Origin of the sequence: Idiomarina sp. UBA3176 (assembly GCF_002364295.1) — a bacterium.
Lineage (GTDB): Bacteria > Pseudomonadota > Gammaproteobacteria > Enterobacterales > Alteromonadaceae > Idiomarina > Idiomarina loihiensis.
Genome location: NZ_DEXU01000025.1, coordinates 1 through 57,671, shown reverse-complemented (window position 1 = coordinate 57,671; position 57,671 = coordinate 1). Strand labels below are relative to the sequence as shown.

Below are 57,671 nucleotides of genomic sequence, written 5' to 3'. Positions count from 1 at the left end.
ATACGAACTGGAATATTCCGGATGGGTTCTATTTGGTTGGGAATTCAGAAAAGTCTTATCCTGAGTTTCAGAAGGCGGTGTTAGACTCGGTGGAAGAGGTGACTCATATTGCCGATGCCGACGACGAAAATAAACTGATAGGCGAAGATATTGCTCAGCGTGGCGTTATTTTATTGCCAACGGCGAAAATGGGATTGTGCATTAGCTTTAGCAAAGCAGAATATGCGACGACTACAGAAGTGTACCCCGACAGCCCGAAAGCAACGCCAGAACAGTGTATTCAAGCTCAGGTTGCTGCGGTAACCGGAGGACTGGACTTCTTAAAGTAAAGTCCGGTCCTGCTGGTCAGCGGTAGAATTAACGTCGTGTGTCCGGGCGCTTTTGGCGAGGCGCACGACGAGAGTTTTGAGGACGCCCTGTACGAGGCTTCTGAATTGGCTCCGGCTTTATGCTGGGGTCAGGTTCAAAACCCGGAATAATTTCCTTGGGTATCTCATTTTTAGTCAGCTTTTCTATGTCGCGTAGCAATTTATGCTCATCAACACAGACTAAAGACGCCGCTTCACCTTCACTTCCTGCACGACCGGTACGGCCAATACGGTGTACATAGTCTTCAGCGACCTGAGGCAGTTCAAAGTTGATAACGTGTGGCAATTCATCAATATCAATACCACGTGCAGCGATATCTGTTGCTACCAACACCCGCAACTTACCCGCTTTAAATTGTGATAAAGCTTTTGTTCTTGCCCCCTGGCTTTTATTGCCGTGAATGGCCATAGCCGGTAAACCATCATCACTTAATTGTGTAGCCAGTCTGTTGGCGCCGTGTTTTGTACGGGTGAAAACCAATACTTGTCGCCAGTTTCGGCTGCCTATTAAATAGCTTATTAGCTCTCTTTTACGCTTTTTATCAACCGGGTAAACCCGCTGTTGGATAGTATCTGCTGCTGCATTCTGACGCGCAACTTCAACCAGTTTGGGTTGTTGCATAAATTGTTGTGCTAACGCCTTTATCTCGCTTGAGAAAGTTGCAGAAAATAGCAGTGTCTGGCGTTTTTCTGGAATGAGCTTCATGACTTTTTTAATGTCATGAATAAAACCCATATCCAGCATGCGGTCAGCTTCGTCAAGAATCAGTACGTCAATTTTACTTAAATCAACGGTTCCCTGACGACTGTGATCCAGCAAACGTCCGGGTGTCGCAACAAGAATGTCGACACCACGACGCAAGGCATTAATTTGTGGGTTAATACCAACTCCACCAAAAATCACCAGAGACTTAAGACCGGTATATTTTGCGTAGGTATTCAAATTGTCTTCAACCTGTGCCGCCAGCTCTCTGGTTGGCGTAAGGATTAAGGCCTTAATAACAGGTTTTCCGTCGGTCTTTGTTTGCGACAATTTGTGCAGCAAAGGTAGCGTGAAACCAGCTGTCTTACCGGTACCCGTTTGTGCGGCGGCTAATAAGTCGTGGCCGGCCATAACGGTTGGAATGGCTTGCTGTTGAATTGGTGTCGGGGTGGTATAACCGCATTCAGTAACGGCTCGTAAAATATCGTCGCTCAATCCGAGTGACTGGAATGAGGATGGTGTTTGTTCTGTGGACATGAAGCTCCGGGAATTATGATAGTAGATACCGCGCTAATGTGCGGCTTTTCGACATTGTATCACAAAGGAGGCTAAACCTTTATTTAGAAAAGTCCCCTGAAGCTGAAGTTTTTCTTGATCCGCTGAAAAAGCGGGCGCATCATTTCCGCAAAATGTCATTTTGCAGTAGGGCGTTTCATTGTCACTTATGAAATCAGGTAAGGCTCGTTCCCTTTGGCTTATTATCGCTGTTGTGGCCTGGTTTGGGCTGGTGCTTCTGGGTATCAGTTATTTACTGGAACAACGGTTGGTCTGGTTTGATGAAAAAGGTGAATTACTGGAGTTCAGCAATAACGAAAAGCTGGAACCGCAGCTAGAGGCTGAGCTCACGCGTCTGGGTTATTCCCTTGCTGGCAGCGTTTTTCACATTACTTCCGGGGACTGTTCTTGTAACTGGCGCTCATCCGGGCATATGGCTAGCGTAAAAAGAAAGGTAGCGGAATCTAAAGGGGAAAACTTGATTGTTGATATCGATCAATATCCAACCTTAAAGCGCTTCGTTCCTGCAACTCCAGCGATTATCATGTTCAATAAATCATCAGAGCTGATTTACATTGGCCCATATGCCGATGGTGCTTTTTGTACTACTGAGAGTAGCTTTGTAGAAGAGCTGATACCTTCCGTTTCGGAGGAATCAGCGGCTCCTAAATGGGTTAATACCGTTGCAAAAGGGTGTTATTGCAAAGTTTAATGCGGCAGAACAGTGGAGCCACATAACGATGAAAGTAAAACAAACCTTTATTGAGTTCCTTGAAGTTATACCGGACGGTGCAATAGTTATTAATTCTCAGGGGCTCATTGTTGGTGTTAACCAGGCTGCCGCGGCAATGTTTCGCTATTCCTCGTCATCTATGCTTGAACTGCATCTTAATGAACTGTTACCTGAAGGTATGCGTGAGAAGCATGACCAGCATTTAGAAAAGTTTTTTAAGTACCCGGGCAGGCGCTCTATGGGAAACGGCTTGATTTTCCCCGCAATTCGTCGGGATGGTTCAACTTTTTATGCCGATATTATGCTGAATCAACTGGATATCGAAGACCAGCTGTATGGCATAGCGATAGTGCGGGATTACACTCTGCAGAAAAAATCGGAAGATAAAATTCGTCTCGAACTGGAGTTTGAGAAGCGTCAGGCTCTCACCGATCACTTAACCGGAATAATGAACCGACGCGCGTTTACCGCGCAATTACAAGATGAGATAAACCAGCTGGAAACCCATGGTACTCCCTTTGCTGTGAGTTTTATCGATCTGGACGACTTTAAAGAAATAAACGATGAACATGGACATCACTTCGGTGACTTGGTATTGCAAAAAATAGCCGATTTAATTCGTTTACACAGTCGGCATACAGATTATGTCGCCCGTATTGGAGGTGACGAGTTCGCTACCATTCACCCTATGATCTCCGCTGAAGACGCCAGACTCATGATGCACCGTTTACGTTGCCAGTTAGTGAGTGGAATAGGGCATGCCGAGTTACCTGTCACGCTGTCTATCGGCCTTTGTCAATGCGATAAACCTTCAGAGCATTACACTATTGAAGGCATTATGGCCCGGGCAGACAAAGCCATGTATCAGGCAAAGAGCGAAGGTAAAAACGCGGTCGTGCTGACAAGTTAAGTGTAATGAAGCGTAATTAAGTTTGATTGTCGCTTAAGGTCTGCTCTAAAGTGGTTAAGGGCTTTTAAGGAGAGACCATGGCAATCTTCACTTCCTATCTACGAATTATTCTACTGATTTCGGGCGTACTTGCCGGAATACAGTTGCCCGGCTTTGTTGATCAGTACGGTAAGAGTTTGCAGGCTCATATGGTTGAGTCAGAGCGCAGCCTGAACGAGTTTCGTGATGAAGCCGAGAAATTTTTCGATGGTAGTATTGAGGAACTTATTGCTCACTATCAGGCCAGTGACGACAGAGTATTTCAGGAAGGCGGGCAAAGCATCAGTGCCATTTATCAACGTAATCAATTGTTGGAACAAGCCTATCGTAGTTTCAGCCAAAATGCCTGGAGTGCTTATCAACAGGCATTTTTTACCCCAGTTGAGGACATTCAGCGCGAGGTTCGCAGCAGCTTTTCTTATACTGTAAAACTCAACCCCGGCGCTATTTTGTTTGGTTTAGCTTCAGGCTTGTTGCTGGCGGTATTTGGCGAACTTATTGTGCGTCTGCTGGCGAGGCCCTTTCGACAATCGCAGCACAATTAAGCCCTGTGGGCAATGTGCCATAGTTGAGTCCGGTCTTTGCTGCTAAACGGCTGGCACAAAAAGCATCAGCAACGTCGGTGCTGGCATGTTGAACTAATAAAGCGGCTTGTAACCCAACGGCCATGTTGTCCGTTATACTGCGTGCACGATACTGAAGCATATTTCTGTCCGTAAACTCACTTTTCAACCGCATAATAAACTGGTCGAGTCGTTTATCTGCACCTTGTGCCCGTTGCAGTTCGGCAAAATAGACATCGAGAACTTCTGGTTGTTTTTCTATTGCTCTAAGAACATCCAGACATTGAATATTACCGCTGCCTTCCCATATGGCGTTGACCGGCGACTCTCGGAACAGTCTCGGCATAATGTGGTTCTCCATAACACCGCTACCGCCAATCACTTCCATAGCTTCATAAGCATGATTCGGTGTGCGTTTACAAATCCAGTATTTGCCTATGGGCGTGGCAATTCGGGACAACAGTTTTTCATGCTCGTCGTCCTGGTTATCCATTGCCCGTGCTATGCGCATCATGTAAGTCATGGCGGCTTCGCTTTCAATGGCTAAGTCCGCCAGCAAATTTTGCATTAGCGGTTGTTCACTTAATTTAGTGCCAAAAGCTTCGCGGTGGCTGGCGTGGTGAATGGCCTGAACCACGGCTTGTCGCATGCCGGAAGAGGAACCAATCATGCAGTCGTAGCGGGTCGTTGCCACCATTTCTATAATAGTACGAACGCCTTTACCTTCTTGACCTATCATCCAGCCCAGCGCACCTCTTAACTCAGTTTCGCTGGAGGCATTGGCTGCGTTTCCCATTTTTTGTTTCAGCTGTTGAATCTGAATTGGGTTCTTTGAACCGTCTGGGCGCCAGCGCGGCACCAGAAAGCAGGATAATCCGTTGGCTGTTTGGGCAAGCACCAGAAAAGCATCGCACATTGGTGCTGACACAAACCATTTGTGACCAACCAATTCGTACGCCTGGCCTGAACCTTCTTTGTCTAGTGGGTAAGCGCGAGTGCTGTTCAGCCGGACATCAGAGCCACCTTGTTTTTCGGTCATTGCCATACCAATGGTCACGGCACTTTTTTCGGTATGGGGGATATTTCTGGGGTCGTAATGCCTGGCGGTAATTTTTGGTCCCCACTCTTTGAACAAATCGGGTTGGTGTCTTAGTGCGGGTATAGAGGCAAAGGTCATGGTAATAGGGCAGCCATGAGACGCTTCGACCTGAGTATGCAGATAGTATTTTGCTGCCCGTGCAACATGAGCCCCTAGTTTTGGCTCGCTCCAGGGGCTTGCGTGTAAGCCGTGCTCAATGGCTGTCGACATAAGCTGGTGATAGCTCGGGTGAAAATCGATGAGATCGATACGGTGCCCGTAACGGTCATGGGTTCTCAGTTCAGGCTGGTATTTGTTTGCCTGAAACCCCTGTTCGATACTGTCAGCCTTACCAGCCAGTTCGCCAAAGGCAATAAGATCGGAATAAGCCCAACTGGCACCTTCGCGCTCAACGGCTTTTCGTAGTGCTTTATCAGCCAGGTAAAGATTATAGTTTTCCAGCGCCGGTGGCTGATTCTCAACCTGGTGGGTGCTGGCCATAAACTGATCGGCTCGGGGGTATTTATGAGTCATGTTCTTACTCCTTGTCTTAATTGAGTGAAGCAAGATTATTAATGATCGTCAATGCACGAATAGTTGTCTTTCGTCTATTTTTCTACGACAGTGAAGTGAGATACTTTGTTGTCGGTTTAAATAAGGACACGCAATGAGAGTCGTATTTTTAGGTGGTGCGGAAACGGTTACCGGTTCCAAATATTTAGTTGAAACAGAATCAACCCGAATTCTAATAGACTGCGGTCTTTTTCAGGGCTATAAGTGGTTGCGGCGGCGTAATTGGCAGCCTTTGCCAATGGGTATTAATCAGGTTGACGGTGTCGTATTGACTCATGCTCACCTTGATCATTCGGGGTTTGTTCCGGTGCTATATAAAGAAGGCTTCCGGGGGCCTGTTTTCGCACATCACGCAACATCTGGTTTGTGCGATATCCTGTGGGCAGATAGCGGAAGAATTCAGGAAGAAGATGCGAAATACCTTGGTAAACATAAGCTAAGCCGCCATGAAAAACCAGAACCTTTGTATGATGAAGCAATGGCAAAGTCAGCCATACGACTGCTTCAGGGCGTTGAGTTTCATCAACAATTTGAGATTGGCGATATTAAAGTGACTTTGCAGCCAGCCGGTCATATTCTGGGTGCTTCAAGCGTCATTATTGAAGCCGAAGGTAAACGCGTTGGCTTCTCCGGTGATATTGGGCGTCCGCAGGATATTATGATGTATCCACCTGAACCTCTACCAGATCTGGACTTGCTACTGCTTGAGTCAACTTACGGCAATCGGCTTCATGCTAAAACCGAAGATGCGGAAGATCAGTTGGCAGAAGTCGTCAATGAGACGGCTCAGTCCGGTGGTGTGTTATTAATTCCGAGTTTTTCAGTCGGCAGAGCACAACTGCTGCAATATCTGTTAGTTAAATTGATGGATGAGGGGCGGGTACCTAAACAACCTATTTATTTGGATTCTCCTATGGCTATTAACGTTTCGGGACTTTACCAGCGTTTCCACAACCTTCATAAATTGACGGACTCAGAGTGTTCCCGAACCTTTGCAAGAGTTGAGTACACTCGTTCTGTCGATGAATCAAAAGCTATTGCGTCTCAATCGGGGCCTCACATTATTATTGCGGGCAGTGGTATGGCGACAGGCGGAAGAATTCTGCATCACTTTAAACGATGGTTGAGTGATCATCGTGCGACGGTTTTATTTAGCGGACACCAGGCCGGAGGGACTCGTGGTGCTAAAATGCTGCAGGGGGTGGAGTCGATAAAGCTGCATGGCCAATGGTTACCGGTAAAAGCTCGAGTCCGTTCTTTAGAGGGACTGTCAGGACATGCCGATTATCAGGAAATTGCTGACTGGTTAGAGCAATCCAGTTTAAAACCAAACACACCAATTCAATTGGTGCATGGTGAGTTAGATGCATTGGAAACTTTCCGTGACTATTTAATGAAGAACACCACATACAATGTCGATGTTGCTGATTACCAAGGGGTATATCACCTTTAACAGAGTCTGGTAAACTACCTTCACTCAGGGTTACCAGCTTAATAAGGAAGTCGCATGAAGTTTTTGAACGTTGTTTTATGTGGTAGTACGCTTTTGTTTTTCAGTTTGTTTGCCCAAGCGCAGGACAGTGGCTACTACGGTGCCGCATCTTTAACTCAGTTGAATGTTGATACTGAGCTTGAGGGCGCACCTTCATTTACCCCGCATGCGATTAACCTGATGCTAGGTCATCGTTACAGTAACAGCTTGTCGGCAGAGGCGCGCTACGGCTTCGGCGTACACAGCAGCAGCGATAAAGGCACCAAGTTTGAAACCGATTACACGGCCAGTATTTTAGCTAAACCTCGTTTGTATTTGTCTCCTGACATCGCTTTGTATCTTACCGGTGGCTTTACGCGTGGGAAGTTTACGGTAGGGGGGGAAGATACAACGCTTAACAGTATTAGCTATGGCGGTGGGGTTCAGTATGATCATAACCCCAGAACAACTTACTTTATTGACTGGATAAAATTGATTGATAAAGACGAATACACAATTAATGCGTTAAATATAGGCGTAACCTATCGATTTTGATCAAACTATCTGTTGTAACAGGCTGTCATTATCGGAACGGATTCGGTACATTACAAAAAAGTAACATTTAATTTGTTGACGTTGACTGAGCAGGCATTGATGCGTAATCCATTTTTATTAAAGCAGTATATAAATACGTTAGAGTCTGCTGCAATATGTGCACGCTTGTCGCCGGAGGGTAATATTCGCTGGATGAGTGAATCTCTGCATAAATTGCTAGGAGTTCACTATTTAAAGCGCACAACCGCATTTTCTGAGTTTCTCCACATTGATAGTCGCAACGATGTGACTGGTGAGATAAACCAAGCTGCCGCTAATGGTGAAGTCTGGAATGGCCGACTTTGCCTGACAAGTACCAACCGAAGACGCTGGTGTCGCTGTATTGCAATTCCCTTATACGAAACTGATGGCCTTTTAGCTGAGCAAATATTGTTGTTTCAGGATATCTCACGAGAGATTCATCTTGATGAATTACTGCAGGAAGCCCGCTATGATCAGGTAACCGCTCTTCCTACCCGAATTGACTTGCTCAACGACCTTAAGCAGGTAGGGGCTCAATGTCTTGCCGTACTGGATATCCGTAAATTTCGAAGTTACGCCGATTTCTACGGTTTAGAATTTGGTGATGCATTACTGCGTGAATTTAGTGACTGGGCTTCGGCATTTTTGAAAACCAAACACATCAATATTTATCGTTTGCATGGTGATAAATTTGCGTTAATTCCAGATTTCAGAATGATCCCCAGTTTATTCGAGAGACAATTGCTTAGCTTTTACAAGGCTTTGTCGTTACACAAACTCAAAGTGGAAAATAGTGATGTCACTCTGGATGTCGCAATAGGCATGGGTGTTGGGCGTAAAAAACAGTTACAGCTTGCGGAAAGTGCTTTGTCCAAAGCGAAAGCCATTTACTCCGGCTATAAAGTTGAAGTGGTTTACGAGCGTGAGTTGCTGGACGAGAATAAAGTGAACTGGCTTCCTAAAATTCAGTCAGCGCTGGTTGATCATCGGTTTGTAAACTATTACCAACCCATTCAAAGTACGAACAAAAATCAGCCCAGCTATTACGAGGCGCTAGTCCGGCTAAGAGATAACAATAAGGATTTAGTGCCGGGACTGTTTTTAGACGAGGCAAAGACAACACGTTATTACTGTGAAATTACCCGCTCTGTCATTGAACAGGCGGTGCTAACGTCCGAGCAATACCAAGTCGCAATATCTGTGAACGTCTCCATTGAAGATATTTTAAATGAAGAAACGGTCAGTTTTATTCATTATGTGCTGTCAGAGCATAAGAAAGCACAACTTATTTTCGAAATTACGGAAACCGAATCGACAGAGGATTTTACCAAGGTTCAGGCTTTTGCCAGAGATGTCAGACGTTTAGGTGGACAAATTGCGATAGATGATTTTGGTGTCGGTTATTCAAACTTCTCTCGCCTGATAAGTCTTCGTCCGGATTATTTGAAGATTGATGGCAGCATAGTGCAAAACGTATTACATGACCCGACAAGCGCCAGTATTCTGAATGGCCTGATCAGTATCTGTAAGGAATTACATATTCCTATCGTGGCTGAATTTGTTGAGAATAAGGAAGTAAATAGCTATTTGTGTGACCAACAAATTGAGTACTTACAAGGCTACTACATTGGTAAGCCGTCGCCGGAAGTCAATCGCGTATTGAATTAATTTTTTTAAATGCTATCTCGGCTAAACGTATAGCTATTGGAAAGAGTCATCTTTATGAACGATTTTATCGAAACCTATGATAATGCCTTACCCTACGAACTGTGCCAACAGTTGATTACGGTTTTCGAAAAGTCGCCGCATACCTTCCAGGGGCGCACCGGGGGTGGTGTTGATGTGAGTAAAAAGTCGAGTACGGACTTAGCATTGAACGCTCACCCGGAGTACCAGAAGCTGCTGCTAGAAATACAGCAGATCACAGCCCGACATGCGCTGGAGTATTTTAAAAAGTATCACTTTGCCTTGATAGCACCAGTCGCGCTAACGTTGCGGCATCCGGAAACTCAGCAGCCAGCCGCTTTAACACATGATAATTTTGATGAGATAGCGAAAGGCAATGAAATGGCAATTATGCAAAAGCTGTTTCGTGTCGGTGCAATACAAATGCAGCGTTATCGAAAAGGTGAAGGAAATTATAATTACTGGCACTGCGAAGCTTTTCCGCAGAAAGGTTCAACTGAACCATTGCATCGGGCTTTATTATTTATGTATTACTTAAATAATGTAGACGAAGGTGGCGAAACTGACTTTTATTATCAAGAACGGTCGTTAAAGCCACAAGCGGGTCAAATGGTTATAGCGCCAGCTTACTTTACTCACACGCATAGAGGCAGAATACCTGTATCAAATGATAAGTATATTTTAACCAGCTGGATCCTTCATAGTCGCGCAGAGCAATTATTTGGTGAGTAATGAGAGAGAAATTCCCCCAGTCAGAAAGACTGGGGGAGACGATGTTACTTCACGTCGCTTTCTTTTAGAATGGTCACTTCACCTAAATTCAGTGAACGTACTTTATCTTCAATTTCAGCCAGGTCACCAACGATAACCCAGGTCATAGCGTCAGGTTTAAGAACCTTGTCTGCATTATCCTGAATGTCGTCAAGCGTAATGGCGTTTATGCGTTGACCATAGTTTTCGAGGTACTCAACATCTTTGCCTTTATTAAAGGTGCTGACTAAACCGCTAAGCAAGCTGCCTTTGGTTTCGTAGGCGCCAGGTAATTTAGCCGTTTTATTGGCTTTTACTTTTGCCAGTTCGTCTTCGGTTGCAGGCTTGTCACCTTCGTACTGAGTAAACTCTTTAATAATTTCCTCAATCGACTCTTTGGTTTTATCCGTTTGAACCGGAGCAAGAGCAACGAGTAAACCAGGGCCTTCATTATCTAACCAGATAGAGCGTGCACCATATGACCAGCCTTTGTCTTCACGTAAGTTCATGTTCAGACGACTGGTGAAACTGCCACCAAGAATGGTGTTCATTACGTCAACAGTATCAGCATTATCGACTTGGCCAGAAGGGGCTAACTGACCCGCTATTATCACTGACTGAGGGTTTCCTGGCTTATCAATCAGGAACACGCGACTGGTTCCAGAAGCCATTGAAGCATCAAGTGTCTTTTCTGGCTTATCAGAAGCTGGTGCCTGCCAGCTGGCAAACTGCTCTTCCAATAAAGACTGAGCTTGTTCAACGTTGGTATCACCCACAATCACGAGTTTTGCGTTGTCCGGGCGTAACCAGGTTTGAGCATGCTGAATTAAGTCCTCACGAGTTAATGACTTAATGGATTCAGGTGTACCTGAGCCTGTTAATGGCTGGCTGTAGGCGTGTCCTTCGCCAAACATTAAGCCCGGCAATACGCGTAAAGCCTGAGTTTGAGGGCGAGCTTCTTCCTTGCGAATGCCTTCTATCCAATTTGAACGTTTGCGTTCAATTTCTTCTTCAGAAAAAGCCGGATTCTGCAGCACATCATTCATCAGTGCTAAGCTCTCGGCAAAGTTAACGCTGAGTGTGTCCATGTTAATGCGTGAGCTATCCAGACTAGCGGATGCGTTCAAGTTGGTTCCTAAAGACTCTAAACGCTCATTTAACTCTAGTGCGCTAAGGTTTTCAGTACCTTCTTTTAGCATCGACATGGTGTAACTGGCTGTACCCAGCTTACCGCCAACATCCGAGGCATAGCCGCTGTCGAACACCAGGCTCATTTCTACTGTTGGTGTGTCGCTGCGCTGAGCCAGGTAAACTTCTAAACCATTAGATAAGGTGAATGTTTTAACTTCAGGTAATTCCAGCTGAGGTAAGTCGCCGACATGAGGCAACTGTGAACGGTCAGCGTCGGTTTCCTGAGCTGCATAGTCAGGCTGTGGTACAACATTAAGAACGAAGTCGCCATCGCTCAGCCATTTTTCAGCGGCATTTTGCAGGTTGTTAACGGACGCTTCTTTAGTCCACTTCATTTCTTTTTCGTAAAAACCAGGGTCGTTATGGTAAACCGCTCCCGAAGCCAGAAGGTCTGACTTACCACCAAAACCTCCGACTTTTTCAGCGCGACGAACAAAGTCAGCTGTGGTGCTGAATTTGGTGCGTTGCAGTTCTGCAGCCGTTGGACCTTCCGTAATTAAGCGCTCAAGCTCTTCGTCGATAATTGTTTCAATTTGCTCAAGCTCAACACCGGGTTTGGCATCAGCTGTAATAAAAAATTGACCGGAGAGTTTACGACCATACTGGAAAGCACCGACAGAGCTGGCGATTTGCTCGTTGTATACTAAACGCTCGTATAGACGCGAGTTTTTACCGTTAGCCAGAATATCAGCCAACAAGTTCAGGTACTCAGAGTCAGCCGTTCCCATCTGTGCGGTATTCCATACCTTATAAACTCGCGGAGCCGGAACGCGGTCTTCCATAGTAGAGCGTTTTTGCTCGTCACGTTTAGCAACCCAGGCTTCCTGTTTTTGCAATGGTTTGCCAGGGCCTATATCAGCAAAGTACTTGGTCACTTTTTCTTTAGCGGTTTCAACATCAATGTCACCGGCTAAAACCAGGACAGCGTTGGCCGCGCCGTAGTAATCTTCAAACCATTGGTGCACGTCGTCCAGAGAGGCGGCGTTCAAGTCCTCCATTGAGCCAATAACAGACCATGAGTAAGGGTGTCCTTCGGGGAAGGTTTGTTCGGCGATATAACTCCAGGCCTTACCATAAGGCTGAGCTTCACCCTGACGTTTTTCGTTCTGTACAACGCCGCGCTGTTCGTCGAGCTTGTCCTGAGTTACAGCTCCTAACAGGTGACCCATACGATCAGATTCCATCCACAACGCCATGTCCAGTGCCGGCGTAGGAACGTTTTCAAAGTAGTTGGTACGGTCATTGTTGGTGGTGCCGTTCATTTCTGTTGCACCTGCGCGTTCAAAAGGACCGAAGTATTCGTCATCGTAGTTTTCGGTGCCGTTAAACATTAAGTGCTCAAATAAATGAGCAAAGCCCGTTTGGCCTGTCTTTTCGTCTTTAGAGCCAACGGCGTACCAAACGTTTACCGCAACAATCGGTGCTTTGCGATCTTCATGAACAACGACAGTTAAGCCGTTATCTAAAGTAAATGTCTCGTAGTTGACCTTTACTTCGGGAAATTGTGACTGGCTGACAGCCTGTCCGTTATCAGCCGATTGAGTTGTCTGACAACCGCCGAGTAACACCGTGGCTACGGCAACAGCGGTTAGAGTTTTCATCATTTTCATAGTGGTTCCTGGATTATTTTTTTATTTAGCAAACTTACTATACGAGAGGAGGCACTGATATGCATGCTTATGTTCAGGCTAAATTGTAACGAAATTAAACATATGGGAGATTATCGGCCAAAGTTATGACAATAAAGGTGTCAGTCAAGTCTTTTAATTACACAGACAATCAAGGATAATTGCGCGCGGTTTGCAGCAAATAGAAACGGAAGCTTGTGAGTAAAATAACAGTTATAGCGATAGCTGGCGCTTCAGCGTCGGGAAAAAGCCTGTTTGCCTCCACGGTGTATCAGGAGTTAGTGGCTGAATTAGGAACTGACGGCATTGCTATTCTGGCCGAAGACGCTTACTACCGTGACCAGAGTCATATGACCATGGAACAGCGGGTGTTAACTAACTATGATCAGCCTGCTGCTTTCGAACACGATTTGCTGATGCAGCATTTGCGGCAGTTAAAAGCCGGTGAAGCGGTCGATATGCCGCAGTACAGCCATACTACGCATACCCGTCTGGAAGAATCGATACGGGTTGCTCCGGCAAAAGTCGTAATGGTTGAAGGTATTTTGCTGTTAACCGATGAAAAATTACGTGAGCAGTTTGATATCTCGGTATTTATGGACACGCCTTTGGATATTTGTCTGCTGCGCCGTATCAAGCGCGATATTGAAGAGCGTGGACGTACGTTGCAGTCGGTTACTGAGCAATATGAGCAGTATGTTCGTCCCGCATTCTTTGACTTTATATTCCCGTCTAAGCAGTTTGCCGATCTCGTTGTCACTCGCGGTGGTCAGAACGAAATCGCCATTGATATTATAAAAACAAAAATACGTCAGTTGCTGGCGGAATAAAATTGGTTCTTCTATGAATAGTATTCTCGGCATTGCCGTCATCTTTATCGTTGCCTATTTAGTTTCAACGAATCGTAAAGCTATCCGCTGGCGAACGGTTATTGGAGCTTTTGCTATACAGGTTATTCTTGCAGGCTTTGTGCTTTATATTCCTATTGGGCGTGAACTGTTGTTTGGTTTTGCACAAGGAGTTTCCGCTGTAATTGGTTACACGCAGGCGGGTATCGACTTCTTGTTCGGTAATCTGGCATCTGAAGATTTTGGTTTTGTTTTTGCCATTCAAGTTCTGTCGGTCATTGTTTTCTTCTCCTCTCTCATCTCCGTTTTATATTACTTAGGCATTATGAAGTGGGTGATTCGCATTTTGGGCGGGGGCCTGCAAAAGCTCTTAGGTACCAGTCGCCCGGAATCCATGTCGGCGGCCGCCAATATTTTTGTCGGACAAACCGAAGCTCCCATGATGGTCAGGCCGTTTATCGGTACTATGACGCGCTCAGAACTGTTTGCCGTTATGGTAGGTGGTATGGCGTCGGTTTCCGGTTCGGTTTTAGCCGGTTACGCAGGTGTTGGCGTTGAGCTAAAATATCTGATTGCGGCAAGCTTCATGGCGGCCCCTGGTGGTTTCCTCATGGCAAAAATGATGATCCCCGAGTGCGAGAAGCCGCGTAACGATTTAGAAGAGGTGGAAGTAGAAGACAATTCCGCAAACGTGATTGATGCTGCGGCTACGGGCGCGTCCAGCGGTCTGCAATTGGCCATGAACGTGGGTGCTATGTTGTTAGCCTTCGTTGCGCTTATTGCATTGGTCAACGGTATTTTTGGCTGGGTTGGCGGTTGGTTTGGGTATTCTGAAATCACCTTACAGCAAATTTTTGGTTATGTATTTCAGCCTGTTGCCTATGTATTAGGGGTCAGCTGGGATGAGGCGAACCTGGCGGGAAGTTTTATTGGCCAGAAGCTGGTTATTAATGAATTCGTCGCCTACCTCGATTTTGTCAATTATAAAGATCAGTTAAGTGAAAACTCTCAAGTAATTATTACCTTTGTGCTGTGCGGGTTCGCGAACTTTTCATCTATTGCCATTTTGCTTGGCGGGTTAGGTGGTATGGCGCCCAGCAGACGCCATGACATTGCTCGTTTAGGTATGCGGGCTTTATTAGCAGCGACTTTGGCAAACATGATGAGTGCTGCAATTGCCGGTTTCTTTGTTTCTCTGACCTAATCAGCAAACGTCAACACGCCCTAATATCGGGATCGCGTTTAACCGCGGTCCCGGATAACACCTTCCTGAATTGTTGAGGCAACCAATACGCCGTCACGTGTGAATATTTGCCCGCGAACTAAACCACGTTGACCACTGGCTGAAGGGCTGTCTATTGCGTATAGCAGCCAGTCATCCATACGGAAATCGCGATGGAACCACATAGCATGATCAACGGTAGCAACCTGCATATGGGGTTGGGCAAAGCTGACACCATGAGGCTGTAGTGCCGTTGGTAAAAAGTTAAAGTCTGACGCATAAGCCAGTAGGTATTTGTGCACGCGCTGGTCGTCCGGCATGTTGCCGTTTGCTCTGAACCAGACATAACGGCGCGGTTCGTCTTTTTCAGGTTTAAATGGGTTGTAAGGGGTAACAAAGCGCATTTCTATGGGCTTGTCGCAAATGAATTTTTTGCGCAGCGGAGCCGGTATCAGCTCTTCGTGCTCACGATAAATGTCCAAGTCTGAAACTAAGCCTTCCGGACCAGGCACTTCAGGCATGGTGTCCTGGTGCTCAAAGCCTTCTTCCTGTTGCTGGAAAGACGCTGTCATGTAGAAAATGGGTTTACCATACTGTATGGCTTTGACTCTGCGTGCGGAAAAACTTCTACCGTCGCGTATGGTTTCAACGTCATAAACAATGGGTTTTTTGGCGTCGCCCGGACGTAAAAAGTAACTGTGAAACGAATGGCACACTCGTTCCTGAGGTAAGGTTTCTTTAGCGGCCGAAAGCGCCTGTCCAATAACCTGACCACCAAAAACAGCACCAAAGCCTAAATCCTGACTTTGTCCACGGTAAAGACCGTCCTCAATGCTTTCCAGGGTTAGCAGGTCGAGTAAATCATCGAGTACCTGACTCATCCATTATATCCTTATTTTATTCGCTAAGACTGATGTCTGATTGATCTTAAACACTTTTTACAGACTATGTAATATAAACACAATTTATAATAAAAATAGTTGCTTAACTGAGTACTTAACCAGCAGTTAATTGGCACAAACTTTTGATTTATGTTTTCATCAAAGCACACATTTGATGGCTGAAACGGTTCTGTTTGTCTATATTTAAGAGACCGTTTAGTTCACAACGACGCTTTGGAAGCGAATGGGAGAGAATCTATGTCAGGCAAAGACAGTCTGAAAACCTTAAGTTCGTTAGATGTTAAAGGGAAAACCTTTCATTATTATAGCCTGCCTAAAGCAGAGGAAGCCTTAGGAGACATTTCTAAACTTCCTGCTTCAATGAAGGTTTTACTTGAAAACCTATTGCGTAATGAAGATGGCGAAACCGTCACTAAAGACGATTTGCAAGCCATGGTCGACTGGTCGAAGAAGAAAAAAATTGACCGTGAAATTCAGTACCGCCCTGCGCGGGTTCTGATGCAGGACTTCACCGGTGTTCCGGGTATTGTCGATTTAGCGGCAATGCGTGACGCCGTGGCGAAAGCAGGCCATGACCCTGAAGTCATTAACCCATTGTCACCTGTCGACCTGGTTATTGATCACTCGGTAATGGTCGACAAATACGCAACCGAAGGTGCCTTTAAAGCAAACGTCCGCTTTGAGATGGAACGTAACAAAGAGCGTTATGAGTTCCTGAAATGGGGGCAGGGTGCCTTTGAAAACTTCCGCGTAGTACCGCCGGGTACCGGTATTTGTCACCAGGTGAACCTAGAGTATTTAGGTAAAAGTGTCTGGACGAAAGAAGAAGACGGCAAAACTTTTGCCTACCCTGACACTTTGGTTGGCACCGACTCGCACACCACCATGATCAACGGTATTGGCGTATTAGGCTGGGGCGTTGGCGGTATTGAAGCCGAAGCTGCAATGCTGGGTCAACCGGTTTCTATGTTAATACCGGAGGTTGTCGGCTTCCGTATGACTGGCGCACTGAAAGAAGGTGTAACCGCGACAGACTTGGTATTAACCGTTACTCAAATGCTGCGTGAAAAAGGCGTAGTAGGTAAATTTGTTGAGTTTTACGGTCCTGGTCTGGACAACTTACCATTAGCTGACCGCGCAACCATTTCAAACATGTCGCCGGAATATGGTGCAACCTGTGGTTTCTTCCCGGTTGATGACGAAACCCTGCGCTATTTCCGCCTGTCAGGCCGTGATGAAGAAACCATTGAGCTGGTTGAGAAATACTCTAAAGCACAGGGCTTGTGGCGCGATAATGACAACGAGCCGGAGTTCACTGACACGCTGGAGCTAGATTTAAGTACTGTAACGGCTTCATTGGCTGGTCCGAAACGTCCTCAGGACCGGGTGGATATGGAGCAGCTTGGCAGTAACTTCGACCTGATACTGGAAACTAACGGTAAATCGGGTGAGAAAGACAAAGAAGTACAAGTGAAAGGTAAGGATTACTCCTTGTCGCACGGTGATGTTGTCATCGCTGCTATAACCTCTTGTACCAATACGTCAAACCCAAGTGTCATGATGGCGGCTGGTTTGGTTGCTAAGAAAGCCGTAGAGAAAGGTCTGACACGTAAGCCCTGGGTTAAATCCTCGCTGGCGCCGGGCTCTAAAGTAGTTACCGACTACTTTGAAAAAGCCGGTTTAGATGAATACTTAGATAAGCTTGGCTTTAACTTAGTGGGCTACGGATGTACCACTTGTATCGGTAACTCCGGCCCGCTGGATGATGAAATAACACAGGCCATTAATGAAGGTGACCTGACAGTATCTTCTGTGTTGTCAGGAAACCGTAACTTTGAAGGCCGTGTGCATCCAGAAGTTAAGGCTAACTGGCTGGCGTCACCACCGCTAGTGGTTGCCTATGCGCTGTCGGGTACAACACGTACCGATTTGAGTAAAGATCCTTTAGGTAAAGACTCAGACGGTAATGATGTGTTCTTGAAAGATATTTGGCCTAGCAGTTCAGAAATTGCCGAGGCTGTGAAAATGGTTGATAACGAGATGTTCGGCAAAGAATATGGCGAAGTCTTTGAAGGTGATGAAGAATGGCAGTCAATTAGTGTTGCAGAAGGCAATACGTATAACTGGCAGGACGACTCTACCTACGTTAAGAACCCACCGTTCTTTGAAGGTATTGATAAGCCACTGCAAGCACCGAGCGACATTAAAGACGCCAACGTATTGGCGGTATTTGCTGATTCAATTACCACTGACCATATTTCACCGGCAGGCTCTATCAAACCGGACTCACCGGCAGGTAAGTATCTGCAGGAAAATGGCGTCGAAATTAAAGACTTTAACTCTTATGGTTCGCGTCGTGGTAACCACGAAGTCATGATGCGCGGTACCTTCGCTAATATTCGTATCAAAAACCAGATGCTGGATGATGTCGAAGGTGGTTACACCAAGTACATTCCAACTGGCGAGCAAATGGCCATTTACGATGCCGCCATGAAGTACATGGAAAATGATACGCCGTTGGTTGTATTAGCTGGTAAAGAGTACGGTACCGGTTCAAGCCGCGACTGGGCAGCAAAAGGTACAACGCTGTTAGGTGTTAAGGCCGTACTAGCTGAGAGCTATGAACGTATTCACCGTTCTAATCTGGTGGGTATGGGCGTTCTGCCGCTACAATTTGCTGAAGGTGAAGGTGTTAAAGAACACAAGCTGACCGGCGAAGAGCAGATATCGATTTTAGGTCTTGATGATAATCTCAAGCCTGGACAGATGCTGAAAGTTGTTGCTAAACGCAAAGACGGAAGCGAAGTTGAGTTTGAGGTTAAGTGCCGTATCGATACTGGTAATGAAATGAGCTACTACAAAAGTGGTGGTATCTTACATTACGTATTGCGCGGAATGCTTAAATAAGAGTCGCTATAGTGAATTAAAACCCGGCCATTGCGCCGGGTTTTTTTATATCATCAAGCCACGACCGCCGTCGACTTTAATGGATTCGCCCGTAATAAATGGGTTGTCACGTAAAAAGCGAACGGTTTCTATCATGGGCTCTAACCCCCCTTCAACCCGCAACGGTGTCTCATCCAGAACCTGCATACGATGTTCTTTATCGTGCTCTGGTAAAAATAGAATAGGACCTGGCTGAATGGCGTTGACTCTTACTGACGGCGCTAAGCTTTTAGCAAAAGCCTGGGTCATGTTGGCGAGTCCGGCTTTTGCTGCGCAATAAGCAATATAATCGGTAGACGGGCGGTCAGCGTATATGTCTGTAATATTAATAACCAGACCATTCTCTGAATGGCTTAATTGCCGTTGCAGACCGCTTATGAGCAGGTATGGCGCCATTCCGTGTACCTGGAATACCGCAGCTAATGCGTTGTTGTCGTTATCAACGGTCTCGTTGTCGAAAAAACAGGACGCGTTGTTAACCAATAGATCGACAGTTTCCGTAGCACTGCTAATAGTACGAACCATGGCCTGAATACTGTCTATGTTGGTGAAATCTGCTTGTACGCCCTGAGCACCTAGTGCTTCCAGCTCGTCAATACCGTCACGAGAGCTATTGTAGTGAGCAAATAATTGGTACCCCTCAGTCAGCAAGGCTTTGGCCAGTTCAAAACCAAAACGTCGTCCGGCGCCTGTAATAACTGCTGTTTTTTTCATGAGGTGAGTCCTAAATCTGGTAATAAAGAGGTTAAATATTCCGGTACCGGAGGCTTCTCTTCAAGCCGGCCCAGGATATCAATATCTATGGTGCGATCTTTAAAGCTTCTTTGCGGATCTGAACGGTCGCGGCCCATAGCTTCTTCAATAGCATTAAATTCTTGCTTTAGCTCATCCGCAGACATAGGTGTACGAATAATAAATAAAGCGTTCAGAAAGTCGTTGTTCGTGTCCATATCGACGGGTGAAGTCGGTATGTTTCGTGAAAAGCGTATATCGCCGGATAAAGCTTTAAGGGCCACTTGTGCCTGAGGAAAATGTGTTTCAGGCTCAATGTTTGAACCAAGACTGCATAAATACTTTTGCATTGAATGACTGACCACTAAACGTAAATAATATGTTGAACTGATTACGGGCTATAACAGTAAACAGATGACTATTTTAAACAGTTGAAATTAAAAAATTCTGCTGCTAGCCTGAGATTTCAACTAATGCTGATGAGCAGAAGTTTTAATGACAACGCAGAAAAACGGCTTTAACTATTGCTATATTTTGTTTGCTTTATGTTTGTTGGTAATGTTGCCAACAACCGCGCATGCGAGCTCGTTAAAACTGAGCGGGCCGGACTCTGTTGTAAAAGAAGGTTACTTCACCGTTTCTGTCAGTGCTCCGAATTTTGACGAGCTTAACAGAGTTACTATTGAAGTTGCCAGCAATTCAGAGTTTGCCAAGAGTACTCGTCAGTTTCCTACGCTAGGTGACTTCCAGGATATTTCACTTACCGGTTTTAGCAACGGCACTTACTATGTGCGCGCTCGAGCCGAAGGTCCTGATAACCAAATCTATACCAGCAATACTATTGAGATAACTGTGGAGCACTATCCGCTCTGGCAATCTCTGACCTTATTCTTCGTCGGCCTGGTTATTTTCATTACTCTGGTAGCCACCTTATTGCTGCTTCATCGGCAATGGATTCACTCCAGACAAGAGCGCCATGACTGAGTTCGCACTGGATACGAGTACCGGCATCACGATTATCGTCCTGTTTGGGGTGTTCTGGGTAGCCTTTGGTTATTGGCTGGGGCGGAAGAACCGCAGCCACGAGGACTTTGCTCTGGCAGGCCGAAATGTTGGTTTTGCTTTTGCCGCGGCAACAGCTATGGCAACCTGGGTGACCAGTAACACCACGCTGGTAGCTCCGCAGTTAACCTATCAATTCGGCATTTGGGGCATGATAGGGTATTCCTTTGCTGCTCTGGGCTTAGTGCTGTTTGCACCTATGGCTAAACGCATTAAGGAACTGCTTCCTAACGGTTATACATCGGGCGACTTTGTGCGTTTGCGTTATGGTAATCTGGCCTGGCTTGTCTTTATCATCATTTCTGTGGTTTATGCTTTTGGCTGGTTAATTAGTCTGGGTATGGCCGGTGGTATTTTGCTTGAGTCACTCAGTGGACTCGATTATCACATTGGCATGACCACCATACTGATAATTTGTGTCGGCTATACACTCTTTGGCGGAATGCGGGCGGTTATTGCCACCGACTTTATTCAGGCTTTAATTATCATTGTCGGTGTCAGTTTTATCGCGTACTGGATAATTGATAATGTTGGCCTGGAGAGCATCCACAGCAACCTGACAAGTGAGCATCCTCAGCTTTTGGATATGTTATTTCCGGCTGCCGTCATGTTTCTGTTTAATAATATCTTTTTCGGCCTTGGGGAAATCTTTCACTCGAACGTCTGGTGGTCACGGGCTTTGTCTTTTAAAAAGAATGTGGCCTACAAGGCGTATTTAACTGGTGGCTTATTGTGGTTGCCCATTCCTATTGTTACCGGGTTCATTGCGTTAGCAGCACCCCAGCTGGGAATTTTCCCGCCAAGCCCCGATATGATTGGTCCTACCGTTGCCGCTGCTGTATTAGGTAAAGCCGGAGCCATTATTGTTTTTATTGTTATTTTTTCTGCGTTGGCGTCCAGCCTGGACTCGCTACTGGCAGCGACTTCAGATTTAGTCACACAGGATATTTTCCATAAAAAACTGAAACCTAAAGCCAGCGACAAAACATTAATGCGCTTTAATCGCAGTTGTATCCTAGGCTTAGGAATCGTTACCTGGTTATTGTGCCTGCCGCGCGTTGCAACCTTAGGTGCTTTATTGAATTTTGCCGGAGCTTTTGTTGCCAGCACCATCTGGCCAATAGTACTGGGGCTGTATCATCGTCGGCTGACAGGAACATACGCGGCGTGCGCTATGGCGTTCGGTACGGCGTTTGGTATGCTGAGTTATTTTGTTGTCGGCTTCTATGTCGCTGCTTTGGTGTCATGTGCGGTTTCCGGTCTAATATGTCTAATAGGCATTTTACGCAGTCGCGAAGAGTTTGACTGGGACGGGCTAAATGAGAAGGAGCAGCCAAATGCTGATCAGTGAACTGGCTTTTGAGTGGTTAATTTCTCTGGCGCTAATAATGACTTGCTTAGCTCCGGTTTTGTTACTGGGGCTTTTTATTAAAGATTTTATTTCTAAAACCATATGGTAATTGTATGACTATAAAGGATGTCTCCTTTGAACGAGAGCGCCCCGATGTTTGCGGCGATGCTCATCCAAAGGCGTTATTAAAAGCAATTCAGGAAGATGGTGATTACTTGCTGAACTTGTCGAATCAGCATGTAGTGTCTGCTGATCAGTTTTCGCAGCTGGGCATGCTGCAACTGTTCCGGCTTGCTGCAAAGTACGAGGCTAATCCTCGTCGTTTTAGTACCTCATTACAGGGCAAAATTTTAATCAGCGCATTTTACGAGCCAAGTACTCGTACTCGTTTGTCCTTTGAAAGTGCCTGGCACCGTCTGGGCGGCGATATTATGTCAATTACGGATCGTTCTACTACCGGCATAGCCAAAGGCGAACGTTTAGCCGATGTGGCTGAAATGTTTAATAACTATGGTGATTGCGTGGTGTTGAGGGACAATAATGAAACCTCACTGGAAGAGATGATCGATTCGCTGCGCATTCCCATTATTAATGCGGGTAATGGTTCAGATGAACACCCGACTCAGGCGCTTACGGACATGTATGCACTGTTTAAATGGCGTCCCGATTTAGTCACGGACGAGGCCGATAAAGCGCCGATAAAAATTGGCATTATTGGTGTGCCAAATAAAATGCGCACCGTGCGTAGCTTTATTAAATGTTTAGTAAAGTTTCCAAAAGCAATTGATGAAATTGTCATTATTCATGACGAGGAATCGTCGACTCAGCTGTTTGGAAGTGAGCAACGAGAACAGATTGAGCAAGCCGGAATAAAGATTCGTACGACCCGGGATTTAGAGCAGGTACTACCAGAGCTCGACGTGGTTTATATCAACGCGATTTCGTGGGAAGGTGATACCTTTAGTACTTATGGCAGTGAGTTTCACTTAACGGCGCAGTCTCCGCTAAAAGACAGCGCTATTATTTTACACCCTTTAGCGCGCGGTGAAGAATTATCCGCCGATCTCGACCATACGCCTCATAACTGGTATTTCAGCCAGGCACGGGGTGCGGTGTTTTTACGTATGGCGCTACTGACCTGTATGGTACAGCGAGCTGAACGCGTCATTGATGTCGTCTGATACGAGGAAAAGCAAAGAATGTGCGGAATTGCTGGCGTTTTTCATCATCAAACGGAAAGAGCGATTGAACCCCAAATCTTAGTGAATATGGCTGCGATAATGCATCATCGTGGCCCCGACGGGTTTGGTTATGAAGTACAACAAGACTATGGCGTTGGATTTAGTCACGCCCGTTTATCCATTATCGACCTGGATGAAAAGCGAGGTCGGCAACCTTTTATATCAGCCGATAAAAGACTGATGCTGACCCATAACGGTGAGTTTTACGACTTTAAACGCATACGTGCGGATTTAACCGCTCGTGGCGCACGGTTTAACAGTAAAAGCGACTCTGAAATTGTTCTTCACCTGTTTGAGCGTTACGGACTGGAGGACACCCTAAAGGAGCTTCGTGGAGAGTTTGCTTTCGGCCTTTTCGATGCCGAAGACGAAAGCCTTTACCTGGTGCGCGACAGATTTGGAATTAAGCCTTTATACTGGACGGAAACCGAGCACGGTGTGGTGTTTGGCTCTGAGCTGAAAGTGTTGTTTGCTCACCCGGACGTTAAACGGGAGTTTTCGGCAGAGGGCTTATACCACCAACTGATTCAAGTGATGGTGCCGGGCTCTACGGCTTTTGAAGGGATTAATCAGGTTCAGCCGGGTTATGTGGTTAAGTTGCAGCGTAAAAATGGCAAAGTGGTTGCAACAGAACATAAGTACTGGGATGTCGATTTTCCGCCGGAAGAGAGCTATCCGGGCGCCGATGTTGACGAAGAATCTTATATTGAAGGGGTTCGCGCTAAGCTACTGGAAGCCGTTCAGCACCGAATGACAGCTGACGTACCTGTCGGTTGCTATTTGTCCGGTGGTATTGATTCATGTGCCATTCTGGGACTTGCATCCGCCTCAACCCAGACTTCGGTAAAAGCCTTTACCATAGGTTTTGATTCTGCCGACTACGATGAGACACCTATCGCCGAAGAAATGGCTGAAGCCACTCAGGCTGATCACCATATTATGCGGCTGAAAGCCGATGACCTCTATGACCATTTTGTGAAAACCTTATGGCATACCGAGCGAACAATATACAACACTCTGGGTGTAGCCAAGTACTTAATGAGTAAAGAAGTACACGAGGCGGGTTATAAAGTTGTGATGACAGGTGAGGGTTCCGATGAGCTCTTTGCCGGTTACCCGGCTTTTAGAAAAGACATGTTCCTGCATGGACTCGACCATTTACCGGAAGTAGAGCGGGTTGAATGGCAGGAGCTGTTGGAGAAAAACAATAAACTCTTTAAAGGCGCTATGTTGGCTCGCGAAGAGTTTGTCAGCGAAGCTTTTAACCAGAAAATGGGCTTCACTCCAAGCTGTGTGCAGCCGTGGTTGTCGTGCTCATCGGTTGCGCTGCCGCTTATGTCGGAGAACAAGCGAAAACAGGTTGAAGGCTATGACCCCAGCCTGGCTATTGCCAACACGCTTGATAAAGACATGCTGGATGGTCGGCACCCGCTGGACAGAGCTCAGTATGTCTGGATTAAAACCATGCTTGAGGGGCAAATTCTGACCTGGGGCGGCGACCGGGTGGATATGGCTAATTCAATGGAGGCGCGCCCGGCATTTTTAGATCACCACTTGGCGGAATACGCTTTCACTGTGCCGCCGCACCTGCGTATTAAAGGCAATAAAGAAAAATATGTGTTGCGTGAAGCCATGAAAGGTTTGTTGCCTGAGACGTTGTATAAACGTGAAAAGTTCGCTTTTATGGCACCGCCGGCGCACACCGACCCGGAGAAATGGAAAGCTGTTGAGAAGCTGGCGGAGCAGTTTCTCAATGCCGATGCAGTGAAGTCAGCCGGTTTGCTTGATTACGACGAAGTAGTGCGGACCTTTGAACGGCATCAGGATGAGAATGTTCCTAACGAGGAACGTGTACAGCTTGATGCGGTCATCAACCACATGCTGGGTGTTCAGGTGCTGCATCACCATTTCGTGGCAACTGATGTGCCCGCACAGGCTCAGCAGCGTGCTACTGCGCTTGGCTGGACAGCCTGATTATTTTAGCTAATCACCGGTGACTGCAGGAATGTAGTCACCGTAACCTTCTTCCTCCATTTCTTCTAAAGGAATAAAGCGCAGCGCCGCCGAGTTCATGCAATACCTTAAACCGGTAGGCTGAGGGCCATCCTTAAAGACATGGCCTACATGAGAGTCCGCTTTGCGGCTGCGAATTTCAGTGCGGGTGTAGAACCAACTGCTGTCATCTTTTTCTACTACCGCATCAGGGCTTATGGGTTTGGTAAAGCTTGGCCAGCCGGTGCCTGACTCGTATTTATCTGCTGAAGAAAAAAGCGGTTCACCGCTTACTACATCCACATAGATGCCATCGCGCTCATTGTCCCAGTAGCGGTTATCAAAGGCGGGTTCCGTTTGGTCTTCCTGAGTCACCGCATACTGAATATCCGTTAGGCGTTGTTTCAGTTCACTGTCGCTGGGTTTAACAAAGCTTTGCTGCCCAGATTCACCTGTCGGGTTGTCATTCGTAAATTGCTGATAGTCAACGTCCGAGGTATCGCCCCAATGCTTTTCAACGAAGTCATAACGTCCCGAGTTGTAGGTATAAATACGGTAGCGAACGGGGTTCTTGTCGTAATAGTCCTGGTGGTATTCTTCCGCTTTGTAGAAGCTCTTAAAGGGTGTTATTTCAATAACCACCGGGTCAGGGAAGGGGCCATTTTTATCCAGCCACTCGCGCGACTCCATAGCTATGCGCTTTTGTTCATCATTGTGATAAAAAACCGCGGGGCGATACTGTTTACCGCGGTCAACAAACTGTCCGTCGTTGTCGGTCGGGTCACTGATACGCCATAACTTCTGAAGTAATGCTGCGTAGCTTACGACATCGGGGTTGTAGTATATCTGGGCTGCTTCCGTATGCCCGGTTCTGCCTGCTGAAACCTGCTCATAGGTTGGATTAGCTTCATCGCCGCCGCTGTATCCCGAAATGACTTCCCGGACGCCAGGCATCTTCTCGAAGGCTTCTTCAACACACCAGAAACAGCCGCCGGCAAAAGTCGCGACTTTTTCATTTTTTTGCTTTGTTGGCTCGCTATTCTGTGCCATGCTGAAACAAGATACTAACAAACCGACAATAACAATTATAAGGCGAAACGACATAGTGTTCTCCAACCAAAGGTGGTGTTTAGTTATAGACCGTTCAATATGAAAAAGATTACTTGGCTAGCTTTTATTTTTAGTCTTGGTTGCCAGTCAGCTACAGCAGCTCAACAGGCTGATGAAGAAGATGATATGTGGCTGGACAGTTTCCGCAGCGGGCTTGGAACCTCGGTAGACGCAACCGCGCGCTGGTTTGACGGCTTGTTCGGAGATGAAAGCATTAATCAATATGAACGCTCTTATGGGCGGCTTTCGGTTGCGCCGCAATGGGACCAGTACGATGGTTTTGAAGTTAAGTCGCGATTCAGAGCCCGGGTAACCTTACCTAAGCTAAAAGAAAACGTTTCAGCTTTCATTGGCCGGGTTGATGAAAATGAGTTTCTGGATGATGACTCTACCGGTCGTCCCTCAGTTATTCGCTCTCCAAGGTCAGACGAAGAGTGGTTAGTGGGTTTAGGTTTTGATCCTGAAATTAACGAAGCGCACCGAGTGTCCTACAGTGTAGGTATCCGTGGTGGGTTACGGTTTGATACCTATGCAAGAGCCCGCTATATGACCGGTTTTGTTTTTGCAGGTAATCAGCAGATTCGTATGCAGTCTTCGGCTTTCTGGCGCGACAGCGATGGCTTTGGTGTTGCGCAGAGAGTGGATTATGAAGCCACATTAACTGATACATGGTTATTAAGGTGGGCTTCTAAAGGTACTTTTGCAGAAGAAACAGACGGTGTTCGCTGGAACAGTACTGCGCGTTTATATCATTTGTATGGGCAGGAAAAAGCCTGGGCGACAGAGACCTGGATAGAGGGCAATACTGACCACGAGGTGCCTGTTCAGGATTATGGATTACGCTTTCTTAATCGTCAGCGATACTTACGGGACTGGTTTTTTGTGGAAACTTGGGTTGGGTACCACTGGCCTCGCAATCTTATGACAGAGCAGCGTAGCGGCCAGTGGTTAATTGGTGTCGAGTTCGAGGTTCACTTAGGAACCGATAATGCCTACATGCCCGAGCCGGAAAAATCTAAGTCCAGTACTAGTGGGTCATGGTCAGAAGAGCGGAAAGGACCTTCTGCAAAATACGCCTCATCGCGGTAATCATATACCTGGGGTTCGTCAGCATTAAAGGGTAGGTGATACACTTCCTGAATCGCGTCTTTAAGTGAATCTGCAACAAAAACGTGATCTAAAGCCCCAGCCTGACTGTCATAAACGTAAGAATAGTCTTTTGCGCCTGAAGGGTTATAAAAACCATTGTCCGCAAAATAACGCACCGGGTCTTCCTGATAGTAAGCATTAAAATCACCCAGTAATACCGGGTTTGCTAAAGACTCGCTCTGAATCCATTGCGTTAATTCTTGCGAGGACTGAAGTCTTAAGTCATTCCAGCAGGCCTGGCCATCATTTTGGTTACTGTTTGGGCTTTCAGAGTCTTCCGGACAACTGCCCTTCGACTTGAAGTGGTTTACCACAACACTGAATTCTTGATCGGTGTTGGCATCGATAAAGCTTTGCGCAAGAGGAGGGCGGCTTCCCCAGGAGAAAGGGCCCTGACGTGTAAATATCGCGTGAGAACTTGGTTTTACACGCTGTGGTTGATAAATAATACCGACAGTAATTTGGTCTGTTCCAATTTTTTCTGCACGCGGCTCAGCTATTGCGTAATCTTTTCCTGATGCTTTCTCCAGTGCCTTGACCAGTTGCATTATTGCGCTGCGCTCACCAAATCCGTCATTTTCAATTTCCATTAAGCCAATGACATCAGCATCTATAGCCGTTAGTGCAGCAACAATTTTTTTCTGTTGTCGTTGCATTTGCTCAGGAGTATCAGCTCCTCTGGGAGTCGGGAAACCTTGTCCGGCGCCGTTTCCATTAAAGAAATTCAGCACATTGAAACTGGCGATGCGCAAGGCATTATCTGGCTTCTCTGCCAGTTGCGGTTGCACAGACGGTGTTTCTAGTTCTAAGTCGTCGGTTGGCTGAATTCGGTAACGGTTATTAAACTGGCTGATAATACCGGAGAAACTTTTCAGGGTTGAACCCGAGCGTAGGCTACTTTGCTCACCATGCTGAAGCTCAGAAAATGGCAGCGGACGTGGCTCGATAACATTGCTGTTGTCATCAACCTGCAAGCGGTTCAATTCGTTTTCCTGTGCCTGAAGTTTTGCATCTTTTCCCGGCATAACGATTTGAGTCGGCGTCCATAAGCGCCCTGCAGAAATATCGAAAAAACCGTAGCGAGGGTAATTGTAATTGCCGGAAACTGTCAGGCTCTCGCCTTTAGTCGCGAATAAAATGACAGGCATGCCTTCTAAGGCTTCAAGCTCGTCAAGTGACTCAACCGGGAGTTTCAACTCAGTTGTTTCAGGAAGTGTTTTTGCTTCGCCACAGGTTGTTATATTGGATACCTCTATTAACGAGGTTAATTCCGAACGCTCTTCAACTTCACCTGTAACTCTTACCCATTCACCGTTATTAACTTGTGAATGCTGCTTATTGGTAACTATAAATAAACCTTCTGAAGTGGCAGAGTTTTCATCCATATCCTCAGGCAAACTGTGAATAAAAAAGCCGCCAAGTTGTTCAGACGGCTGCCAGCTTGCGGTAACAATACCGCGGACGGTTACTTGCTTACCAACCTTTGGAGACTGTTCATTGTCTCCCTGCACCTGTGAAATAGGAATAATCTCTTTATCACTCCCACAGGTTTCTGCAATTGCAGCTCCAGATAAAAGCAGAGCTGGTAATAAGCTAAGTAGTCGTTTGTGCATGTTAGTGGTCCAGTTTGTGGTAGCTTCCAACTTCAAGTACGGGCGCGGCGTCGAGACGTTCCGCATCCATCATATTGGCAATTCTTTGCATTGACGAGAGCAGCAGCGACTGCTCCCACTCATCCAGTGCCTGAAACTTTTCTATGAAATCTTCCTGCAATGGCTGTGGTGCCTTTTGCAGAAGATTAAGGCCCTGTTCAGTCAAATAAAGAGATACACGGCGTTTATCCTGCTCACTACGGTGCCTGTGGATTAACTGCCGATGTTCAAGGCGTTCGATGACATTAGAGACGGTTGCCGGGCTTAGATTGATATTTTGTGCAACCTTACTGGCGGTTATACCGTTTGCAGCATTTATTTCACGCAAAATTAATAACTGAGGCGCGGTTAATCCGGAATACTTATTTAGCTGCTTAGAGTATAAGTCGATAGCGCGAATAACTTTTCTTAAGGCCAGCAGCAGTTCTTCGTACTTTTCCATAATTGCCTCGTAACTTATTAGTATCTTGGAGCCGATAAGTCAGTACGGCGAATTTGAACGACAACCCCGAGTTTAGGGTGATCGAAGTAATGTGTTTCGTGACTGATAACGCGCCGTAACTGAGAAAAATAATAGCTACGTAAATAAGGTGTTTGTTTACTCGCGCCATTAAGAGCATAAGTCGCCTGAGATTCTAAGTCGTTGGCAATACGCTTGATTTCATCTTGTTCGCGTAAGTTGAACTCACCGTCAATATGCAGATAGTTGCCGACTAGAAAAATATGCATTAAGCCGTCAAATTCCCAGGCAAGCTGAGGATTTCCGGCCGCCGTCAGAGGCGGGCGAACTGGGGTATTATCTTCCGGGCTGATAAAAGGGGCAGTGCCCGATTCAATAACGCTGAACAGGCGTTGGATATTATCCATGCGCTGCTCCTGGCCTGCACTGGACAGCGGTGTATCGAGTTGCTCCTGCTCTTTGGGAAAACCATTATAGAAGAAGTCGTTACCATAATTTTTGCCGCCAAATAAGCGCATTTTACGACCGACACCCCGGGTAAAAACTGGTTGTCTCCAGGCTAGATGCAACAACGATTTAGCCTGGCCTTTGCGCTCGAGTTCGGTTCTGATTGGAGAGAGTTCGAGGGCGTCCGCAGGCATCAGGAACGGCTGAGAGGCTTGCTCTATGTTGCCACCAGGACCATCAATAACAACCTCAGTAGAGGCCATTTCAGATAGCCTATGTTCCGGTGCGAATGGGTTACCGGCAATGGGTACCCATTGGTCTTCGTTGTCATACCGACAGGCAATATCAATTTGCCAGTTTTGTTCAGAGAATGCTTCGCAAACAGGCAGAGCGCTGCGAAGAGAGCGGTTTTGTTGGCTGTAGTGAGGCGTCAATAAATCCCGGCTTTTATTTACCGCAATAGGCTGCATGGTTAAAGAAAAGTTTTCACCGGACTGATCGGTAGCGGTTTGTTTGAAGACCAGAACTTCAACTTCAAACCATCGCCAATAATCTTTATTTGCTTGGGCCATAGCATTTACAGACACTAAAGCCGTTAATGCGGTTGCTAAACCCAGTACCGATTTTACACCCCGATGTACCAGCGCCATTTATTCACTCCTGTGTTACGCCGCCTGAGATTGCTCTGCAAACTCGTCTAGCAGAGACTCTACCAGTTTTAAGCGGCTTTGAGTATCTTCCAGTGGTTGACTCAAACGTAAACGGTTTGGCCCGTCCAGCTTATAATAGCTGGGTGCTTTTTGAATTAACCCAATAATTATCTCGGGGTTAATTTTCGTGTCGTCGGCAAATTCAATAATACCGCCCTGATTACCAATATCAATTTTGCGTATACCTAACTGTTCAGCATTATTGCGAAGTTGTGTCTGTCGAATCAGGTTTTTCGCGGCGTCCGGTAACAGGCCAAAACGATCAATCAATTCAACTTGCAGGTCATCAAGCTCTTTGCTGGTTTCGCAGTTGGCTATTCGCTTATACAAACTTAAACGATTATTGACGTCTGGTATGTAAGCTTCAGGTAAAAGTGCCGGCAGTTTTAAGTCAATTTCAGCACGTTCGTGCAGCAGCTGTGCAAGCGCGGGTTCTTTGCCTTCTTTTAAAGCTTTAACCGCTTGCTCCAGCATGTCCATATATAAAGTAAAGCCAATGCTTTCAATCTGACCACTCTGATCATCGCCCAGCAGCTCGCCGGCACCACGAATCTCCAGGTCGTGAGTTGCAAGCATAAAGCCGGCACCCAGGTCTTCAAGCTGAGAGATAGCTTCAAGTCGTTTGTGTGCGTCTTTGGTCATGCGTTTGGGGTGCGGCGTTAATAAATAGGCATAAGCCTGATGGTGGGAGCGTCCAACCCGGCCTCGCAGCTGGTGCATTTGCGCCAGCCCCAGATGATCGGCGCGATCCATAATAATGGTGTTGGCGCTGGGTATGTCGATACCGGTTTCAATAATGGTGGTACAGACCAGTACATTAAAGCGCTGATGGTAAAAGTCCGACATAATGCGTTCAAGATCACGTTCACGCATTTGTCCGTGAGCAACCACAACCCGCGCTTCCGGAACCAGAGCTTCAATATCGGCTGCGGTTTTTTCAATGGTGTCGACATTGTTGTGTAAGAAATAAACCTGACCACCGCGCAGAATCTCACGCAATATAGCTTCACGAACCGTGGGCTCGTCGTATTCGCGGACAAAGGTTTTTACTGCCAGTCGCTTCGCTGGTGGCGTGGCTATAATTGACAGGTCACGAATGTTGTTCATGGCCATATTAAGGGTACGCGGAATCGGTGTTGCTGTTAGCGTCAGAATATCTACGTCAGCGCGCAGGCGTTTAATGGTATCTTTTTGTCTTACACCAAAGCGGTGTTCTTCGTCGACAATGAGCAGACCTAAGTCATGGCACTTCACATTGTCTTGCAGTAACTTGTGCGTACCAATAACAATATCGACTTTGCCGTTGGATAAGTCTTCAAGAATGCCTTTTGACTGCTTGGCGGTTTTAAAGCGCGACAGCACTTCAACCCGAATAGCCTGCTCAGCAAAACGGTCACTGAAGTTTTCATAATGTTGCTGGGCAAGCAGGGTGGTCGGAACCAATACCATGACTTGCTTGCCTTCATTAACCGCAATAAAGGCAGCACGCATAGCCACTTCGGTTTTACCAAAGCCAACGTCGCCGCAGACCAGCCTGTCCATAGCCCGGGGTTGTTGCATATCCTGCTTAACCGCATCAATTGCAGCCTGCTGGTCAATGGTTTCTTCAAACGGAAATCCGGCGGCAAAACGCTGGTAATCTTCTTCGTTGATATTAAATGCGTAGCCGGGCTTCGCTTCGCGGCGTGCGTAAATATCGAGCAGTTCAGCGGCAACATCACGGACTTTTTCCGCAGCTCGTTTTTTGGCCTTGTCCCAGCTGTCGTTACCCAGTTTGTTTAATGGAGCATGGCTCTCTTCACCGCCACTGTAGCGGCTTAAAACGTTAAGGTTAGCGACCGGAACATAAAGCTTGGCACCGCCAGCGTATTCAATGGTGACAAATTCGGTGGTGACATTCCCGGCATCCAGTGTCGTCAGGCCCTGATAGCGACCAACCCCGTGGTCCAGGTGAACAACCGGCTGACCGGCTTGCAGTTCTGCTAAATTGCGAATCAGCGTATCGGCGCTGACAGTGGCTTTTTGCTGACGTCGACGGCTTTGCACCACGCGGTTACCAAATAATTCGGTTTCGGTAATAAACCAAAGTTTGGCGTCTGGTAAATAAAATGAATTAATAATGGGGCTAATGATTAACCCAATTTGTTGGGTTGGGCATTCATCCAGTCCGGAGCAAAGTCTTACCTGAAAGCCAAGCTTGCTGACAATTTCCCGTAAGGCTTCGCGGCGGCCTGCGCTTTCGGCTGAGAGCAGAACTTTTTCACCCTTTGCCAAAGCCTGTTCCAGTTTCGCCTTTAACTTGGCAAAGGGCTGCTTTTGCTGATGGTCAGCTGCTATCTCCGTTACTGCCTCTGTCAAAAATGGCGTCGGACCGGGTTGGGCCATTTCTGCAGGTACATTGGCACGCACCCGGCGATACTGTTTGAAACCGGCATGAATATTATCGACCGGAAGAAACAACTCATTGGGGTGCAGTAACGGCCGTAAAGGGTCAAACTGACGTTGATCGTAGCGGTGATTAATATCCTGCCACAATCGTTCCAGGCTCGCCTGAATGTTGCCGAAAGTAACCAATACCGTGTCGTCCGGAAGGTAATCAAACAAGCTGGCCGTTTCTTCAAAAAATAACGGCAGATAGTACTCTATACCACCAGGTAACTGGCCTTTACTGACTTGCTGATACACCGATTCACGCTCAGTGCTCGCCTCAAAGTGCTCACGGTAATTTGCGCGAAAGCGTTCAATCGCCGTTTTTGTCAGTGGAAACTCGTGTGCGGGCAGCAAATTAATGCCGTCTATTGGGTCTTTTGATAGTTGAGTCTCAGGGTCAAACGGCCGAATGGTATCGACTTCGTCGTCAAAAAAGTCGAGCCGGTAGGGTGTCTGACTGCCCATAGGGTATAAGTCTAAGATAGAGCCGCGGGCGCTGAACTCGCCATGTTCCATTACCTGATTAACATGACGGTAACCGGCATTTTCAAGTTGCTGGCGTAGCTTCAGACTGTCGAGCTGCTGGCCTTTTTCAATTTGTAACGCTTGCCCCTGCACAAATGAGGTTGGAGCAATGCGGTGCAGCAGGGTATTAATGCTGACAATCAGTGCCCCGCGCTTGGCATCGGGAAGGCGTGCCAGCGCGCTGAGTCGGTCAGAAATAATGTCCTGATGCGGTGAAAAGCTGTCGTAGGGCAAAGTTTCCCAGTCGGGGAACAGCGTAATGTCGTCATGGTATTCGGTGTGTTCACCGGCAAAGTATTTCACTTCCTGTGCTAACCGGTGTGCCTGGTTAGCATCTGCGGTGACAATTAAAACCCGCCCTGGCGTGGCGTCAATTAGCCTGGCTATCGCCATTGCCGGCGAGCTGCCATGCAACTCCTGCCAGGTAAGGTCTTTGTTTGCTGCCGGAGGAAAAGGGGGTCTTAATACAGATGCCTTAGTCATGACTACTCAACTGGTTTGGAAAAACGTCGGTATTATACCGAAATCAATCAGGATTTGGATGACAGGTTGTCGTTTTGTTTTTCTTCGCGGCGTTGCTTTGAACGTTCTTTGAGCTGACGGCTCTGGGCATGAAGACTGGCCCGAATCAACAACTCCTGATCTTCCTCGCGAATTCGAGCAAAGCTCAGCGTACAACGATAAGTCTCACCGTTTTCCTCTGGTTCTGACTTTTCAGCTGTCAGATAACAATAAATTGCCAGAGCCTCTTCTTTAAAAAACAGTTTTGCCTGAAATGTTTGACCTTCGGTTAATGGCGAGTCATTTAGTATGCGAATACCGCCGCCACCGTATTCAACACCTTCAAAGCGATGAGCCGGGTCATCTTCGTTGCGGAGCATGTAGCCCAGTAATATGTTCATACGCTTGTGCTGCTGTTCTAGAAAAGCGACCAGAGCGCTGCCCGACGACTGTTCAACTTTAATACTTTGCAGTTGTTGCTGATCACTTTCAGCCATGCTGGATGCAATAGTGAACAGTTCCGGAATTTCAGCTATAAACGCGTCTTCGTCAGGGATGCTGTCAGCCGATTCCAGCGCAATTAAATTGACCGGGAAGCGATCTCTTACGGTGAAGAAATCTCCGATTGGTGATGTCATTGATGTCTGCGATTGCGTCATTGTGTCGGCTTTTAGTTGTCAGGCTCAATACAACTCATTATCCTTGCTCGTTATGAATTAGCAACCATCAAATAATTGAGGGTATATGTTTCAGCCGGTCGTGCTGTTTATTGGCTTGCGTTATAGTCGGGCAAGGCAGGGGTCTGCGTTTACCGCCTTTATCAACCGCTTTGCCTTTGCCGGTATTGCCCTTGGGGTTATGGCTCTGGTGGTTGTCATGTCGGTTATGAACGGTTTTGAAGGCCAATTGAAAGAGCGCATTCTGGGCGCGGTTCCTCAGGTAACGCTAACCGATGCTGACAGCAATACGGAACTGACAGACTGGCGTAAAACCCAAGAGCAACTGCCTGAATTAGAAGCTATTAAAGGGTCAATGCCGTATGTACAAACGCAGGGCATATTGCAGTTTTCAGAAAAAATGTCGGTAGCCAATATACAGGGCATTTACCCGGATGCAGGCGAGGTACCTCTCTCACTCAAAGATAAAATGGTTGTCGGTGACTGGCTCAGTCTGACGCCGGGAAATTATCACTTGGTGATAGGGCAGCGGCTGGCGCAGAAACAAGGAATAACCGTTGGTGATAGCATTCGAATTATCGCAGCGCAGGGCGGGGTTTATACGCCTTTTGGACTGGTTCCTTCGCAGCGCCGCTTTGTTGTTACCGGGTTCTTTGCTATGGGCTCTGAGGTTGACGAGTCGGTTGTTTTTGCCCATGGCAGTGACCTGGCGCGTTTAATTCGGTTACCTGAAGGAAAAGTGAGTGGGTTGCAATTATTTTTAGATGACGCCTTTAAAGCTCCCCAAGTGGCAGAAAGCCTGCGCAATAAAACGCAATTAACGACCAGCGACTGGCGACAAAATTACGGCCAGTTATTTGAAGCTGTGGGCATGGAAAAACGCATGATGTGGTTAATGCTGGCGCTAATCATTGCGGTTGCGGCGTTTAATACTTTATCGGCTCTTATTATGGTGATAAACGACAAACGCCATGATATCGCCATATTACAAACTTTGGGTTTATCTAACGGACGGATACGCACGGTATTTTTATTGCAGGGGCTTTATAATGGCGTGCTGGGCTCACTAATTGGCGTTATTCTGGGGCTGGTGTTGAGTTGCTACCTGAATGATATTCTGGCGTTATTCGGTGCACAGATCTTTGCCGGATCAGATGAAGGCCTGCCAATTATCATTAATGTGTCTCAGGTTATTATTACCGCTGTTGCTGCAATTGCCTTAACTTTGGTGGCAACGCTATATCCCGCATCACAAGCCGCACATGTTCAACCCTCGGAGGCATTACGCTATGACTGACGCGCTGTTGCGTTGCAAAGAATTGAGTAAATCCTATCAGGACGGGGGCGACCAGGTTACCGTTTTAAAAGACATTGATTTTGCGCTGCAAGCCGGAGAAATGGTTGCCGTAGTCGGAGCGTCAGGCTCGGGTAAAAGCACCTTGCTGCATTTGTTGGGTGGACTGGATAAACCCTCATCTGGCCAATTGTTTTATAAAGATCAGGAAATGACGCCCTGGAAAGCCGACAAGTTGGCGCAGTGGCGTAACCAGAACCTTGGCTTTGTGTATCAGTTTCATCATTTATTGCCGGAATTTTCAGCGTTGGAAAACGTTGCCATGCCGCAACTGATAGCCGGTAAAAGCCCGGCGGAAGCTAAACAGCAGGCTGAGCAGCTTTTAGTACGCGTGGGGTTAGAGCACCGGTTGTCGCATCGTCCGGCACAGCTTTCCGGCGGTGAACGTCAACGGGTTGCTATAGCCAGGGCTTTTGTGAATAAACCACAGGTTGTGCTGGCTGATGAGCCGACAGGTAACCTTGATGGTGAAGCGGCTGAGAGTATTTATCAGTTAATGCTGGAACTGAATCAGGAAATGGGCACGGCTTTTATTGTGGTAACTCACGACTTACAACTGGCCGAGCAGCTGCAGCGCGTAGAAGTTCTAAAAAATGGAATTTTGCGTAAGGAGCAAGACTAATGCAGCTTGCCTGGTTAATTGCCCGCCGCTTTCGTAAAGGTACCGCAAAGCAGGGTTTTTTGTCTTTTATATCGGCGTCATCGACTATTGGTATAGCGCTCGGATGTGCGGTTTTAATTGCGGCGTTGTCGATGATGAACGGTTTTAATCAGGTGCTACAGGAGCGGCTACTGGCTGTTGTTCCTCAGGTTGAATACAGTGCGGTAGAAGGTGCATTGGAAGACTGGCATGAGATTGCGAAAATCGCCCGGCAACACCCTGAAGTTATAGCTGCGGCTCCTGGAATTAATTCCACTGTTATGGTGCAGACCCAGTCAACTTTTCATGGTATTAAGGTTCGGGGAATATCTGCAGAGCAGGAACAAAACGTATCGGCTTTATCCGACTATGTAAGCAACGAAGACTGGCTACGCTGGCAACATAAGGGCGGCTTGTTGTTAGGGGCTGGCTTAGCCGAAAAGCTGGGCTTGGCCGTTGGCGATTCCGTTTCTTTGTTAACGCCGGAAAAGTCTGAACGAGGATTTCGTTCTCCAGAACGGGTGCGACTGGAAGTCACTGGATTGTTTAAATTTGGTGGGCAAATCGATTATCAAAATGCCTATGTCTCTCTGGAAACGGCTAAGAATGAATTGAGTTTTGCTAGTGATGTCAGTTCGGTACGCTTGCGGTTAAAGGATGTTTTTTCGGCTCCAGCGGTTGCCCGGGAAATAGGTAACCAATTGCCTGAATTGGTCTATCTGGATGACTGGACCCGAAGTCACGGCCATTTATATCGTGATATTGAGCTGGTGCGCTGGGTAGTGTATCTGGTTTTGATTCTGGTTATGGCCGTAGCCTGCTTTAATATTGTTTCAACGCTCATTATGACGGTAGCGAAGAAGCGCAGCCAAATTGCCATGTTGAAAACCCTGGGCATGAAAGACAAGTCCTTACTGCAATCCTTTGTGTTGCAGGGGTTAATGAATGGTCTTTATGGGGTGGTTATTGGTTGTGCCTGTGGAATACTTCTGGCTCAGTTTTTACCCGATATTATGCTGACACTTGAATCCTGGTTTCACTTTAAAGTGCTTTCCAACGATATCTACTTTGTTGGTGAGGTGCCTTCCGAATGGGCTTGGGGAGACGTTATTCTAGTGGCCAGTGTGGCATTGCTAATGAGTTTGCTGGCCACTATTTATCCAGCCTGGAGGGCGGTCAAAGTTGAACCCGCCAAGGCCCTGCACGAAAGTACTTAATTGCCTTAAGGGTTGCGACGGCGCCAGGCTTTGACCACAGACTGGCGCCAAAGTAAGCGAATACCGATATAACCAATAAAGCTGGATAACGTGCCAAGAATCAAACACCCAAGCAGTAATGCCGGACCGATGGTCGAAATGCTGTGCATTAACCACTCCCAGCTAAGTTCAAAAGCAAAGGGTTGTGGTGGCTCTGCCAGCAGGGCATTACCGACTAAATAGCACAGATAGAACATTGGTGGCATAGTAATAGGGTTTGAAACCCAGACAAGCCCAACCGAAAGTGGCAGGTTAACGCGAAAAGGAATTGCCGACGCTGCCGCTAATAACATTTGAAAAGGAACCGGTATAAAAGCGCAGAATAGACCGACTGCAAATGCGCCTGAAGCTGACCGTCGGTTTAAGTGCCATAAGTTTGCGTCGTGCAGAAGGCTGCCGAATAAGCGAATCGCTTTGGATTCGCGCACTTTTTGATGATCAGGCATTAAGCGTTTAATGAAGCGTCTGGCCATAATGTGACGTTTATTACCTATCCGGTTACTGCCCCAGGGAAGGAGCAACGATGGATCGTTGGTTACTGGTCTTTACCGGCGGAATATTGTCCGCCTCGTTACACTCTGACATTAAATTTTGGCTAATTGTTTCAACTATCGCTCTACTACTTTTGGCGATAGCTTATGCCTTTTTGTATTTTAGACAGAGGGAAGTAAAACAGCGAACCATCGTACTACTACTGATGGTGTTATTTTGCGGTATTTTATGGGCTAATGCCAACCTTTATTGGCAAAATTTACGCGCTGTACCTGACCGGTTGATTGACCGGGAAACTCACCTAACGCTTGTTGTAGATGAAATATCGCGTCGTTACCCTTTTCATATACGTATGACAGGCCGGGTAGAAGTTCTGGCTGGTAAAATTTTGCCATTCTGGCAGCAACCCCGGGTTCAACTGAATTGGTATAACAGCCACCATAAACAGGTGCCGAAAGCTGGTGAGCGTTGGCAACTGGAAGTGAAGTTGAAACAGGCAACTGACTATCGCAACCAGGGGAGTTTTCGATACCGGCAATACTTACTGCGCAATAATATTTATGCCTTAGGAACAGTTAAAGACAGCGAAAAACTGACTCGTTCAATCAGTTTTCGGCAGAAAATTTTTGATGGCATTAAACAAGCTGACTTATCCGAACCGGGTATATTGGCTGCATTAACGATTGGCGAACGCAGCTTGTTGACCTCTGCCACCCGTGAAATTTGGCAAAAAACGGGGTTAGCTCATAGCCTGGCTATTTCCGGCTTGCATTTGGGGATGGTTGCCGGCGCCGCTATTTTATTCTTTCGTTTTTGTTTTCACTGTTTTCCCATCAGCTTACAAACCAGAGAGCGGCTAAACATCCGACTGTGGTCGCTAGCCTTCGCGGCAATGGTGGTAACTGGTTATGCCGGCCTGGCAGATTTCTCAATATCGACTGTCAGAGCTTTAACCATGTTTCTGGTGGTTCTTCTGCATATTGTGTTAAATCTCAAATTAAATCCGCTAAGTTTATTGTTGCGAGTGGTGGCTGCGGTATTAGTGGTTGATGTTTTTGCCTGGCAGGATCCCGGTTTTTGGTTATCTGTTACTGCCGTTGCCGCACTTTTTCTTGCCAGTTGGCGCTGGAGCAAAAGTCGTGGTCGTTTCTCCGCGCTAAAAAGCCTCTGGTCAATTCAGTGGCTGCTGTTGGTGGTGATGTCTCCTTTATCATTCTTATTATTTGGTGGTTTTTCGCTTTTTGCTCCCGTCGTCAATTTGTTGGTGTTACCTGTTATCAGCTTTTGGTTATTGCCACTGGCTTTAATAGGAACGGTTTTGGCGTTGTTTGATTCTGGTTTCGCTGTCCTTTTCTGGCAATTGGCTGAATTTCCCGTTAACTATTTGAACCCACTATTGGAAGCTGTAGCGGGGCACCCGGCTAATTGGCTGGAACTGAACCAATGGCCGATAACTCGTGCTGCGCGGTTTGCTGCTTTGTTCGCACTTACTGTGGCCATGCTGTTGCCGGTAAGCCGCGGCTGGCATCGGTTAGGTCTATTACTGTGTTTGCCTGTTGCTGCTTTTTTATTTTTTAATCAACGGGACGGGAAACTGCGTCTTCATGTTCTGGACGTGGGCCAAAGTCAGGCTGTGGTGCTAGAGAAAGACGGTAAAGCCATGCTAATTGATACCGGTATTGAGTTTAACTCCGGTTTCAGTGTTGCAGAATCTGTTATTGAACCTTTCCTTAATTACCATGGTTTGCGCCCTGAGCTGGCTTTTATCAGCCATGGCGATAGAGATCATAACGGCGGCAGAGACTTTCTGATGCAAAGGTATCCTCAGTTAGAGTGGCGCGGAGATGCCAGTGATAAACCTTGTCGCGCCGGTGATACAGGTGAATGGAATAGCATGCAATGGGAGGTTCTGTGGCCAACACCTGCTTACCAGGATGCAAATCGGCTCAGTAAAAATAACCGTTCATGTGTACTACGCATCAGTTATAAAAGCTTCAGTATTTTTCTGCCCGGTGACATTGAAATGACGGCAGAGCAATTATTGCTGGAGTCTTTACATGAGTTGTCTGAAGCTAATTCCAATGTTCTGTTAATTCCACATCATGGCAGCAAAACATCGACCAGCTGGCCTCTGTTACAGGCGGTTAATGCTGACGTCTATCTTATCAGCTACGGTAAGCATAGTGGCTATGACTTTCCTCACCGCTATACACTGGAAAGGCTCTCCCGTACTCAAAAGCCCTGGTTTGGAACCAGGGACAGCGGCCAACTGACTATTGTTAGTGACGGCAACACATGGAGTTTGGAGTTACCCTTTGAAAACAGGTAGAATAGCAAAAGTGTTAATGACTTATTTGAGACTACATGGATTCTCAGCTTAAAAAAAAGACGACCTTTAAACGCTTATTAGGTTATATCAAACCTTATAAGGCAGCTTTTATCGCTGCTATCCTGTGTATGATTGGTTACTCTGCCATTGATACATTGTTCTTATCCCAAATTGAAACGTTAATAGATGACGGGTTAACAGAGCAAGACTCTAATATATTGCTTTACGGTGCCCTCTTTGTTCCTTTTATTTTCATCCTTCGTGGTTCTTTGAATGTTGCTTCCAGCTACTTCCTGCATTGGGTGGGTTTTAAAGTTGTTACCAAAATGCGGCAGCAACTGTTTGACCATATGATGAAACTGCCGGTGGGTTTCCATGACCAGCACTCAACCGGTGATTTAATTTCAAAAATAACTTATGACACGCAGCAGGTAGCAGAAGCGAGTAGCCGGGCTATTCTGGTCTTGGTGAAAGAAGGCGCGTTCGTCGTTGGTTTGTTAGGTTTGATGTTTTATCAAAGCTGGCAACTATCATTGGTATTTTTGGTGATAGGCCCTCTGGTTGCAAAAGTTGTAGGGGTTGTTTCACGTCGCTTCCGCAAAGTAAGTAGTCGTATTCAGACCGCTATGGGTAATGTAACCACAACTGCAGAGCAGATGATCAACGGCCATAAGGTTGTGATCATGCATCAGGGTCAAAAAGGTGAGTCGACACGTTTTTCGGAAATAAACAACATTACCCGTAACCAGAATATGAAGTTGGTGAACACCCGGGCTATAAGCACTTCGGTTATTCAGTTTATTGCTTCGTTAAGTCTGTCTATGGTTCTGGTTATTGCCAGTTTCCCAGAAATGCTGGGTGAGCTTTCGGCCGGTGCTTTTACTACGTTACTTACTTCTATGATCATGTTGCTGCGCCCGTTAAAGCAGTTGACTAACGTAAACAGTGATTTCCAGCGCGGTATTGCGGCTGCAACCAGCGTGTTTGCAATTCTGGACGAACCGATTGAAGTTGATAAAGGCTCGCGAGTGGTTGATCGTGCAGCAGGTGATATTGTTTTTGATGACGTGACCTTTTCTTATCAAAAAGATGATGAACCTGCGTTAGAGCACATTAATTTTAAAGTTGATCAGGGCAAAACCGTGGCGCTGGTGGGCCGTTCAGGTAGTGGTAAGTCGACAATATCGAACTTGCTTACGCGGTTCTACGATGTAGAGCAGGGCAGCATTCTGCTTGATGGCCATAATATTAACGATTATAAACTGAAATGCTTAAGGCGTCAGTTTGCGCTGGTGTCTCAGCATGTAACCTTGTTTAACGACACCATAGCAAACAACATTGCTTACGGCGCTTCAAAAGATGTATCACGTGAAAATATTATTAAAGCCGCTGAGCAAGCTTACGTTACTGAGTTCACCGACAGCATGCCGAAAGGTCTGGATACTATGGTGGGCGAGAATGGGGTGATGTTATCCGGTGGTCAGCGTCAGCGTATAGCCATAGCCCGTGCACTATTACAAGACGCGCCTATTCTGATACTGGATGAAGCGACATCGGCGCTGGATACTGAGTCCGAGCGTCATATTCAGGATGCCCTGGGAACCTTACGTAAAAACCGTACCGCTATTGTCATTGCGCACCGTTTATCGACCATTGAAAATGCTGATGAGATTTTAGTCATGGACAATGGTGAGATTATTGAACGCGGTACACACCAGCAATTGCTTGATCAGGAAGGTGCATATTTTCAGCTGCATAACTTGCAGTTTAGTGGGGGCGCCTAATGTGGCTTCAAAAGCAGTGGTATAAAGCCAGGCTGCACCCTTTACTGTTTTTGCTCACACCACTGTCGCTGGTGTTTTGGCTGGTAACAAATTTGCGTCGCAGTTTTTATGCTTTTGGCCTAATGTCTCGCTATAAAGCCGATGTTCCGGTCATAGTGGTGGGGAACATTAGCGTGGGCGGCACTGGCAAAACACCTATGGTTGTGGCCTTAAGCCAATGGCTCAAAGATGAGGGCTGGAATCCGGGCATTATCAGTCGTGGTTACGGTGCAAAAGGGCCTTTTCCTTACGAGGTTTTAGATAGCGACTCTCCGGAAAAAGCCGGTGATGAACCTTTACTCATGCGTCGTCGCACTGGCTGCCCTGTTGTTATTGCACCAAAGCGGGCTCAGGCCGCAAAGCTTATGGCGGAACAACACCCCAAAGTAAACGTTATTATTTGTGATGACGGGCTACAGCATTACGCACTCAAACGCGACATTGAATTAATTATGATAGACGCTGAGCGAGGAACCGGAAATGGATGGTTATTGCCTGCGGGCCCATTACGGGAAGGCCCATGGCGTCTGAAAGGTGCGGACTGGGTTATTTCTAACTATGGTCGCCATGCATTCGCCCGGCATGTAGTGGACGTCGAGCCTGGCAACTGGTACCGGGTTGATAATAACGAGCAAGTTGAATTGAAAACCGAGAGCAAATTTAATGCCGTGGCTGGTATTGGTTATCCGCAGCGATTTTTTAACTCGCTAATTGAACAGAGTATTGAACTGGAGAACAGTCAGGGCTTTGCGGATCATCACGCTTTTAGCCAACAGGACTTTTCTAACCTGACCAGTAACCCTATATTAATGACAGAAAAAGATGCCGGTAAATGCCACTCTTTTGCGCAAGCTGACTGGTATTACCAAACAATTGAAGCGAAGCTGCCCGAAGTGATGAAAACTAACTTATTGGCAGAGCTCGAAAGGAAGAAAAATGGCCATCGATAAAACAACATTAGCAATATTGGCGTGTCCAAAGTGTAAAGGGAAACTGACCTATTACGCCGATAAAGACGAGCTAGTATGCCGCGGAGAACGCCTCGCATACCCAATAGACGAGAATATTCCCGTGCTTATAGCGGATAAGGCTCGCGAGTTATCTTCAGATGAGTTAGAAAAGGTTCCTTCATGAGTTTTACCGTTGTCATTCCCGCCCGTTACGGTTCAAGCCGTTTGCCGGGCAAACCTTTAGCCGATATTGCCGGTAAGCCGATGATTCAGCATGTGGTTGAGCGAGCTGAGGCTAGTGGCGCTGCCGAAGTCATAGTTGCTACCGATGATATGCGGATTAAAGAGGGTGTTGATAAGTTTGGTGGTCGTGTAATGATGACCTCAAGTGAACACTCCTCGGGCACGGAACGTTTGGCTGAGGTTATCGAGCAATTGGCTCTGGCAGAAAACGAAGTGGTGGTTAATGTACAGGGTGATGAACCCTTTATTCCGCCTGAAATTATTCGACAGGTTGCCGATAATTTAGCGAATCAACGGCAGGCACCTATGGCGACGCTGGCCGTGCCTATTACTGACGCTGAAGATATTTTTAACCCGAATACAGTAAAAGTGGTTACCGATGCTGCGGGTTATGCGCTGTATTTTAGCCGCGCCGCAGTTCCCTGGGACAGAGAGCATTTTTCTGCAGACCGGACGACAGATGTGGTTACTGAGCATTATCATCGTCACATTGGTATTTATGCTTATCGCGCAGGTTTTGTCAGACGTTATGTTGAATGGGAGCCAAGCCCTATTGAACAGCTTGAGTCGTTAGAACAATTGCGGGTGCTTTGGCACGGAGAGCGTATTCATGTCGCTGAAGCTATTCTCGCACCGGCTACAGGCATTGATACTGAAGAGGACCTGCAGCGGGCACGAAAACTGGCAGGCGATGGTTAATCCATCGCCGACATTTTTGAATACTCATCTTCGAAAAAGAATTTTTCTTCACCAAAAGCTGGTTTTAAGTGATGCAGCCAGGTGGCATCTGGATCATATTTAGCGAAGAAGGGGCGTTGTACCCAGTCTGGATTGCGTCCCTGGATAAAGCGTAAGGCAAAGACTTTCTCACCAGCAATTTCGGTAACACCCTGAACTTCTACTTTCCCCGGGCCTGCACTCATCGAAGGGCCTCGCACGGTACGAGCTATACCCGAAACCTGCTGATACGCTTTTTGGAAAATTTCCCAGGTACGCTCCAGCGGCACTTCAAAGTAACGTTTTGCTCCGGTATCCCGTTCGACAAACATGTAATAAGGGATTAATCCGAGTTGTACCTGCTTCTCCCACATAGAAGCCCAGACATCCGGGTCGTCATTAATGTGTTTGAGTAAAGGAGCCTGACAGCGGATTTGAACACCTGTAGCGCGCAGACGACGAATGGCCTCCTGACACACTTCAGTGCGTAATTCATTCGGGTGGTTTAAATGCGCCATTATCGACACATGCTTGCCACCAGCAACTAAGCGCTCTAATAAACGAAGTAAATCGTCCGCGTCGGGGTCGGTGATAAAGCGATATGGCCAAAAGGTTAATGATTTAGTGCCGATGCGTATGGTTTTAATGTGCTCGAATTCAGGTTGCAGTAAACCTTCTAAGTAATGAGCCAGCTTGCGCGTGCGCATAACCATAGGGTCGCCGCCAGTCACCAGCAAGTCAGTAACTTCTTTGTGCTGAGCCAGATAGCGGTGCAATTGATCCGCGTCATTTGAATTAAAGCGGGTAGCTTTACCGACAAATTGCGCCCAACGGAAGCAGAAAGTGCAGTAAGAATGGCAGTACTGCCCCTGAGCCGGGAAAAAGAGCACCGTTTCGCGGTACTTATGCTGCATGCCCGGCAAAGGCTCACCGTCAACATGCGGCACATTCATTTGCATTTGTCCGGCAGGGTGAGGGTTCATTTCATCGCGTAGCTGAGTCGCCAAATCAAACACTTCATTGGTGGTGTGCTTGCCTGACATTAGGTCTGCCATGCGCTGGTACGCAGAAGGCTCCAGCATATCTTTTTGCGGGAAAGTTAGCTGAAACAGCGGGTCATTGGGTACATTTTCCCAGTCAATCAGTTCGTTAAATACATATTCATTAACTCTGAATGGCAGTACATTAGCGACGACTTTCATTTCAAAACGCATGTCATCAGGAACTTTCTTTAACGCCTCAATTTTATCTAACTGGCGATGCTGATATACCTTGAATTTACGTGGTGTAATGATGGGTTGTTGTACATTGACTACTTGCTGCATAAGCCTCTCTGTAATTATCTGCAACCTGCTAAAGCACGTTGAAAATGAATTTGTCTGTCAGCTCTCTCTTTGGCGACCAACGAAATGCGACGTAGTATAAAGAATTTAAGGCTTCGTTGCACGTTCTGTAAGGTGTGAAAAGCAATGTACTCAAACTAATTAAGAGCGGGCATAAAAAAAGGCGCTCAACCGAGCGCCTTCTTAACTCAAACCAATTTATTTTTTAATTGGTGAAAACTCGCGTTTTGTATAACCAGTATATAACTGACGAGGACGACCAATTTTCTGGTTTTCTTCGCCCATCATTTCGTGCCAGTGAGAAACCCAGCCGACAGTACGTGACAGCGCAAAGATAACGGTGAACATATTGGTAGGAATACCAATAGCTTTCAGTACGATACCTGAGTAGAAGTCAACGTTAGGGAAGAGTTTCTTTTCAATGAAGTAGTCGTCTTCCAGAGCGATACGCTCCAGTTCCATTGCGACGTCAAGTAATGGATCATCACGATCCAATTCTTTCAGTACTTCGTGGCAAGATTCACGCATTACCGTTGCACGAGGGTCGGTGTTTTTGTATACACGGTGACCAAAGCCCATTAGACGGAAAGGATCGTCTTTGTCTTTTGCTTTCTCAATATATTTTGGAATGTTTTCAACAGAACCAATTTCAGCCAGCATACGCAAGCAAGCTTCGTTTGCACCACCATGGGCTGGTCCCCATAAAGACGCAACACCCGCAGCGATACATGCGTAAGGGTTAGCACCAGAAGAACCGGCAAGGCGTACTGTTGACGTTGATGCGTTTTGCTCGTGGTCAGCATGCAAAGTAAAGATGCGATCCATAGCGCGAGCTACCGCAGGGCTTATTTTGTAGTCTTCCGCAGGAACCGAGAACATCATGTTCAGGAAGTTTTCTGCATAACCTAAGTCGTTACGTGGGTAAACGAAAGGTTGACCAATGCTGAATTTATAAGCCATTGCTGCAATTGTTGGAATTTTTGCAATCAGACGGTAAGCACTACGTAAACGTTGGTTTTCATCGTGAATCTCCAGATCATCATGATAGAACGATGATAAAGCTCCCGTTACGGCACATAACATTGCCATAGGGTGAGCATCACGACGGAAACCATTAAAGAAATTGTGAATTCCCTGATGCACCATAGTGTGCTTAGTAATGGTGTTTTTGAATTCATGGTATTGCTTTTCGGTAGGAGCTTCGCCGTGCAACAACATGTAGCAAACTTCTAAGTAATCTGCTTTAGTTGCTAACTCACCAATAGGGTAACCGCGGTGCAGTAAAACGCCGTTTTCACCATCTATATAGGTGATAGCCGACTCGCAAGAGCCTGTAGCCAGAAACCCCGGGTCAAAAGTAAAATAACCATGTTTTCCCAGAGTTCGGACGTCAACTACATCCTTTCCTGCCGTTGGTGATAGTACCGGCAATTCAATGGATTGGCCGTCAATCTGTAAAGTGGCTTTACGATCAGCCATAAGGAATTCTCCTCGCTATCTACTTTGAAAAAGTGCGCTAATTTAACTCGATCATGCCCGTAAATGTCAATTTTAATCGGGGAACATGAACCAATTATAGCGAAATATACGTAATAAACATGACGAAAAGATTACTCAGATTGAAGAATTATCTTGTTAGGTTAGACTTTAGTAGTAAAGCGTATTTTAGTCAGCGTTCAAATCTGAGTTTGTCGTTGTAATTAATAGCTTAGCTAGATATACTTTGCGCCGTATTGGTGGCATGTTTCTGTGTCGCGCAAACGAAAATTGCATTTCTTTTGTGCTTTATTAAAAGGCAATCTATCGTGAAAAAAGAAAGACCTGTTAATTTAGACTTATCAACTATCAAGCTTCCTGCCGCTGCCAAAGCATCCATACTGCATCGTATTTCCGGTGTTGCTATGCTGTTCTCTCTGGCTTTTCTAATTTGGGCTTTTGCCGTGTCACTTAGTGGCCCTGAAGGCTTTGCTCAAATCGAGAGTATCATGACCAGCTTTATCGCTAAATTTATTGGCTGGGGTATTTTGACAGCGCTAGGATTTCACTTAATCATTGGTCTGCGTCACTTAGTAATGGACATGGGCTACTGGGAAGAACTCGATTCCGGAAGAATCAGCGCAATTGTCTCAATTGCTCTTTCTGTGATCTTTTCCGTATTAGTAGGAGTTTGGCTATGGTAACAGCAGCAGCTACTTTTGGTCGTAGCGGTTCTCATGACTTTATTTTATTGAGAGCCAGCGCGATTGTAATGGTTCTATATTCACTGTTCATGGCTGGGTTCTTCCTTTCTACGCCAGATGTAACTTATCAAGTGTGGAGTGGGTTGTTTGCCAACATTTGGATGAAAGTGTTCACTATGCTGGCCTTATCTTCTGTGTTAATTCACGGCTGGATTGGCATTTGGCAAGTATCAACAGACTACGTGAAAGCGTCCGGTCTCAGAGCTTTTATCCAACTGGTTTTCAGCGTTGGTCTGATCGCTGTTTGGCTCACTGGCTTATTCGTACTGTGGGGTGTTTAAGTGACTGTTAAAACTTTAGAATATGATGCAGTGGTGATTGGTGCTGGCGGTGCCGGCATGCGAGCAGCACTGCAAATTTCCCAAGAGGGATTGAGCTGCGCGTTGATGTCCAAAGTGTTTCCAACACGCTCTCACACAGTTTCTGCTCAGGGTGGTATTACCGTAGCATTAGGTAATGCGCATGAAGATAACTGGGAATGGCACATGTTCGATACCGTTAAAGGTTCGGACTATATTGGTGACCAGGACGCTATCGAATACATGTGTAAAGCTGGCCCTGAAGCTATTTTAGAAATGGAAAACTTAGGTTTACCATTCTCGCGTTTTGAAAACGGCAAAGTTTATCAACGTCCATTTGGTGGTCAGTCGAAGAACTTTGGTGGCGAGCAGGCTGCTCGTACTGCCGCTGCAGCTGACCGTACCGGTCACGCTTTGCTGCATTTGCTTTATCAGCAAAACGTGAAGAAAAAAACCACCGTATTTTCAGAATGGTACGCGCTGGATATCGTTAAGAACCAAGACGGCGAAGTTTGTGGTGTAACCACCATGGATATCGAAAGCGGCGAAGTTTACTTTGTTAAAGCTAAGGCCGTTGTTCTTGCTACCGGCGGTGCGGGTCGTATTTATTCTTCAACGACCAATGCTCATATCAACACGGGTGATGGTATTGGTATGGCACTACGTGCCGGCGTTCCTGTACAAGATATGGAAATGTGGCAGTTCCACCCAACCGGTATTGCCGGAGCGGGCTCGCTTGTCACAGAAGGTTGTCGTGGTGAAGGCGGTTACCTGCTGAACAAAGACGGTGAACGCTTTATGGAGCGTTATGCGCCAAACGCGAAAGATTTGGCATCACGCGACGTTGTCTCCCGCGCTATGATGACTGAAATCCGTGAAGGACGTGGTTGTGAAGGCCCATGGGGTACTCACCTTAAACTGAAACTGGATCACCTGGGTAAAGAAACCCTGGAGAGTCGTTTGCCGGGTGTTTGTGACTTATCACGTACATTCGCACACGTTGATCCGGTGAAAGAACCAATTCCGGTTATTCCTACCTGTCACTATATGATGGGCGGTATTCCGACGGACGTTAATGGACAAGTCCTGACTGTTGGTGACGATGGTCAGACATCTCACGTTAAAGGCCTGTTTGCTTGTGGTGAAATTGCTTGTGTATCTGTACACGGTGCTAACCGCTTAGGCGGTAACTCACTGCTTGACCTGGTGGTATTCGGTCGTTCAACCGGTATGCACCTGGGCGAAACGCTTGCGGCTAACGTAGAAGCCAGAGAAGCAAGTAGCGACGACATTGACGCTGCACTAGCGCGTTATAATCGTTGGGAAAATACTCAGAAAGGCGAAGATCCGGCACAAATTAAGAAAGACCTGCAACAGTGCATGCAACTTAATTTCTCGGTTTTCCGCGAAGGCGATTCAATGAAAGAAGGGCTTGCTGAGCTGCGCGAAATTCGCGAACGCCTGAAAAACGCTCGTCTTGATGACACCTCTAAAGAGTTTAATACTCAGCGCGTCGAATGCCTTGAGCTAGATAACTTGATGGAAACGGCTTACTCAACTGCAGTTGCTGCCAGCTTCCGTACAGAAAGCCGCGGTGCTCACAGCCGTGCAGACTACCCGGATCGTGATGATGAGAAGTGGTTAGTACACACTGTTTATCGTCCTGAAAAGGAAGATATGGTGACGCGGGAAGTCAATATGGCGCCTAAACTGCGTGAAGCTTTCCCTCCGAAAGCTCGTACCTACTAAGTTGGAGGGTATATGAAAAAATACACATTTTCAGTTTATCGTTATAATCCTGATGTCGACAACGCGCCTCACATGAAAGAGTACACGTTGGAAGTAGAAGATAATCAGGATTTGATGGTGCTAGAAGCACTGATCAAATTGAAAGAACAAGATCCATCGCTGGCGTTCCGCCGCTCGTGCCGTGAAGGTGTTTGTGGCTCCGATGGTATGAATATTAACGGTAAAAATGGTTTGGCTTGTATCACTCACTTGTCTTCTTTGAAATCAGACAAAATTGTGATTCGTCCGCTACCAGGTTTGCCGGTCATTCGTGATTTGATTGTTGATATGAGCCAGTTCTATCAGCAGTACGAGAAAATCAAACCGTACCTTATCAACGATGACAAAACGCCACCAGCGCGTGAACGACTGCAGTCGCCGGAAGACCGTGCTAAGCTTGATGGTCTTTACGAGTGCATTTTATGTGCATGCTGTTCAACATCATGCCCATCGTTCTGGTGGAACCCGGATAAATTTGTTGGACCTGCTGGTCTGCTGCACGCTTATCGTTTCTTAATTGATAGTCGTGACACAGCAACAGACGAGCGTTTGGATGAACTCGATGATGCCTTTAGTGTATTCCGTTGTCACGGAATCATGAACTGCGTTAACGTATGTCCAAAAGGGTTGAATCCAACAAAGGCTATTGGACACATCAAATCGATGCTTTTGAGTCGCGCTGTTTAACTCGTTATATTGTCGCGCCAATTTGAACGGTTGATGTTGTGGATGGCCATCCCACAAGGATGGCTATTTTTTTATAAAAACGGTTTATCTATTCAGGTGAAGGAAACGCAATGCAAGATGGTGTAATGCGTGAATGGTTAGAAACATCGCATCTAGCCGGTGGTAACGTTGCCTACATTGAACAAATGTTTGAGGCTTATCTGGATGATCCGACGGCAGTCAGTGATGAGTGGCGTCAAATGTTCGATGCGTTGCCGAAGGATAATCACATTGTTGATACTAAGCTCAGCGATGTCCGGGAACAGTTTCGCCAGGCCGCGAAGAATAAGCTCAAGCAATCTCAAACAGGCAGTACGACTGCCGCAGATCAGAAGCAAGTTAAAGTTTTACAGCTTATCAATGCTTACCGATTCCGCGGCCATCAGCACGCCAACCTTGATCCTCTTGGTTTATGGAAACAGGAAACCGTTCCAGACCTTTCATTAAACTTCCACGATTTAAGCAAAGACGACTTGGAACGCGAGTTTAATGTCGGCTCTTTAGCTGTTGGCAAAGACACAATGAAGCTGAGTGATATTCACGAAGCGCTGGAAAATATTTATTGTGGCTCTATTGGTGCCGAATACATGCACATTGTTTCAACCGAGGAAAAACGCTGGATTCAGCAACGGTTGGAAGGTGTTCTTGGAAAGCCCAAGTTTGAAAAAGAACAACAGACTAAAATTTTAAAAGAACTGATAGCCGCTGACGGACTGGAAAAGTATCTTGGGTCAAAATTCCCGGGAGCTAAGCGCTTTTCATTAGAAGGTGGCGACAGTCTGGTTTCGTTGTTGAAAGAACTCATTTCACGCTCTGGTGAGCAGGGTGCCAAAGAAGTGGTTATTGGCATGGCTCACCGTGGTCGCTTGAACGTTTTAGTCAACGTTCTGGGTAAAAAGCCACAAGACTTATTCGACGAGTTCGCCGGTAAGCATGACAGCAGTAAAGGCTCAGGTGATGTTAAGTATCACATGGGCTTCTCTTCTGACTATGCAACGCCGGGCGGCGACGTCCACCTTGCTTTGGCCTTTAACCCGTCGCACCTGGAAATTGTAAACCCAGTTGTTATGGGTTCGGTTCGTGCACGCATGGATCGTCTGAAAGACCCGGAAGGCAAAAAAGTTCTGCCTATTACCATTCACGGTGACGCTGCTGTTGCTGGTCAGGGTGTGGTGCAAGAAACGTTCAATATGTCGCAGACACGTGCTTACCGTGTAGGCGGCTCTATCCGTATAGTGGTGAATAACCAGGTTGGTTTCACTACATCTAAACAGGAAGATGCGCGCTCCACTCAGTATTGTACTGACATTGCCAAAATGGTGCAGGCGCCAATTTTCCACGTTAATGCGGATGACCCTGAAGCCGTTGTTTTTGTCACTCAGTTAGCGCTTGATTACCGTAATGCATTCCAGCGCGACGTGGTTATTGATTTGGTTTGTTATCGCCGTCATGGACATAACGAAGCCGATGAGCCAAGTGCAACACAGCCGCTGATGTACGCAAAAGTTAAAAAACAGCCCGTTGCCCGCGAGCTTTATGGCAAGCGTCTGATAGAGAAATCGATAGTTGATGAAGACACGGCTAAGCAGTGGATGTCTGACTATCGTGATGCATTAGATAAAGGCGAAGTGGTGGTTGATGAACACCGTCCTATGCGTCAGCACTCTGTTGACTGGTCTCCCTACATAGGAAACGACTGGGACGTTGAGTACGACTACAAAGTCTCAGCAGATAAGCTGAAAGATCTGGGCGAAAAAATCACTCAGTATCCGGAAGAAGACAAGCTGAATTCCCGCGTTGAAAAAGTTTATCAAGAACGTCTGAAAATGGCGAAAGGCGATAAACCAATGGACTGGGGTTTCGCTGAAACTTTGGCTTATGCCACCTTAGTTAACGACGGCACTCATATTCGTTTGACCGGTCAGGACAGCGGCCGTGGTACCTTCTTCCACCGCCACGCGGTATTGCATAACCAAAAAGATGGTTCTACCTATATGCCACTGAACAATTTAGGTTCAGATCAGGGGCAAATTGAAATTTATGACTCAGTTTTATCAGAAGCTGCAGTTGTGGCCTTCGAATACGGTTACGCTACGGCTGAACCGCAGTCTCTGGTTATGTGGGAAGCTCAATTTGGTGATTTCGTTAACGGCGCCCAGGTTGTTATTGACCAGTTCTTAAGTTCTGGCGAGCAGAAATGGGGACGTTTATGTGGTTTAACATTGCTATTGCCGCACGGTTACGAAGGGCAGGGTCCTGAGCACAGTTCAGCCCGTCTTGAGCGTTTCCTGCAATTATCGGCCGATCACAACTGGTCAGTCTGTGTACCGACAACGCCTGCACAGGTTTTCCACATGATCCGTCGTCAGCACTTACGTCCGGTTCGCCGTCCGTTAGTTGTTATGACGCCTAAGTCATTGTTACGTCATCCGTTAGCGGTTTCAGAAATGGATGATTTAGCGGATCTTGGATTCCAGAACGCGATTGGTGAAATCGATGATCTGAATCCGAAAAAAGTAAAACGCGTGGTATTTTGCTCAGGTAAAGTCTACTACGATTTACTGAAAGAACGCCGCGAGCGTGAACAAGAAGATGTTGCCATTATTCGTATCGAACAGCTGTATCCGTTCCCTGCGGAAGAAGTGGCAGAAATTATGAAAGATTATCAGCACGTTAAAGATTTTGTCTGGTGTCAGGAAGAGCCTCAGAACCAGGGTGCATGGTATAGCAGCCAGCATCACTTCTGGGCCGCAATTCCGAAAGGAGCTCAGTTGTCTTATCGTGGTCGTAGTGCGTCAGCCGCACCGGCGGTCGGATACATTTCAGAGCACAACAAGCAGCAGCAAAACCTTGTTGACGAAGCGCTAACCATTAAATAGGTGAAGATGAACCATGGCGATTGATATTAAAGTTCCTCAATTACCCGAGTCTGTTGCAGATGCAACAATTGCAACATGGCACGTAAAACCTGGCGATAAAGTGTCTCGCGACCAGAATCTGGTTGACATCGAAACCGACAAGGTAGTGCTGGAAGTGGTTGCGGAAGCAGACGGTGTTTTGGGCGAAATTACTGCCGAAGAAGGCACTACCGTAACAGCTGAAGAAGTTATCGGAAAAATTGAAGAAGGTGACGGTGCGTCGGCATCTGACGATAAATCAGACGATAAAGACTCAGGCGACGACAAGAAGTCAGAGAAAAAAGAATCTGATTCTTCAGAAGACAAAGGCTCTGACACAAAAGGTTCTGGCGAGAAGATGGAAGTTAAAGTTCCTCAACTGCCAGAATCAGTCTCTGATGCCACTGTTTCTACCTGGCACGTTAAAGCTGGCGATGCAGTAAAACGTGACCAGAACCTGGTTGATATTGAAACCGATAAAGTGGTTCTGGAAGTGGTTGCTCCGGCTGATGGCGTTTTAGCTGAAATTAAGCACGAAGAAGGCGCGACAGTCGGTGCTGATGACGTTATCGGTATTGTCGAAGCTGGTGGGTCTGCTGGCGGTAGTTCAAGCAAGTCCGATGACAGCAAATCTGAATCTTCTTCAGAAAGTAAAGACGATGACGGTGACAACGAAGTAGCGGGTCCTGCGGTTCGTCGTTTACTTGGTGAACACGGCCTTAAGCCAAGTGACGTTAAAGGCACTGGTAAGGGCGGTCGCGTCACTAAAGAAGACGTGGAAAAACACGTGAAAGCTCAGTCTTCTAAGTCTTCGGATAGCAGCAAACAGCAGTCTTCACAGCCAGCCGTTTCAGGTGACCGTGACCAGAAACGTGTACCAATGACACGTCTGCGTAAACGTATCGCTGAGCGTCTGTTGCAAGCTAAGAACGACACCGCGATGTTGACCACGTTTAACGAAATCAACATGAAGCCAATTATGGACTTGCGTAAGAAGTACAAAGACGTGTTTGAAGAAACTCACGGCACGCGTCTTGGTTTCATGGGCTTCTACGTCAAAGCTGTAACTGAAGCACTGAAACGTTTCCCAGACGTCAACGCATCCATTGATGGCGACGATATTGTTTACCACAATTTCTTCGATATCAGCATTGCGGTATCAACGCCTCGTGGTCTGGTAACTCCAGTTCTGCGCGACACTGACCGTTTAAGCATTGCGGATATGGAAAATGGTATTCGTGACCTGGCTATCAAAGGCCGTGACGGTAAGTTAACTATGGATGAAATGCAGGGTGGTAATTTCACCATTACTAACGGTGGTGTATTTGGTTCACTGCTTTCAACGCCAATTCTGAACCCACCACAAAGCGCTATTCTGGGTATGCACAAAATCCAGGAGCGGGCGATGGTGGTAGACGGTAAGATCGAAATCTTACCGATGATGTACCTGGCTCTTTCTTATGACCATCGAATTATTGATGGTAAACAATCGGTAGGTTTCCTGGTTACCGTGAAAGAGTTATTAGAAGATCCTCAACGTCTTATCCTGGATATCTAAAGACGCTGAGAACCAGCCGCAATGCAATTTAGCTTGCGGCTGTTAATTATGCGCCGAGCAGGTTAAAATTCGGCGCGGTATTCGGGTAGGCAGCATTTTAGCTGCTTAAGTTGTTTCAACGAATCGGAAGAGCATCATGAATTTGCATGAGTATCAGGGTAAACAACTCTTTAAAGAGTTTGGTTTGCCAGTATCTGAAGGTTATGCCTGCGACACTGCTGATGAAGCGGTAGAAGCGGCAAAACGTATTGGTGGCGACATTTGGGTTGTCAAATGTCAGGTTCACGCTGGTGGCCGCGGTAAAGCGGGTGGCGTGAAATTAGTGAAAAGTTTAGACGACGTTCGCGCATTTGCTGAGCAGTGGTTAGGTAAAAACTTAGTAACTTTCCAGACCGACGAGAAAGGTCAGCCGGTTGCTAAGATTTTAGTTGAAAGCTGCACTGACATTGCAGACGAGCTTTACTTAGGTGCAGTTGTTGACCGTGCTTCACGCAAAATCGTGTTCATGGCATCAACCGAAGGCGGCGTAGAAATTGAAACCGTTGCTGAAGAAACACCTGAGAAAATCTTGAAAGCTGAAATTGACCCTACGGTTGGCGCGCAGCCATACCAAGGTCGCGAACTAGGCTTTAAACTGGGTCTGACTCCAGACCAGGTTAAGCAGTTCACTAAGGTCTTCATGGGCCTGGCGAAAATGTTCGAACAGTACGACTTAGCACTGTTAGAAATTAACCCATTGGTTATCACTGACGAAGGCAACGTTCACTGTCTGGATGCGAAAGTTGGCATCGACAGCAACGCATTGTACCGTCAGCCTAAAATCCGTGAAATGCACGATCCGTCACAAGACGACGCGCGTGAAGCAGAAGCGGCTAAATGGGAACTGAACTACGTAGCACTAGACGGCAACATTGGTTGCATGGTTAACGGTGCTGGTTTGGCGATGGGTACTATGGACATCGTTAAACTGAGTGGCGGCGAACCAGCTAACTTCCTTGACGTTGGTGGCGGCGCGACAAAAGAACGTGTTTCTGAAGCGTTCAAAATTATCCTGTCAGACAGCTCTGTTAAAGCCGTATTGGTTAACATCTTCGGTGGTATCGTACGTTGCGATATGATTGCTGAAGGTATTATCGGCGCTGTTGAAGAAGTGGGTGTTAAAGTTCCAGTTATTGTTCGCCTTGAAGGTAACAACGCTGAACTGGGTACCCAGAAATTGAACGAAAGTGGCCTGAACATTATCGCTGCAGAGAGCTTATCTGATGCTGCCGATAAAGTGGTTGCTGCGGCAGGAGGTCAATAATGAGCATTTTGATCGATAAAAATACCAAAGTTATCTGCCAGGGCTTTACTGGCGGTCAGGGTACTTTCCACTCTGAACAAGCTATTGCTTACGGTACGCAAATGGTTGGCGGTGTTACACCTGGTAAAGGTGGTCAAGAGCACTTAGGTCTGCCTGTATTCAATACTGTAAGAGAAGCTGTAGAAGCAACTGGCGCAACTGCTTCAGTTATCTACGTACCAGCTCCTTTCTGTAAAGATTCAATCATCGAAGCAGCAGACGCTGGTATCGAACTGATTGTTTGTATTACTGAAGGCATTCCTACACTGGATATGCTGTACGTTAAAGAATATCTGACGCACAAAGGCGTGCGCATGATCGGTCCAAACTGCCCGGGTGTTATCACTCCGGACGAGTGCAAAATCGGTATCATGCCTGGTCACATCCACAAGAAAGGTAAAGTGGGTATCGTGTCACGTTCAGGTACATTAACGTATGAAGCGGTTAAGCAGACTACTGACGCTGGTTTTGGTCAGTCTAGCTGTGTTGGTATCGGTGGCGACCCTATCCCGGGTTCTAACTTCATCGATATTCTGGAACTGTTCGAGAAAGATCCAGAAACCGAAGCTATCGTTATGATCGGTGAAATCGGCGGAACAGCAGAAGAAGAAGCGGCAGAGTACATTAAAAACAATGTATCTAAGCCGGTTGTTTCTTACATTGCTGGTGTTACTGCTCCTCCGGGCAAACGTATGGGCCACGCTGGTGCCATCATTGCCGGCGGTAAAGGTACTGCTGACGAGAAATTTGCTGCACTTGAAGCCGCAGGCGTTAAAACTGTACGCAGCCTGGCCGATATCGGCAAAGCTGTAGCAGAGAAAACTGGCTGGTAATAACTGCCAACGCTTAAACAAAACCCGGCCTTCGAGCCTAATGCTTGTCAGTTAAGCTAA

General features: G+C 46.7%; 48 protein-coding genes (1 of these 48 running past the window's edge). 33 read left to right on the top strand and 15 right to left on the bottom strand.

All coding sequences use genetic code 11. The features are described from left to right. On the top strand, positions 1-329 hold the final stretch of the coding sequence (locus tag B2U97_RS12525) for a M14 family metallopeptidase (protein WP_286822675.1). Its footprint begins 583 nt before the window's first position; 329 of the gene's 912 nt are visible here — the last part of the coding sequence; the start codon falls outside the window, past its left edge; it ends in the stop codon at positions 327-329. Between the two features lie 28 nt (positions 330-357). On the opposite strand, the gene B2U97_RS12520 is transcribed toward B2U97_RS12525, so the two are convergent. Beyond that, positions 358-1,608 carry a DEAD/DEAH box helicase gene (locus B2U97_RS12520; RefSeq protein WP_286822674.1) on the bottom strand — a complete coding sequence of 417 codons (1,251 nt, stop codon included), beginning with the start codon at positions 1,606-1,608 and terminating at the stop codon, positions 358-360. A gap of 187 nt (positions 1,609-1,795) precedes the next feature. Here B2U97_RS12520 and B2U97_RS12515 point away from each other — a divergent pair, with 187 nt between their 5' ends. The 3 genes from B2U97_RS12515 (at position 1,796) to B2U97_RS12505 (ending at position 3,853) form a co-directional block, all read left to right on the top strand. Further along, entirely contained in the window at positions 1,796-2,338 is a 543-nt protein-coding gene (locus B2U97_RS12515; protein ID WP_286822673.1) for a DUF6436 domain-containing protein, read from the top strand. Between the two features lie 28 nt (positions 2,339-2,366). Then, positions 2,367-3,269 carry a sensor domain-containing diguanylate cyclase gene (locus B2U97_RS12510; RefSeq protein WP_286822672.1) on the top strand — a complete coding sequence of 301 codons (903 nt, stop codon included), beginning with the start codon at positions 2,367-2,369 and terminating at the stop codon, positions 3,267-3,269. A gap of 77 nt (positions 3,270-3,346) precedes the next feature. Beyond that, positions 3,347-3,853, top strand: coding sequence for a DUF2937 family protein (locus B2U97_RS12505; RefSeq protein ID WP_286830555.1), 507 nt, complete (start codon positions 3,347-3,349; stop codon positions 3,851-3,853). Here the strand turns inward: B2U97_RS12505 and B2U97_RS12500 are convergent. Next, positions 3,804-5,483, bottom strand: coding sequence for an isovaleryl-CoA dehydrogenase (locus tag B2U97_RS12500; RefSeq protein WP_286830553.1), 1,680 nt, complete (start codon positions 5,481-5,483; stop codon positions 3,804-3,806). The two genes, B2U97_RS12505 and B2U97_RS12500, sit on opposite strands and share 50 nt — an antisense overlap. Positions 5,484-5,616: 133 nt before the next feature. On the opposite strand from B2U97_RS12500, the gene B2U97_RS12495 reads away from it, so the two are divergent. The 4 genes from B2U97_RS12495 (at position 5,617) to B2U97_RS12480 (ending at position 9,987) form a co-directional block, all read left to right on the top strand. Next, on the top strand, positions 5,617-6,975 hold the full coding sequence (locus B2U97_RS12495; RefSeq protein WP_286822969.1) for an MBL fold metallo-hydrolase RNA specificity domain-containing protein: 1,359 nt from the start codon (positions 5,617-5,619) through the stop codon (positions 6,973-6,975). Between the two features lie 54 nt (positions 6,976-7,029). Beyond that, positions 7,030-7,548 carry a porin family protein gene (locus B2U97_RS12490; protein ID WP_286822968.1) on the top strand — a complete coding sequence of 173 codons (519 nt, stop codon included), beginning with the start codon at positions 7,030-7,032 and terminating at the stop codon, positions 7,546-7,548. 99 nt (positions 7,549-7,647) lie between these two features. Further along, complete coding sequence (locus B2U97_RS12485; RefSeq protein WP_286822967.1) at positions 7,648-9,237, top strand: EAL domain-containing protein; 1,590 nt, start codon at positions 7,648-7,650, stop codon at positions 9,235-9,237. Positions 9,238-9,291: 54 nt separating this feature from the next. After that, a complete protein-coding gene (locus B2U97_RS12480; protein ID WP_286822966.1) occupies positions 9,292-9,987 on the top strand; it encodes a 2OG-Fe(II) oxygenase in 696 nt (231 codons plus the stop codon). Between the two features lie 44 nt (positions 9,988-10,031). On the opposite strand, the gene B2U97_RS12475 is transcribed toward B2U97_RS12480, so the two are convergent. Beyond that, positions 10,032-12,806: a M16 family metallopeptidase gene (locus B2U97_RS12475; RefSeq protein ID WP_286822965.1), complete on the bottom strand. Its 2,775-nt coding sequence runs from the start codon at positions 12,804-12,806 to the stop codon at positions 10,032-10,034. 215 nt (positions 12,807-13,021) lie between these two features. Here B2U97_RS12475 and udk point away from each other — a divergent pair, with 215 nt between their 5' ends. Continuing rightward, positions 13,022-13,654 (top strand): uridine kinase, encoded by a 633-nt coding sequence (gene udk, locus B2U97_RS12470; protein WP_286822964.1) that lies wholly within the window; start codon positions 13,022-13,024, stop codon positions 13,652-13,654. 13 nt (positions 13,655-13,667) lie between these two features. Then, positions 13,668-14,876, top strand: coding sequence for a NupC/NupG family nucleoside CNT transporter (locus B2U97_RS12465; RefSeq protein WP_034821333.1), 1,209 nt, complete (start codon positions 13,668-13,670; stop codon positions 14,874-14,876). 38 nt (positions 14,877-14,914) lie between these two features. On the opposite strand, the gene tesB is transcribed toward B2U97_RS12465, so the two are convergent. Next, positions 14,915-15,775, bottom strand: coding sequence for an acyl-CoA thioesterase II (gene tesB, locus B2U97_RS12460; RefSeq protein WP_286822963.1), 861 nt, complete (start codon positions 15,773-15,775; stop codon positions 14,915-14,917). A 258-nt stretch (positions 15,776-16,033) separates the two neighbouring features. Between tesB and acnA the strand changes: the two genes are divergently transcribed. Continuing rightward, on the top strand, positions 16,034-18,703 hold the full coding sequence (gene acnA / locus B2U97_RS12455; RefSeq protein WP_286822962.1) for an aconitate hydratase AcnA: 2,670 nt from the start codon (positions 16,034-16,036) through the stop codon (positions 18,701-18,703). A gap of 45 nt (positions 18,704-18,748) precedes the next feature. Here the strand turns inward: acnA and B2U97_RS12450 are convergent, their stop codons facing one another. Both B2U97_RS12450 and folK read right to left on the bottom strand, forming a co-directional pair. Then, entirely contained in the window at positions 18,749-19,456 is a 708-nt protein-coding gene (locus B2U97_RS12450; protein WP_286822961.1) for an SDR family NAD(P)-dependent oxidoreductase, read from the bottom strand. Continuing rightward, a complete protein-coding gene (folK, locus tag B2U97_RS12445) occupies positions 19,453-19,824 on the bottom strand; it encodes a 2-amino-4-hydroxy-6-hydroxymethyldihydropteridine diphosphokinase (RefSeq protein WP_286822960.1) in 372 nt (123 codons plus the stop codon). Before folK ends, B2U97_RS12450 begins: the two co-directional genes overlap by 4 nt. A gap of 145 nt (positions 19,825-19,969) precedes the next feature. Between folK and B2U97_RS12440 the strand changes: the two genes are divergently transcribed. From B2U97_RS12440 to asnB, 5 genes are read left to right on the top strand one after another with little or no spacing between them, the layout of a single operon-like run. Continuing rightward, positions 19,970-20,458: a hypothetical protein gene (locus B2U97_RS12440; protein ID WP_286822959.1), complete on the top strand. Its 489-nt coding sequence runs from the start codon at positions 19,970-19,972 to the stop codon at positions 20,456-20,458. After that, complete coding sequence (locus B2U97_RS12435) at positions 20,451-21,887, top strand: sodium:solute symporter family protein (protein ID WP_286822958.1); 1,437 nt, start codon at positions 20,451-20,453, stop codon at positions 21,885-21,887. Before B2U97_RS12440 ends, B2U97_RS12435 begins: the two co-directional genes overlap by 8 nt. Continuing rightward, complete coding sequence (locus B2U97_RS12430) at positions 21,874-21,996, top strand: hypothetical protein (RefSeq protein WP_255801631.1); 123 nt, start codon at positions 21,874-21,876, stop codon at positions 21,994-21,996. Before B2U97_RS12435 ends, B2U97_RS12430 begins: the two co-directional genes overlap by 14 nt. Before the next feature lie 4 nt (positions 21,997-22,000). Further along, positions 22,001-23,068, top strand: coding sequence for an aspartate/ornithine carbamoyltransferase family protein (locus B2U97_RS12425; RefSeq protein WP_011234770.1), 1,068 nt, complete (start codon positions 22,001-22,003; stop codon positions 23,066-23,068). Between the two features lie 18 nt (positions 23,069-23,086). Then, entirely contained in the window at positions 23,087-25,102 is a 2,016-nt protein-coding gene (gene asnB, locus B2U97_RS12420) for an asparagine synthase (glutamine-hydrolyzing) (protein ID WP_286822957.1), read from the top strand. 9 nt (positions 25,103-25,111) lie between these two features. Here asnB and msrB read toward each other — a convergent pair whose 3' ends face one another. Then, positions 25,112-26,170: a peptide-methionine (R)-S-oxide reductase MsrB gene (msrB, locus tag B2U97_RS12415; RefSeq protein ID WP_348664258.1), complete on the bottom strand. Its 1,059-nt coding sequence runs from the start codon at positions 26,168-26,170 to the stop codon at positions 25,112-25,114. Positions 26,171-26,269: 99 nt separating this feature from the next. Here msrB and B2U97_RS12410 point away from each other — a divergent pair, with 99 nt between their 5' ends. Continuing rightward, entirely contained in the window at positions 26,270-27,319 is a 1,050-nt protein-coding gene (locus tag B2U97_RS12410) for a hypothetical protein (RefSeq protein ID WP_286822955.1), read from the top strand. On the opposite strand, the gene B2U97_RS12405 is transcribed toward B2U97_RS12410, so the two are convergent. The 5 genes from B2U97_RS12405 to B2U97_RS12385 are packed head-to-tail and all read right to left on the bottom strand — an operon-like array spanning position 27,223 to position 34,742. After that, entirely contained in the window at positions 27,223-28,992 is a 1,770-nt protein-coding gene (locus B2U97_RS12405; RefSeq protein WP_110013293.1) for an ExeM/NucH family extracellular endonuclease, read from the bottom strand. The two genes, B2U97_RS12410 and B2U97_RS12405, sit on opposite strands and share 97 nt — an antisense overlap. A 1-nt stretch (position 28,993) precedes the next feature. Then, on the bottom strand, positions 28,994-29,473 hold the full coding sequence (locus B2U97_RS12400; RefSeq protein WP_110013292.1) for a MarR family winged helix-turn-helix transcriptional regulator: 480 nt from the start codon (positions 29,471-29,473) through the stop codon (positions 28,994-28,996). Between the two features lie 17 nt (positions 29,474-29,490). Next, positions 29,491-30,588, bottom strand: coding sequence for a peptidoglycan binding protein CsiV (locus tag B2U97_RS12395; RefSeq protein ID WP_110013291.1), 1,098 nt, complete (start codon positions 30,586-30,588; stop codon positions 29,491-29,493). Between the two features lie 15 nt (positions 30,589-30,603). Continuing rightward, positions 30,604-34,086 (bottom strand): transcription-repair coupling factor, encoded by a 3,483-nt coding sequence (mfd, locus tag B2U97_RS12390; protein ID WP_286822954.1) that lies wholly within the window; start codon positions 34,084-34,086, stop codon positions 30,604-30,606. A gap of 47 nt (positions 34,087-34,133) precedes the next feature. Next, positions 34,134-34,742: a PilZ domain-containing protein gene (locus tag B2U97_RS12385; RefSeq protein ID WP_243734846.1), complete on the bottom strand. Its 609-nt coding sequence runs from the start codon at positions 34,740-34,742 to the stop codon at positions 34,134-34,136. Between the two features lie 106 nt (positions 34,743-34,848). Between B2U97_RS12385 and B2U97_RS12380 the strand changes: the two genes are divergently transcribed. The 3 genes from B2U97_RS12380 to B2U97_RS12370 are packed head-to-tail and all read left to right on the top strand — an operon-like array spanning position 34,849 to position 37,992. Next, positions 34,849-36,078: a lipoprotein-releasing ABC transporter permease subunit gene (locus B2U97_RS12380; protein WP_286822953.1), complete on the top strand. Its 1,230-nt coding sequence runs from the start codon at positions 34,849-34,851 to the stop codon at positions 36,076-36,078. Then, entirely contained in the window at positions 36,071-36,757 is a 687-nt protein-coding gene (gene lolD / locus B2U97_RS12375; protein ID WP_286822952.1) for a lipoprotein-releasing ABC transporter ATP-binding protein LolD, read from the top strand. The genes B2U97_RS12380 and lolD overlap by 8 nt, the downstream gene beginning before the upstream one ends. Continuing rightward, positions 36,757-37,992 carry a lipoprotein-releasing ABC transporter permease subunit gene (locus B2U97_RS12370; protein WP_286822951.1) on the top strand — a complete coding sequence of 412 codons (1,236 nt, stop codon included), beginning with the start codon at positions 36,757-36,759 and terminating at the stop codon, positions 37,990-37,992. The genes lolD and B2U97_RS12370 overlap by 1 nt, the downstream gene beginning before the upstream one ends. A gap of 5 nt (positions 37,993-37,997) precedes the next feature. Here B2U97_RS12370 and B2U97_RS12365 read toward each other — a convergent pair whose 3' ends face one another. Next, positions 37,998-38,504: a DUF2062 domain-containing protein gene (locus B2U97_RS12365; RefSeq protein WP_286822950.1), complete on the bottom strand. Its 507-nt coding sequence runs from the start codon at positions 38,502-38,504 to the stop codon at positions 37,998-38,000. A 50-nt stretch (positions 38,505-38,554) separates the two neighbouring features. Here B2U97_RS12365 and B2U97_RS12360 point away from each other — a divergent pair, with 50 nt between their 5' ends. The 5 genes from B2U97_RS12360 to kdsB are packed head-to-tail and all read left to right on the top strand — an operon-like array spanning position 38,555 to position 44,567. Then, positions 38,555-40,852, top strand: a complete 2,298-nt coding sequence (locus tag B2U97_RS12360) for a DNA internalization-related competence protein ComEC/Rec2 (RefSeq protein WP_286822949.1) — start codon at positions 38,555-38,557, stop codon at positions 40,850-40,852. Positions 40,853-40,887: 35 nt separating this feature from the next. Beyond that, positions 40,888-42,636, top strand: a complete 1,749-nt coding sequence (gene msbA, locus B2U97_RS12355; RefSeq protein WP_286822948.1) for a lipid A export permease/ATP-binding protein MsbA — start codon at positions 40,888-40,890, stop codon at positions 42,634-42,636. Continuing rightward, a complete protein-coding gene (gene lpxK, locus B2U97_RS12350; RefSeq protein ID WP_286822947.1) occupies positions 42,636-43,625 on the top strand; it encodes a tetraacyldisaccharide 4'-kinase in 990 nt (329 codons plus the stop codon). The genes msbA and lpxK overlap by 1 nt, the downstream gene beginning before the upstream one ends. Next, positions 43,612-43,809, top strand: coding sequence for a Trm112 family protein (locus tag B2U97_RS12345; RefSeq protein ID WP_286822946.1), 198 nt, complete (start codon positions 43,612-43,614; stop codon positions 43,807-43,809). The genes lpxK and B2U97_RS12345 overlap by 14 nt, the downstream gene beginning before the upstream one ends. Then, positions 43,806-44,567, top strand: a complete 762-nt coding sequence (gene kdsB, locus B2U97_RS12340; RefSeq protein ID WP_286822945.1) for a 3-deoxy-manno-octulosonate cytidylyltransferase — start codon at positions 43,806-43,808, stop codon at positions 44,565-44,567. Before B2U97_RS12345 ends, kdsB begins: the two co-directional genes overlap by 4 nt. On the opposite strand, the gene B2U97_RS12335 is transcribed toward kdsB, so the two are convergent. Next, complete coding sequence (locus tag B2U97_RS12335; protein WP_286822944.1) at positions 44,564-45,910, bottom strand: KamA family radical SAM protein; 1,347 nt, start codon at positions 45,908-45,910, stop codon at positions 44,564-44,566. The two genes, kdsB and B2U97_RS12335, sit on opposite strands and share 4 nt — an antisense overlap. Positions 45,911-46,126: 216 nt before the next feature. Next, positions 46,127-47,407 (bottom strand): citrate synthase, encoded by a 1,281-nt coding sequence (gltA, locus tag B2U97_RS12330; RefSeq protein ID WP_011234751.1) that lies wholly within the window; start codon positions 47,405-47,407, stop codon positions 46,127-46,129. Between the two features lie 326 nt (positions 47,408-47,733). Between gltA and sdhC the strand changes: the two genes are divergently transcribed. The 8 genes from sdhC (at position 47,734) to sucD (ending at position 57,611) form a co-directional block, all read left to right on the top strand. Next, entirely contained in the window at positions 47,734-48,108 is a 375-nt protein-coding gene (gene sdhC / locus B2U97_RS12325) for a succinate dehydrogenase, cytochrome b556 subunit (RefSeq protein WP_011234750.1), read from the top strand. Continuing rightward, a complete protein-coding gene (sdhD, locus tag B2U97_RS12320; RefSeq protein ID WP_011234749.1) occupies positions 48,102-48,449 on the top strand; it encodes a succinate dehydrogenase, hydrophobic membrane anchor protein in 348 nt (115 codons plus the stop codon). The genes sdhC and sdhD overlap by 7 nt, the downstream gene beginning before the upstream one ends. Then, positions 48,450-50,216, top strand: coding sequence for a succinate dehydrogenase flavoprotein subunit (sdhA, locus tag B2U97_RS12315; RefSeq protein ID WP_011234748.1), 1,767 nt, complete (start codon positions 48,450-48,452; stop codon positions 50,214-50,216). It abuts the gene before it with no gap. 12 nt (positions 50,217-50,228) lie between these two features. Beyond that, on the top strand, positions 50,229-50,942 hold the full coding sequence (locus B2U97_RS12310; RefSeq protein ID WP_034821292.1) for a succinate dehydrogenase iron-sulfur subunit: 714 nt from the start codon (positions 50,229-50,231) through the stop codon (positions 50,940-50,942). A 110-nt stretch (positions 50,943-51,052) separates the two neighbouring features. Beyond that, positions 51,053-53,860 carry a 2-oxoglutarate dehydrogenase E1 component gene (locus tag B2U97_RS12305; protein WP_110013278.1) on the top strand — a complete coding sequence of 936 codons (2,808 nt, stop codon included), beginning with the start codon at positions 51,053-51,055 and terminating at the stop codon, positions 53,858-53,860. 13 nt (positions 53,861-53,873) lie between these two features. After that, positions 53,874-55,436 (top strand): 2-oxoglutarate dehydrogenase complex dihydrolipoyllysine-residue succinyltransferase, encoded by a 1,563-nt coding sequence (gene odhB / locus B2U97_RS12300; protein ID WP_286822943.1) that lies wholly within the window; start codon positions 53,874-53,876, stop codon positions 55,434-55,436. A 136-nt stretch (positions 55,437-55,572) separates the two neighbouring features. Then, positions 55,573-56,739, top strand: a complete 1,167-nt coding sequence (sucC, locus tag B2U97_RS12295) for an ADP-forming succinate--CoA ligase subunit beta (RefSeq protein ID WP_011234744.1) — start codon at positions 55,573-55,575, stop codon at positions 56,737-56,739. Further along, positions 56,739-57,611: a succinate--CoA ligase subunit alpha gene (gene sucD, locus B2U97_RS12290; protein WP_011234743.1), complete on the top strand. Its 873-nt coding sequence runs from the start codon at positions 56,739-56,741 to the stop codon at positions 57,609-57,611. Before sucC ends, sucD begins: the two co-directional genes overlap by 1 nt. Positions 57,612-57,671 lie beyond the last annotated feature (60 nt).

Bases quoted from the DNA above. Each gene is read 5' to 3' on its own strand.
- B2U97_RS12520 (WP_286822674.1), bottom strand. From the start codon at position 1,608: ATGTCCACAGAACAAACACCATCCTCATTCCAGTCACTCGGATTGAGC.
- B2U97_RS12515 (WP_286822673.1), top strand. From the start codon at position 1,796: ATGAAATCAGGTAAGGCTCGTTCCCTTTGGCTTATTATCGCTGTTGTG.
- B2U97_RS12510 (WP_286822672.1), top strand. From the start codon at position 2,367: ATGAAAGTAAAACAAACCTTTATTGAGTTCCTTGAAGTTATACCGGAC.
- B2U97_RS12505 (WP_286830555.1), top strand. From the start codon at position 3,347: ATGGCAATCTTCACTTCCTATCTACGAATTATTCTACTGATTTCGGGC.
- B2U97_RS12500 (WP_286830553.1), bottom strand. From the start codon at position 5,483: ATGACTCATAAATACCCCCGAGCCGATCAGTTTATGGCCAGCACCCAC.
- B2U97_RS12495 (WP_286822969.1), top strand. From the start codon at position 5,617: ATGAGAGTCGTATTTTTAGGTGGTGCGGAAACGGTTACCGGTTCCAAA.
- B2U97_RS12490 (WP_286822968.1), top strand. From the start codon at position 7,030: ATGAAGTTTTTGAACGTTGTTTTATGTGGTAGTACGCTTTTGTTTTTC.
- B2U97_RS12485 (WP_286822967.1), top strand. From the start codon at position 7,648: ATGCGTAATCCATTTTTATTAAAGCAGTATATAAATACGTTAGAGTCT.
- B2U97_RS12480 (WP_286822966.1), top strand. From the start codon at position 9,292: ATGAACGATTTTATCGAAACCTATGATAATGCCTTACCCTACGAACTG.
- B2U97_RS12475 (WP_286822965.1), bottom strand. From the start codon at position 12,806: ATGAAAATGATGAAAACTCTAACCGCTGTTGCCGTAGCCACGGTGTTA.
- B2U97_RS12465 (WP_034821333.1), top strand. From the start codon at position 13,668: ATGAATAGTATTCTCGGCATTGCCGTCATCTTTATCGTTGCCTATTTA.
- tesB (WP_286822963.1), bottom strand. From the start codon at position 15,775: ATGAGTCAGGTACTCGATGATTTACTCGACCTGCTAACCCTGGAAAGC.
- acnA (WP_286822962.1), top strand. From the start codon at position 16,034: ATGTCAGGCAAAGACAGTCTGAAAACCTTAAGTTCGTTAGATGTTAAA.
- B2U97_RS12450 (WP_286822961.1), bottom strand. From the start codon at position 19,456: ATGAAAAAAACAGCAGTTATTACAGGCGCCGGACGACGTTTTGGTTTT.
- folK (WP_286822960.1), bottom strand. From the start codon at position 19,824: ATGCAAAAGTATTTATGCAGTCTTGGTTCAAACATTGAGCCTGAAACA.
- B2U97_RS12440 (WP_286822959.1), top strand. From the start codon at position 19,970: ATGACAACGCAGAAAAACGGCTTTAACTATTGCTATATTTTGTTTGCT.
- B2U97_RS12435 (WP_286822958.1), top strand. From the start codon at position 20,451: ATGACTGAGTTCGCACTGGATACGAGTACCGGCATCACGATTATCGTC.
- B2U97_RS12430 (WP_255801631.1), top strand. From the start codon at position 21,874: ATGCTGATCAGTGAACTGGCTTTTGAGTGGTTAATTTCTCTGGCGCTA.
- B2U97_RS12425 (WP_011234770.1), top strand. From the start codon at position 22,001: ATGACTATAAAGGATGTCTCCTTTGAACGAGAGCGCCCCGATGTTTGC.
- asnB (WP_286822957.1), top strand. From the start codon at position 23,087: ATGTGCGGAATTGCTGGCGTTTTTCATCATCAAACGGAAAGAGCGATT.
- msrB (WP_348664258.1), bottom strand. From the start codon at position 26,170: ATGGCACAGAATAGCGAGCCAACAAAGCAAAAAAATGAAAAAGTCGCG.
- B2U97_RS12410 (WP_286822955.1), top strand. From the start codon at position 26,270: ATGAAAAAGATTACTTGGCTAGCTTTTATTTTTAGTCTTGGTTGCCAG.
- B2U97_RS12405 (WP_110013293.1), bottom strand. From the start codon at position 28,992: ATGCACAAACGACTACTTAGCTTATTACCAGCTCTGCTTTTATCTGGA.
- B2U97_RS12400 (WP_110013292.1), bottom strand. From the start codon at position 29,473: ATGGAAAAGTACGAAGAACTGCTGCTGGCCTTAAGAAAAGTTATTCGC.
- B2U97_RS12395 (WP_110013291.1), bottom strand. From the start codon at position 30,588: ATGGCGCTGGTACATCGGGGTGTAAAATCGGTACTGGGTTTAGCAACC.
- mfd (WP_286822954.1), bottom strand. From the start codon at position 34,086: ATGACTAAGGCATCTGTATTAAGACCCCCTTTTCCTCCGGCAGCAAAC.
- B2U97_RS12385 (WP_243734846.1), bottom strand. From the start codon at position 34,742: ATGACATCACCAATCGGAGATTTCTTCACCGTAAGAGATCGCTTCCCG.
- B2U97_RS12380 (WP_286822953.1), top strand. From the start codon at position 34,849: ATGTTTCAGCCGGTCGTGCTGTTTATTGGCTTGCGTTATAGTCGGGCA.
- lolD (WP_286822952.1), top strand. From the start codon at position 36,071: ATGACTGACGCGCTGTTGCGTTGCAAAGAATTGAGTAAATCCTATCAG.
- B2U97_RS12370 (WP_286822951.1), top strand. From the start codon at position 36,757: ATGCAGCTTGCCTGGTTAATTGCCCGCCGCTTTCGTAAAGGTACCGCA.
- B2U97_RS12365 (WP_286822950.1), bottom strand. From the start codon at position 38,504: ATGGCCAGACGCTTCATTAAACGCTTAATGCCTGATCATCAAAAAGTG.
- B2U97_RS12360 (WP_286822949.1), top strand. From the start codon at position 38,555: ATGGATCGTTGGTTACTGGTCTTTACCGGCGGAATATTGTCCGCCTCG.
- msbA (WP_286822948.1), top strand. From the start codon at position 40,888: ATGGATTCTCAGCTTAAAAAAAAGACGACCTTTAAACGCTTATTAGGT.
- lpxK (WP_286822947.1), top strand. From the start codon at position 42,636: ATGTGGCTTCAAAAGCAGTGGTATAAAGCCAGGCTGCACCCTTTACTG.
- B2U97_RS12345 (WP_286822946.1), top strand. From the start codon at position 43,612: ATGGCCATCGATAAAACAACATTAGCAATATTGGCGTGTCCAAAGTGT.
- kdsB (WP_286822945.1), top strand. From the start codon at position 43,806: ATGAGTTTTACCGTTGTCATTCCCGCCCGTTACGGTTCAAGCCGTTTG.
- B2U97_RS12335 (WP_286822944.1), bottom strand. From the start codon at position 45,910: ATGCAGCAAGTAGTCAATGTACAACAACCCATCATTACACCACGTAAA.
- gltA (WP_011234751.1), bottom strand. From the start codon at position 47,407: ATGGCTGATCGTAAAGCCACTTTACAGATTGACGGCCAATCCATTGAA.
- sdhD (WP_011234749.1), top strand. From the start codon at position 48,102: ATGGTAACAGCAGCAGCTACTTTTGGTCGTAGCGGTTCTCATGACTTT.
- B2U97_RS12310 (WP_034821292.1), top strand. From the start codon at position 50,229: ATGAAAAAATACACATTTTCAGTTTATCGTTATAATCCTGATGTCGAC.
- B2U97_RS12305 (WP_110013278.1), top strand. From the start codon at position 51,053: ATGCAAGATGGTGTAATGCGTGAATGGTTAGAAACATCGCATCTAGCC.
- odhB (WP_286822943.1), top strand. From the start codon at position 53,874: ATGGCGATTGATATTAAAGTTCCTCAATTACCCGAGTCTGTTGCAGAT.
- sucC (WP_011234744.1), top strand. From the start codon at position 55,573: ATGAATTTGCATGAGTATCAGGGTAAACAACTCTTTAAAGAGTTTGGT.
- sucD (WP_011234743.1), top strand. From the start codon at position 56,739: ATGAGCATTTTGATCGATAAAAATACCAAAGTTATCTGCCAGGGCTTT.